Origin of the sequence: Methanoculleus sp. UBA430 (assembly GCF_002506585.1) — an archaeon.
Classification (GTDB): Archaea; Halobacteriota; Methanomicrobia; order Methanomicrobiales; family Methanoculleaceae; genus Methanoculleus.
The window spans coordinates 113,038-168,228 of the sequence record NZ_DAXW01000016.1; the positions used below are offsets into that span (position 1 = coordinate 113,038).

Here is a 55,191-nt window from a genome sequence, read left to right on the forward strand (position 1 = left end):
GGGCGGTTCCTGATCGGGAAACACTTCGGAGCAGACCTGATCCAGGAGGAGTTGACGGTGAACTCGAAGGGCGCCGTCTACCTTGCCGGCCACCAGCGGGGAGCCTCGACCGTCATCGATATCGGCGGTATGGACAACAAGGCGATCAGCGTGATCGACGGTATCCCGGGAACATTCACGATGGGCGGGATCTGCGCCGGTGCGAGCGGCCGGTTCCTGGAGATGACCGCGAAGCGTCTCGGGATCGATATCACCGAGCTCGGGCCCCTCGCCATGAAGGGCATGGGCAAAAACGTCCCGATGAACAGTTACTGTATTGTCTTCGGGACGCAGAGCCTGGTGAACGCGCTCGCGGCCGGGTCCTCGCCTGAGGATGTGGCGGCCGCGGCCTGTCACAGCGTCGCCGAACAGGTCTTTGAACAGCAGTTGCAGGAGGTTGACATCAAGGAGCCGGTGATCATGGTCGGCGGCACCTCGCTGATCGAGGGGCTGGTCTACGCGATGGGCCAGCTCCTGCAGACCGAGATCGTCGTCCCGCCCTACTCGCAGTACATCGGCGCGGTCGGGTCTGCCCTGCTCGCGTCCGGGTTCGTCCAGGAGAAGTAGATGCCGCCGCTGAACTACTTCGTCGTCGAGTCTCCCGATGCAACCGGGAGAGAGGCCTACGAACGGATAGCGGGCGACGTCCTCCAGGATCTCGACCTGATCAAGGTGGTCGACCGGCTGCACATCTACGTCGACCCGAAGGCGCCGATCTTCATCGCCGCTGGAATGCTCCGGCATATGCCCCGGGCCATCCGGGTTACCGACTTCGCGAACATCAACCCCGGTGAGAAGGAGATTGTCCTCGATATCGGCGACGAGGCCTACCTTGCGCCGCTGCTCCAGAAACTCTGGGCCCGATACGGCAAGGAGAACGTCGACCAGCCCGACCGGTTCACCGTCGTCCTCCCGGCGGGGTTGGCCGGGGAAGAGGACCTTGAGCAGATGGTGGTGGCAGACCCAAGCGAGACGCTCCATAAGGACATCATCTACGCCCTGCAGTACATCGCTCCCGAGGGGTTCAAGGTCCGCCGCCAGTACATCAAGGACGAGAAGTTTTACTATGTGGCGAGTGAGGATACCCTGGAAGGCGACATCGTGGAGACGATGGTCGCACCGATCTTTGCAAAGATGGGGGTGACGCTGTGACGACGCTGGTGCCGGTGACCTATAAGGGAGGCGTCTACCGGCACGACGAGATCGTGGACCTGATCGACGACCTCGGGGGCTACATCGTGCAGAAACACATCATGGCCCAGGACGTCGTGCTCCAGTCGTTCGTGCCGAGAGACGATATCGACCTGATTCGAGAGATTGCAAAACCGCTCGCCGGCGAAGTGACCGAAGCACCCCTCGTCGGGACCGAGATCGCCGTGGTCAGCCCGAGTCTGGAGATCCATCACCTCCCGCATACCGCCTGCGACATCGCCGAGTACCTCCGGCGGGCCGGCGCGAAGACAAACATGGTCGGGCTTGCGCGGGGATTTGGGAAGCGGATAGCAAATCTCAACGACGAGGAACGGGATGTCATTAACGAGCATGATCTCGCCGTCTATGCGCTCGGCAACTTCGAGGAGTGTATCCGGCAGAAGTTCCCGGTGCTCAGGCGGGGGATCCACGTCCCGATCGTGGTGACCGGGGCCCCGGACCGCGAGACGCTTGTCGCGATCGTCGACCCGCCCGTCGAGGGCTACGTCGGGGGGATCGGCAGGATCATGCACCGGTTCAAGCGTCCCGAAGAGCTCGCGAAACTCGATGAATTGGTGGACGAGGTCTCCCGCACCCTGGATGCCCGGCGGGACGTCCTCGCAAAGGATCCCCTCTCCGTCTTCCCGCCCCGCCTGATGGCGATCCTCGAGGAGCGGATCCATGAGATCAGCATGTTGACGCACCCGACGCCGGTGACCGCCCAGATGGAGGGCCTGCGGCTGAAACTTCCGTATGATTCATACGCCCCGGCGGTCCGGTCGCTTGAGATTGCCGATGGGGTCACCATCGGCGATATTGCCGATGTTACGCCGTCACGGATGCGCAATTACATATTGATCCGGATTAAACCTTTCTCGGAAACCAGGATATTGGTGTAGCGATGGACTTTGAGAAGATACTTGCGAGGGTTGCCGAACGGGGATCGGATGCCATAGCAGGGGAACTCCTCCGGGAGATCGAGGCCGAGTACGGGAGGGTCCCCCTGATATTTGAGCGGATGTCGGAGCGGCCCGAGATCCTCATTTCGCACCTGCTCTACAAGGGTGCCGTTACCGAGACCACCCGGCTCGAGCCGAAGGTGATCGAGCTGATCAGCCTCGCGGTGGGCGCCGCGCTCAAGTGCAGCCACTGCGTCGAGTACCACATGCAGTCGGCGATGGCGAAGGGCGCAACCCGGGCCGAGATCCTGGAGGTGATCCTGATCGCGGGGATGCTCGCGAACTCTGCGGTCCTCGCGGACGCCTACCGGGTGGTGAACGGGTCCGGTCCCTGCCCCTCCTGCGACATCAACGGGACGGGCCTCAACAAGACCTGTTCCGACGAGTGACCGACCCCAGGTATCCGGAGCATGTGCGGTATTGCCGGGCAGTTTGTCCTGAACGAAGATCTGGCGGATGCGTCCCTCGTCGGGGTCATGGCGGAGCGACTCGGTCATCGCGGGCCCGATGGCGAGGGGAGGTATTTCTCCGGGCCGGTCGGCCTCGCTCACCGCCGCCTGGCGATCATCGACCTCTCCGACGAGGGTCGGCAGCCGATGGGAAACGAGGACGGGTCGCTTCAGGTCGTCTTCAACGGCGAGATCTATAACTACCGCGAACTCCGGGAGAAACTCTCTGCCGCCGGCCATCGCTTCGCCTCTGCAACCGATACGGAGGTGATCCTGCACGCCTACGAGGAGTGGGGGAGGGACTGCCTCGCCCGGTTCAATGGGATGTGGGCGTTCGCCCTCTGGGACGGGCGGCGCCGCGAACTCTTCTGCGCCCGGGACCGCCTGGGAATAAAACCGTTCTATTACGCCATGGCCGGCGACTCGTTCCTCTTTGCGTCGGAGATCAAGGCGCTCCGGGCGCACCCGGAGGTCGGCAGGCGGCCGAACGACCGGATGCTCTCGACGTTTCTTGCCTGGGGGGTCGCGGATCATACCGCCGAGACGATGTACGACGGTATCTTCCAGCTCTCGCCGGCCCACCTGGTCGTCGTCTCCGGGGAGGGTGTCGGGGAGCCGCAACGCTACTGGGACGTCGTGATGAACGGCGCCCCGCGAGGGACTGACGACGACGAGGTCGCCGCCCGGAGGGTCAGGGACCTCCTGACCGACGCGATCCGGCTCAGGCTCAGGAGCGACGTTCCGGTCGGGACCTGCCTCTCTGGCGGCATCGACTCCTCGACGGTCACCGCGCTCATCAACGTTCTTCTCCGGGGGGAGGCTCCGCAGAGCGTCGGTGAACGACAGAAGACGTTCTCGGTCTGTTTTGAGGATGAAAGGTTCGACGAGAGCAGACATATCGATACGGTGGTTGCGGCGACGGAGGTCGCAAGCCGCCGGACCACTCCCGACACGGAGGGGCTCTGGGAGGATATCGGGCGGCTGCTCTATATGCAGGACGAACCGTTTGCGTCGCTCTCGATCTACGCACAGTACTGCGTGATGCGGCTTGCAGGAGGCGAGGTGAAGGTGGTCCTCGACGGGCAGGGGGCCGACGAGCAGTTTGGGGGGTATATCGCCTACCAGATGCCGTATATCCGTGGACTCCTCCGGCAGGGGCACGCCCTCACGGCCCTCCGGGAGGCTCTCGGGAGCACGAGGCACCACGGATCGTTCTTCGCGTGGGCGTTCCGTCAGTCTCTCGTCCGGTCGGAGCGGCGAGGGCTTCTCCGGGGCCAGGTACCGGAGGTCCTCCGGTACGCAGGGTCGCTCGATGAGGTGCTCGCGCGGGAGGTCACGACCTCGAATCTCCCTCTTCTGCTGCACTGGGAGGACCGGAACTCGATGGCCTTCTCGATCGAGGCACGGGTCCCGTTCCTCGACTACCGGCTGGTGGAGTACCTCGCCTCCCTCCCGCTCGACCAGAAAGTCCGCGGCGGCGTCACGAAGTATGTCCTCCGGCGGGCGATCAGGGGGCTGGTCCCGGACACCATCAGGTGCAGGATGGACAAGATGGGGTTCGTCACCCCCGAGGAGGCCTGGATGAAGGATGAACTCGCGCCCGAGATCCTCGCTCTCTTCTCCTCGCCGGAGTTCACCCGGCGGCCCTACTGGGATGCAGAGCGGGTGCTCCGGAACTACCGGGCGTTCCTCGACGGGAAGAGCGCGTACTCAACCGAGTTCTGGCGGATAGCCTGCGCGGAGTTGTGGTTGAGACAGTTCAAGTAAACAGCGCCCCCATCACTCTTTCTCCTCCAGGCAAACCCCTCTCTTCTCCCGCAGGCCTCTTCCTGCATACATCGCGAGCAGGACCGCGAGGACGCCGGTGACGAAGATGCCGTCGAAAATCCCTGCTCCTCCTATGGAGAGGACCGTCGCACCGTCCCCCGCAAGCGCCGCGAGCACTTCCGGATTCGCGAGGTTGAGGATGTCGGCGCCGATCAGGGTACCCATGGTCCCGCCCGCATAGGCGAGTCCGGGGGCGGCACGGCAGCCGCGAGCGAGGAGAAGCCCCGCGGCGGCGCCTGTGAGGGGCGCCACGTAAAACGGTATCGTGATCCCGAGGCCGGGGACCGGCGTCGCGAAGACGTAGGCGACGAGCGATACGGCGGCGACGGCGATGAGGGCCTTTATGCGGGATACCCGCCCCCGTCCGACCATCCCGACGGTCACGAAGAGCGGAATTACGGCACCGCCGAGATTGACCGCGATGACTGCTTCTCCCACAGGAACGAGCGGTATGTCGATCAGGCTGCCGAGAAGCGCGCCTGCTGTCGCGAGCACCGCCTGGTAGAACCGGAGGCCGATCGATTCGAAGATGCCCTCGGTTATGAGGAGCAAGTTGAATATGACCAGGGTCGGTATGAGGACGGCTAAGGCGACGAGGATCTGCTCCGGACTGAAAAGAACCGGTAGAATCGCGATCGTGGACAACTCGATCTCCATAGGCCGGATATACCGGACGGGTCCATGCCAGATATAGGTTGATCAGCACGACCTTGAGACTCGAGACCCGGGGCCGTTCTGTGGATCAGCCCTCCTCAGGGTTTCGACCGGGCGTATGCGACTGGATAACGACGCCAATCCGTTTTTCCGAACCCGGCTGGAAATTTTAAGTACAGGCGCATTTCGGCGCTCTTACCGTGAAAATGGCATTTTATAGAATATAGAAACCTTAAATGGCGTATTTCATCTTCATTTACATATAGATATTCATATATAGTGGCCGTAAAAAATAATGACTATACAACATCTCCGTCCTCGAATTTCGTAACGGAGACCCGTTATCGGATCTCTTGGGAGCATCCCGCAGGTGAGAGATCGTATGAGAATAGTGGGTGCATGTGTCGGGGCGATGGCTAATTGAAGGCGATTCCGTTCTATCCGGCTGGCCGCATCTGTGCGGAGGGGCATGGCTGCCTTTACCGTTGAGGATCTTATCCGGCACCTGGAACGGCTTCAGGCACGGGGCCCGATCCCGTTCAACGTGAAGAGCGGAGAGATTCTGGGTCTCCTCTGCACGTGCAGCCAGGGCCAGCGAACCCTGATCGCGATACTCATGACGATCCTCTACCCTATCTCCGAATTCGCCGAACGCTCGCCCCTTGCAATCCTGGGGAACCTCGGGGACGTGCGGCGGAGCATGGGCATCGTCCTCCGGAACCCGGTGCTCGATCCTGCGCTGACCGGCAGGGAGAACCTGGACTTTCACGCACGGCTGCACGGGCTGGGTGAGCGGGCCCGGGACCGGAGGCTCTCCGAGGTCATAGACCTCTTCGGGCTCTCCGGGAGCGCTGCCGCCGCGGTTGAGACCTATACCCCGGCCATGGTGCAGCGCCTTGAGATCGCCCGGGCGTATCTTGCACACCCACGCGTCCTTTTTCTCGCCGGGCCGACGGAGGGGCTGGACGAGCCCGGTCGCCTGGAGATCTGGGGAGTGCTCCGGCGGCTGAACCGGGAGAAGAGGGTGACGATCGTCTTTACGACTCGCGACCTGGAGGAAGCGGCGGCGATCTGCAACCGGGTTGCGGTGGTGGACGACGGGGAGATTGTTGCCCTGGACACGGTGGAGACCTTCCTCACGATCATGGCCGTGAATGGTGCGTCACTTGACGGTACCGCCTAGGTCTCCGGGCCCTGCGCCGGTGATCGGAAACCGGATATACCGGCAATCCGGCGAACCAAAATCTATTTACACTTGTGGCCGCGACATGGATGCATGACCAATCCCCGTTCTCCGCTTACGTCTTTGTTCATGGCCGGAAGCACTATTGTAGCTGTGTTGATCGGCGGATGCGTTGGTGGCGGCCCCGCTTCGGAAGACCGGATCAACCGGACCCTACCTCCGGCCGAAGCGTCCGCCCTGATCGAAGAGATGAAGCAGGATCCAACATTTGCCATCATCGATGTCAGGAGACCGGAGGAGTATGCCGGCGGGCACATCCCGGGCGCAATCAACATCAACTCGGCCCAATTCTCCGAGCACCTTGAAAGCCTCGACCCGGACGGAACATACCTTCTCTGTTGCCAGCGGGGCGGACGGAGCGCCGGTGTCCGCGAGTTGATGGAGGAGGCCGGGTTCCACAACGTTCACGAGGTCAAAGGCGGCATGAGCGCCTGGAAGGCTGCCGGGTTCCCGGTGGTCAGGGATTGACTCTCATCCGTCGCTTTTCACGTAGGTGACGCCCTCCGGCTCTTCCGCTTCACGGGTCTCTATCACGACGGTGCCCGAGATCCGGTTAAAGAGCCTCTGTTTTGAGCCCGACATCGCGAGCCACCCGATCAGGCAGTCGGGGACGAGGAGGAACGCCTTCCCGAAGCTCTCGACCGCCGCGGCACCAAAACCAATATCCTCCCCTGCGCGGCCGGTGGCCCTGATCTTCAGCGCCATCTTGCCGATGGACTGGCCCCGGTAGCCTTCGAGCAACGTCCAGTAGAGAAAGAGGATGATGGAGGAGAGGCTTATGGAGATGAGGCCGGGATCGATCGTGAACCGCCAGGCGGGCGGCAGCCGGTCGGAGATTGCCCAGAGGGGCAGCCCGATCAGGATGATGTCGATGAGCCAGGCCCAGAAACGGCTCTCCCAGCTGGCGAGGTAGAGGGTGACCATATTGCAGATCTGTCGTCCTCCGCGGGCCTTAAGAGTTCGTATCGGCAATCCATGGTTGGCCTGTGGGGCACGATAGAGGACGAACAGGTTTTCCTGCCACGATCGCACCGATCCGGTGAGGGTTGTTGCAGAGGTGCAACGGGGCAGCGGTCCTCCGGCATAAACGGCGGTGCTGCTCCGGGACCAAAAATGGTGTTTTTTAGCCGATATAACTGAGTTCTTCCCGGCCCCGGGCTTCCTCGGCTTCCTGGATATTCGCTATCATCTGCTCCATATCCGCGGCACGCTGCTGCAGGGAGGTATGGTCGACCTCGATTCCCATCAGGCGGGAGAGGACGGCAAGAAGACTGTCGGCGCTCTTCGGGTCGACGATGTAGCCGCTCGTCTCGCCCATCAGGCAGACCCCCTCGATACCCCGGGCCTCACCGAGGCCGAGCAGGAGCCCCGACGCCCCCACGATCATCCCGCCGCCTCCGGCGTTCTCAAACGACCCGCCGGCCGCCTCCACCTCAGGCCGGAGATGTTCCATGTTGACGGCACAGAGCACTCTCGGGCTCTCGACCAGGTGGCCGACGCCGTATCCCCCGAGCGCATAAATTCGCCGGACGCCGAGGTCTTCGGCGATATCAAGGTACCGCTCGGCCAGGATGTAGTGGCCTTCGGCCGAGTTGCTCTGGAAGTCGCCTACGAGAAAGAGGACCGTCCTCCCGTCCTTCTCGCTGCGATAGAGCTCGTTGTTGACCAGATGGGTGACACCCTGTTCGTCGACGATCACCTGTGGAGGAAAGTGGAGCGAGGAGATCTCTCCGATCTTCTCGCCCTGGAGTTCATGGATCAGGTGGTCGGCGACAAGTTTCCCGACATGCCCGATCCCGGGCAGGCCCTCGATCAGGATCGGGGCATCGATATTATCGTCTCTTGAAAAACTCACTCTGACGTGTTCCATCTGCGTACTGCCCTCCTGTAGTTGCCGTACCTGTCCTGTGGGGAAAAACGGGCCGGGTGAGCCGGCCGACACGACCGGCCGCAGACCGGACAGACCAGAGAGAGCGTGTATCTCCGATCGTCCGGACAGCGGCGAATGCGGTTACTCATACCGTCTTATCCGGCTTTCTGCTTCCGGATGAACTTACCGGAACCGCCCGCCCGCTCAACCACACCGACGGCGGCACTTGCCGCCTTCTCGATTGCCTTCTCTGCTTCCTTATAATCGGGTGCGGTCACTTTTATCCGGTATTTCGGAGCCCCGACGTAGATCAGGTCGATCTCCACGTCGTCAACCTTCGGCTGAGCGCTCCGGAGCGCCCGGCGGATCACGTTGACACCGTCGGGCCGGGCCGACGTCAGGATGAGGTGCCCCGTGATGGTCACCCTGGAGACCTTCACGTTCTCGTGTGCTGTGGAGATGAGCGACTTTTTGACCGGCTCGTCGAGTTTCAGCCGCTCGGCCGCCTCGCCGTTGGTGATGACAATATCTTCGAAGGCCGGGTACAACAGGCCGTATTCGCGGTATATGGCCTCTTCGATGATCGCCCGGTCCGCTCCTGTTGCCTCGGAGACAAACCCGACCCATTTCGCGGCCTTCTGCTCGCTCTTCCACTCGTGGATTTTCTCGCGTCGCTGGTGCTCATTTACGTCTTTTAACGAGAGATCAATGTGGCCGCGGTCAGGGTCCACATTCAGGACTTTACAGACGACCTTCTGTCCTTCTCGTACGTAGTCCCGGATGTGCTTAATCCAGCCCCGCGCTATCTCGGATATGGGTATGAGCCCTCTTCGCCCGTCGTACTCATCCAGGGTAACGAACGCCGCGAAGTCTTTGACGTCGGCGACCGTGCAGACGACGAGTTCTCCTTCTTCGGGCCACTCTCTCTCGTGCATGGACTTACTCACTCAAGTACTGCCAATATTTCAGCCTTGATATCAGCTTTTCCACCGTGGGGCTCTGCAAGGATACGCCCGCAGACACTGCACTCCACAACGGTACTCGCTCTCTCAAAGACTATCTGTTCGTTCTCACAGTCAGGGCACTTTACCCGGAGGAATGTGCTCCTGTTCTCTCTGTTCAGCCGGACCATAATAACCTCACTCCGTAAGTTCAAATTTACCGATCCGGAATCCCGGCCGGAGGTGCGCCTTTCCACAGACCGTACACCGGTACCTGACGTTGATCTTCTTCGTCGGCTTGTCGCCGCCGGGCACTTTGCTGTACTTGCCCATGTTGCCCACGGTGCTTCTGCGCCCCTTCTGGCGGTCGATCCAGTTGAAGTGGCGTACCTTGCCTTTCTTCACCTTCACGACTTCATGAACCTGGTGGTTCCTGCAAAACGGACAGTACGTCTTGAATTTGGACGGCATTTTCATGATAGTAACCTCTATTCAATTGATTCGAGTACCTATATTACTTGTTAAGCCTAATATTTAAGGCTATGTCGTGCTCGCAGAGCACATCCGCATTGTTTTCCGGCAGGGTGACGATATCCCCCTGCTTCAACACGTACGTCCTGCCGTCCACCCCCATGAACGACTCCATATCCGAGCGAATATGCACGAGGGCGTAGGGAGACTGGATGGGACGGGAGGCAGGGGCTCCCGGTCTCTCCGATCCGGAGGCTTCCGGGGCTTCGTCGTCGACCTCATCATTGTCCCGGAGGGCGGCAGCCGCACCGCCACTGCTGAAGGTATACTCCCCCCCATGGACGAGCGTCTCCCGGCACCCCTCGATGGCGTCGATGATCCTCCCGTACATCTCTCGTTCTGCCGGGAGCATCTTCCTGGCCTCTTCCTTATCGAAGTACTGCCCCTCCATCTGCTGGAACGCGAGACCGAGGATCTGCCGGGTCCGGATCGAGAAGATCTCCTGTACGGTCTCGGTGACGCTCCCTATCTCCTCGATGATCAGACTTCCTGCCCGACTCTCCAGGGGGTTTTTCAGGCCGTAATAGTCCGCCTTGAGTTTCTCGACGTATGCCCGGGCATCCTCGTAGAGGCCGGGCTCGATGTCTGAAAGCCGTCCCGAGTGCTGCATGTCAAGCAGCATCTGCCGCAGTTTCTCCAGGAGGTTCGCGGCCATACTCTCATGCACCCCCGCTGATCTCTGCCATGTTCCGGCAGCAGAGGAAGACTGCGAGCGCCTCGGGGACGTTTGCGGACCCGGTTTTGAGCGTGTAGGTGTTCCCGAGCAGGGATGTGGTAAAGTTTGCCTTCATTTCCACCCGCACCTCACGGTCGCCGAAGGCTACCGCGTCCACGAGCGGGTCGAATCCCTCAAGATCCCGGATATCGAGTGGCACGACCCGCATTCCGCTGCCGCCGTGCAGCGACCCCGGCGTCCGGATCAGCCGCTTGATATCGGTCGTGACCGGCTCGTCCGCACGTGCTCCGGCGTCACGGACCCGGTTCTCGAAGTCGGGCGCGGCCGCGATCGCCCGGACAACCCGGTTCTGCAGGAGGTCGCCGGGGTCCTTCACGAGAATGGCGTCGAGATCTGCGGGGAACTCCGCGGCCGTCCGCTTGCTGATGCCTTCAAGCCTCGTAAGATAGGCCGCTGTCTCGGCAGGATTGAGGTCCCGGAGCCAGAGCAGGTGAGATTGGAGGGCATCGATGTAGCGTCGCCGCCATCCGGTCGGGGCGCCCCCCGGAGTAAGCATCACGGCCGGGTCAAGCCCGATGCCGCAGACGTAGTCGACGACCTCGCGCCGCTCCGGGCTCCCCCATCCCCGCACAGCGATATCGGTGACGTGGACGTGGTAGCCGCGTCCCCCGGAGAAGGCGACCCGGATATGGTTCCGCGCAAAGCCGAGCTCGTCGGTCAGCATCTCGATCAGTTTTCCGGTCTCTTCCTTGACCCGCGCAAGCATCATCGCGTAAGGGCCGCGGACGATCTGGTCGGCGTCGAGGTCGAAGATCAGGTCGGCACCGGCCCAGTGCTTATCGTTCATCGTCGGCGCCGAAGGCGTCTGGTAGTAGGCCGTCGAGTAGTAGACGTGGGCGGGAACCAGATTCTTGACGTAGGCGGCAAGTTCCTCGCGGTCCACAAAAGCCATGTGCCGCCGCATCCGGACCTCGGCCGCGGCGTCAAAGAAGACGAACCCCCATTCGCGCTGCTCAAGAGAGGACGGAACGGTGAGGTGCTGCCTCTGGTAATACTCGGCAAACCTCTGTTTCACAAACTCGAGCGTCGCGGGCCTCATGGGAACGTCTTGATCATGTATGGGCCCACTTGTTCATATCCCTGTTTCCTGTAGTAGGGCCGCACCCCGACACCGCTCATCACCGCGAGCCGCCGGTAACCATGATCACGGGCCTCCTCCTCGGCGGCGGAAAGGAGCCTTGCGCCGAAACTGCGGTGCTGCCACTCGTCGGTGCCTGCCTGCGTGCTGAGGGGGACCACGCTCCCGTAGACGTGGAGCTCGCGCAGGAGCGCGGCGCTCGTGAGTTCGTCGCGGAAGGGCCGGTGCGGGAACCGGAGACGGGCGAACCCGACGAGGGCGTCGCCGGTGCCCGCCTGGATAAACCGCTCCTCTCCGCCGCAGGCCCGGTAGGCCAGGGTCGAGACCGCCGCCGCCTCCGGGGCAACCGTCCTCCCCACCTCGCGGCACCGGATGCACCGGCAGCGGAGTCCCTGCTCATGGAGCCGCGCCTCTGCAAGCTGCCGGAAGTTGCTGTGCCGGGAGCCCGCGACGATCAACTTTGCCGGGATGTCCCGCTGGATCCGCTGAAGGCGGACGTACTCCGGGATGAGCGATTTCGCGTAGGCAACGAGGTCGATCAGTTCTTCCTCGGTGTAGGGTAGGTACTCCCCCCGCTCCCAGAGGCTCTCGATCTCTGAGGCCGGTGTCACCAGGGTGGGGTAGATCTTCAGGAAATCCGGCCGAAACCGCGGGTCGCCGAAGAGTTCCTCAAACATCCGCCGGTCGTCCGCCATGCTCGCACCGGGAAGGTTCGGCATCACGTGGAACCCCACCTTCAGCCCGGCGTCGCGCAGGAGGCAGTTTGCCGCGACCGAGTCCGCAACCGTGTGGCCCCGCCGGTTGTAGTCGAGGATCCGGTCGTCGACGTGCTGGATGCCGAGCTCGACCTTCGTCACCCCCATCGCGAGCATCCGGTTGATGTGGTCCTCCCGGCACCAGTCGGGCCTCGTCTCGAAGGTGGTGGCGACGCACCTGACCCTCGATGCCTCGTTTGCGGCAAAGATCGTATCGAGATCGGGATTCTCCTGCGGAAGGCCCACCCGCGGGTAGTCGTTCATCGCCTGCACGGCGGCCGCGACGAACCACTCCTGGTACTCGACCGGGCGGGCGGTCATCGTCCCGCCCATGACGATCAGCTCGGCCTTGTCGACGTGGTGCCCGAGCGCCTCGAACTGCCCGAGGCGGGCCTGTACCTGCTCGTAGGGATCGAATGCGTGCTCTCGTGCCCTGAGCGCCGCGGGCTCCTCTCCCGTGTAACTCTGGGGGGATTTGAAGGGGTGCTCCGGCCCGCCGGGGCAGGGGAGGCACTTCCCGTGGGGGCAGGGGTGGGGCGAGGTCATCACCGCGACGGGCGCCACCCCGGAGAGTGTCCGGGTGGGTTTGACCAGGAGAAGCGGCCGGAGCCGCTCATGCTCCTCCGGGGTAGCTGCGGCGAGAACAGCGGAGTTTTTGGGCATACTGACGCCGTACTCCCGGCAGATCTCAAGTTTAATCTTCTGAATATCGGCGTCCTCGCCAAAAGAAAGGATGCGGGAGATGATCTCCCGGAGCGAATCGGTATCGTTCATCGTTTAGTGTTCGGTTGCAATCCGTTCGGACTGAAAATCGGCGTGATATTCGATGTAGGGGTTGTGATGATCCCTGATGTGGTGGACGATCTCGTCGCCCAGAGTAAGGATAGCTTTTTTATGCGTTACCTTGTTCTTATGGATATGGACGGGTGAGATGTGGAGAGCGTTGTATCGGTCGGTCGCGATGTCTTCGTCGGTCGTGCTTTCATAATACTTCTTAATGTGGACTAACAGCATGTGTAAGTGGAGCAGCTCTTCTTTTTGCACAATATCACCTTGCCTCGAAGAATACTACTGTGCGCTGGTAAATATAATTTGTTGGTGATGTTTTTATATGAATGAGATGCGGGCGGTCGGGGCGTTCGTTGGGCTTGCAATTGGGGATGCTCTGGGCGCGCCCCTGGAAGGCCTTCCGCCGGGTCCGATCGTCGTAACGGAGATGCAAGGGGGCGGAATTCACAACACCCTCCCCGGCCAGTACACCGACGATACCCTGCAGGCGGCAGCTCTTGCAGAGACCCTTCTCCGGTGCGGGAGTTTCGACCCTGAGGACTTCGCCCGGCGCCTGGTTCTGGTGTATCGCGCCAATCCGAAGTTTTTCGGGCCGACGTCACGGGCCGTCCTCGACCTGATCGGGAACGGCCTTGCATCTTCGGTTGCCGCGAGGATGGCGCACAGGGCGTTAGGTCGGAGCAGGAGCAACGGGAGCGTGATGCGCGGGGTCCCGGTCGGCATTTTTTACCCCCCCCGCGAGGTGCGGGAGGTGAGTCTTGCCGCGTCACTGGTCACCCACTTTGACCCTGTCGCCGGTGAGGCCTCGGCGTTCGTCAACCGGATGGTCAGCGGGATCTGCCGCGGGGAAGAGGTGGATGCGGCCTTCGGGCAGGCCCTCGCCGCCTGCCCGGATCCGGAACTCCGTGGAATGCTCGAAGATTACCGGGCATACCCGCCAGAGCCCTCGCTCGATGCCGTCCTCTGCACCCACTGCGCGGTTCGGGTCTTCATGGAGGCCTCATCTTTCCGTGACGCAGTGATCGCGGCAGTCAACCTCGGGGGCGACGCCGATACCGTCGGCGCGATCGTCGGCGGCCTCGCCGGGGCGCGTTTCGGGTATGAGGCGATCCCGGCCTTGTGGCTCGCGGTGCTCCAGGACCGGGAGGAACTCCTGGCCCTTGCCCGGCGGCTCTCTCTCGCGAGCCGGCCGTAGCGTTCCGGGTTACAACTGTCTCATACACGCCCCCTGTCCGTCGCACCTCGGGGAAGTCGTTCTTCGCGAAGAACGCGAAGAGGATTAGCGTGAGCGCCCGAACGGCGGAGGCCACTGGATCCGTGGGATGACCGGCGGTTCGCCTCCCGCACCACAAAAAATGGCTCCGCCTTCAACGAACGACCGTTCGCTGCAGCAGCCTCAGGCCGGCCTCAGTTCCACCAGTTTCAGGGGCCGGCCCCGTTCGCAGACGTCGGGAGCGTTGCCGAGGACCTCCCTGACGACGTACTTCTCCCCCTCGATGATGCCGTCGGGGCGACAGAGCCGGTAACTCCGGCAACCCGTCCTCGGGCAGGAGAACTCGTAACTGACCTTTGAGTTCACAATCGCCATATCGGCACCGATAAGCGCGACGACGGGGGCCTCCACGACGTCGACCGCGACCGCTGCCTCGTGGTGGACCGGGCAGTCGTGCCGTGTGTTCGAGCGGATCCCGACGATCCGATACTTCTTCCCGGACTGCAGGTTATGACAGACTTTCTGCACCTTGCACCCCTCGCATTCGGTGCACGTGCTGCCTTCGTAAACAAACTCAAGTCCAACTCTCGCGAGCATCGCCCCGATCAGCGTCACTTTTGTCTTCTCACTTGCCATTTCTTCTCACTCCCGGTAGAGCATCTTCACGAGGCTCCGTGCCGACTCCGGCGTCAGTCCCATATCCAGTATCGTGAACCGCTCCGGCCGGATTGTCCGGGCGGCGAGGAGCGCCTCTACGGCCGTCTCGTCATCGACCCCGATCTCTGCTGGGGTGGTCGGTGCGCCGATCTTTCGTAACGAGTCACGGATCGCCTTCCAGTCGCCGCCGTGGAGGTACATCGTGATGATTGTCCCGATCCCGCACTTCTCCCCGTGGAGGCCCTTGTTCGGCGCAAACCGGTCCAGGGCGTGGGAGAACTTGTGCTCGCCGCCGCTCGCCGGACGGGACGACCCCGCGATGCTCATCGCGACCCCCGAGGAGACCAGGGCTTTCGTCACGATCCAGGCGCTCTCCTCAGAATGTGGTTTGATGAGATCTGCGTTCCGAAAGAGGATCTCGGCGGTCATCCGGGAGAGCGTCAGGGCGTACTCCGAGATCGGCTCTCCCCTGAGGCGGTGGGAGAGTTCCCAGTCGAGGATTGCGGTGTGGTTCGCTATGATATCCGCACACCCGGATGCGAGCAGCCGGTGGGGCGCCGAGGCGATGATGGCGGTATCGGCGACGACGGCGAGCGGCGGCTCGGCGGCAAGCGATACGTTCCCGTCGGCGGTCGGGACCGACGCCCGCGACGATGCGATACCGTCGTGCGATGCGGCGGTGGGGACGCTGATGAAGTGGCGGTCGGTATTATAAGCAGCGATCTTCGCCGTGTCGATGACCCGCCCCCCTCCGACGCCGATGACGAACCCTGCCTCTGCCGCCGCCGCCTCGGCCTTCTTGATCGTCCCGAGGGGGTCGCCGGCAGCAGCGAACGTCGCAACGTCGTAGGATCCGGAGAGAAGCGCCTCGACCCTCTTCCCGGCAACATCCCGTGTCCGGCCTCCTGAGATGATGAGCACAGACTCGCCCAGAGCGAGGTCTTCACAGACAGCCGGGATCTGCTCGAGAACATCGTGGCCGATGACGACGTCACGAGGGAGCTGCATCCATTTGGACTTGTCGAAGACCTTGGTTCTGAGTAGGTTTATGCCGTCTGCGCTCATTTAGATCAGTAATGATTAGGGAGTTCCTCTACAAATATTACATAGATCCCATTCGTTACGGGCAGGCATATACGCTCGTCGATACGCTGACCTACGCCCTGATCCTCATCGTAGCGGTCTACCTTCTCTACCGGGGGCTCCGGCGGTACAGGATTGCCGTCGACGATGAACTCGTGCTTGCCACCCTGCCCTTCGTCGTCCTCGGCGGGCTCCTCCGTGTCGTCGAGGATACCGGGATGATCACTTCGGATCTGCGGTTCCTCTTGATCACGCCCCTGATCTTCTTTACGATCTTTGCGGTTGCGGCGGTCGCCCTCTTTGCCGGGAAACTTGCGGAGAACGCCGGGCTGGTCTCCCGCTACAGCCGGGTCTACGGGGGGGCGGGCATCGTCGCCTGCCTTCTCGCCGGGGCGGCGCTCGTCTGGTTCGGCCTTGCCGAGACGACGATCGCGCTCGATGTGCTTGTTACCATCCTTGCCCTCGCACTCGTGTCGTCGCTTGCCTTCTGGGCGTTCCTTGTGTACGTGCTGAAGTGGGATTACGCCTCGAATATCCTTTATAAGCTTCTCATCTTCGGGCACATGCTCGATGCGAGCGCGACGAGTTACGGCATCGATATCCACCCCGTCCACTACGTGGAGCAGCACGTTGTGGGTTCGAGCCTGATCGAGTTGACCGGCACCGCGTTCTCTATGTTCCTCCTCAAGATCGCGGTGCTCGTCCCCGCCATATATGTCCTCGAGATGTACCGGCGGGAGGGAAACCCTGAACTCTGGCACCTCATCCTCCTTGCCATGATCGTCGTCGGCATGGCGCCGGGGATACGGGATCTGGTGCGGATGGTGCTCTATGTCTGATCTCCCGGTTGCCCGGACCACGGGCCTTGCGGCTCTTTTCTTTGCCGTCTCGGTCGGCATCGGCGTCGTTGCCGTGACCCGCGACCCGGGCATCGGCGCGGAGGTCCTGGCCCTCTTCAGCGACCGGATCGTGAGCCAGATCCTCTCCGACTCCCCGGCAGTCCTTGCAGGAAAACTGTTCTTAAACAACCTGGCCGCCTGCCTCCTCCTCTTTCTCGGGGGAGCGTCGCTCGGTGTGGTCACGATGCTGATCCTCTCGGTCAACGGGCTCCTGATCGGTGCGGTGACGGAACTCATGCGACAGCAGCAGGGTCTGCTCTTTATCGCGGCGGCGCTCGTGCCGCACGGTATCTTCGAGATCCCCGCCTTCCTCATCGCAGGAGGTCTCGGGCTCCTTCTCGGGCAGGGCCTCATTGCCGAGTGGCACGGACGCGGCGATGCCGCCACCCTGGCAGTGCCTCTCGCCCGCCTCTTTCTCCGGGTCGTCGTCCCGCTCCTCGCGGTTGCCGCGCTCGTAGAGGCATTTATTACGCCGGCAGTCCTAAGTATGATAGCTTAAAAGAGCGGCAGATCATAATTTTTTGAGGTACGAGACGGATGGAAGAAGATACAGGGGCACTTCCCCGGAAAAGTGATTTTTCCCAGTGGTACAACGAAGTTCTCTGGCGAGCCGAGATCATGGACGTCCGCTACCCGGTCAAGGGGCTGTATGTCTGGTACCCCCACGGGTTCGGCATCCGGAAACGTACATACGGGATACTCCGGGACCTGATGGACCGCGACCATGCCGAGACGATGTTCCCTCTCCTGATCCCCAAGACCGAGTTCATGAAGGAGGCCGAGCACATCAAGGGCTTCGAGGACGAGGTCTACTGGGTCACCCACGGCGGCACGAGCGAACTCGACGTGCCGCTTGCTCTCCGGCCCACGAGCGAGACCGCCATCTACCCGATGTACTCCCTCTGGATCCGGTCCCACACGGACCTGCCCTTAAAACTCTACCAGATCGTCAATACCTTCCGCTACGAGACGAAACACACCCGCCCGCTCATCCGCCTCCGGGAGATCACGTCATTTAAGGAGGCGCATACCGTGCACGCGACGTGGGAGGAGGCGGCGGCGCAGGTCGAGGTCGCGCTCGGCCTCTACAAGGAGTTCTACGACCGCCTCCGGGTGCCGGTGATCGTCTCCCGCCGCCCGGATTGGGACAAGTTCCCGGGCGCCGACTACACCATCGCGGTCGACACCATCATGCCCGATGGGAAGACGCTCCAGATAGGGACGGCGCATATGCTCGGCGACCACTTCTCTCGCACCTACGATATCACCTACGAGGACGCGAACGGGGAGCGGCAGCATGCCTACCAGACCTGCTACGGGATCTCCGAGCGGTCGATCGCGGCTGTCATCAGCGTTCACGGCGACGATAAGGGGCTTGTGCTGCCGCCGGAGGTGGCGCCGATCGAGGCCGTCATCGTCCCGATCATCGTCGGAAAACGGCGCGACGAGGTGCTCTCTGCGGCCGCGGCGCTTGAGGAGGAACTCCGGAACGCCGGGTTCGTCGTGAAGCTGGACGACCGGGATATGCGCCCGGGCGCGAAGTACTACCACTGGGAGATGCGCGGCGTGCCGCTCCGAATCGAGATCGGGCCGCGTGATATCGACGCGAACACGGTCGTCGCCGTCACGCGGAGCGGTCGGAAGACCACGCTCGACCGGCGTGGCGTTGTTGAAGGCGTCTCCTCCGTCCTTGCCCAGTTCGGGGAGGAACTCTCGCAGGCGGCGCGGCAGGCGATGGCCGACCGGATCGCCATGGCCGGGACACTCGAAGAGGCCGCCGGAGCGGTGAAGACCGGGGTTGCCGTCGTCCACTGGTGCGGCTCGCAGGAGTGCGCAGAAAAGATAGAGGCGGCGGTGGATGCGAGCATCCTCGGGTCCGAGATCCGGTCGGACCTGATCTCCGTCTCGGACGGTCCGTGCATCGCCTGCGGCGGGAACGGCACGTCCACCCTGGTTGCCCGGACCTACTGATCAGCACGACGGGCAGGTATACGTTCTTTTGTGTTCGGGGGACAAAAGGTCTCCCGACATCATCACTTTTCCTCCCGAGAGGAATATTCTACCGCACTTTGCGCACCGTTTCGGGAGCAGTCGCTCCCAGCGGCTCATCGGAACTTCCAGAGAAAACTGCATCTTCTCCGCATCAGCGGGATTGCACTGGGTGAGCTCCTCATACCGGGAGAGGATCTGCATGACCTGGAGCGGGCTTGCTCCCTCGTTGCAGAACCGTTTAAAGACATAGAATTGAAAGATCATCCACCCAAGATCGGAGCGCTCGAGGGTCTCCTCATACTCGCTGCAGGTTCCGTCGTCTTCGTCGAGGGAGTACCCGCAGAGGGGGCAGCGCCCGCCCACGAGTTCGTCCAGGAAGACCTCTTCGTGGCAGCTGGGACAGGTGGTGTGGGGGGTATGCATTCTGGAAGTCATGGTTATACTGGCCTCATACCTTTTACTCTTCAAGAGACACATGGCGGGGCCGCGTGTCTGCTGAAAGCGTTCCACGCGAGGATGCGCGGTCTCTACGAGTGCTCTGAGGTTTTACTACGTATTGCGCTCGGTGTGCTCTTATACGTGTCGAATGCGGTGATCGGATCTGCGGAGCCCCGGGTGGTTGAGGTTCAGGTTCCCGGGACCGCGGAACACGCTTGCGTCGATGTCTGGAGGCTGTTTGGGGAGCCCGGCGGCTTCTTGCGGTCAGGATGCCGTCTTCGTCGCACGCCCGGCCGACCAGCCCTTCATGCGAACCCGTAATGCCCTTGAATCAACCTTGTTATCCGGAATAAGGCCTCCGACAGGCAGGATGACGTATATTTTTATAGGTTGGCGGGCATTCTGCTTGCATGGCATCGCCAGCAGCATCTGAAGTTTACATCATCGATGCATCGGATCGTTACCGCGCTATTGAAGCGCTCTGGCACGAGATCGGCCCTCTTCCCCTCGATGGGAAGACCGTCGCGGTCAAGGCGAATTTCAACAGCGACGATCCGTTCCCTGCGACGACTCACCCCGATATGCTGGAGGCGGTCCTCGGGCAGGTTCGCGCTGCCGGTGCCGGGACGGTACGGCTCGGGGAGCGGAGCGGGATGGGGGAGACCCGCGCGGTGCTGAAGAACCGGGGCGCCGTCGACGTCGCGGCCCGGACGGGCGCAGAAGTGGTGGCGCTCGACGGTCTCCCGCCGGAGGGGTGGGAGGCGGTCCCACCGGACGGTCTCCACTGGGAGCGGGGGTTCCTGATCGCCCGGCTCTTCCGGGAGGCCGATGTAGTGGTCCAGACCTGCTGCTTAAAGACCCACCGGTTCGGCGGGCACGTCTCCCTCTCCCTGAAGAATCCCGTCGGGGCCGTGGCGAAGAGGGCTCCTGGGAGCGGCTACAACTACATGGCGGAACTGCATTCGTCGCCGCACCAGCGCAGGATGATCGCCGAGATCAACCGGTCCTTTCCCTGCGACGTCGCTATCATGGACGCAACGGAAGGGTTCTCGACCGGGGGCCCCGAGCGGGGCGGCCTCGTCGCGCCGAACGTCATCCTCGCGAGCACCGACCGGATCGCCCTCGACGCCGCGGGGATCGCTCTCCTCCGGCGTTACGGCTCAACACTCGAGGTGATGCAGGGCAGGATCTTTGCGATGGATCCGATAGCCCGGGCAGCGGAGCTCGGCATCGGCGTTCGGTCGGCGGAGGACCTCCGGCTCGTCGCGCTCGACTCCGAGAGCAAAGACCTTGTCCTCGATATGCGGCGGATCCTGGACGAGACCGCGTGAAGATCAGAAGAAGAGGTGGTCGAGCAGGATCCGGAGACCGATGCCGATCAGGATCACCCCGCCGAGGACCTCGACCTTCCTCCCGAAGACCCGGTCGAGCGAACTTCCTATCAGCACGCCGGCGGCGGAGAGGATGAAGGTTACGGCGCCGATCGTGACTGCGGGCCAGAGGATCGGCATATCCAGGACGGCAAACGTGACGCCGACAGCGAGGGCGTCGATGCTTGTCGCAACGGCGAGAAGGAGGAGCGTGGTCATGCTCCCGGCGCCGAACCGGACGTTCTCGTCGTCTCCCCGGACTGCCTCGACGAGCATCTTCCCGCCGATCAGGGTAAGCAGCAGAAAGGCGATCCAGGGTGCCCAGGTCCCGACGAACGAGGTGACGCTCACCCCGCCGAGCCACCCGAGCACCGGCATCCCTGCCTGGAACCCGCCGAAGAGCGCCCCGATGATGAGGGCCCACCGCCCCCGGTCTTCTTGCATCGCGGCCCCTCCACTGATCGAGACGGCAAATGCATCCATCGCGAGTCCGACGGCGATGAGGAGGGTTGTTGCGAACTCCATTGCTTCCATAACATTCCAGCGCGATACCGGATAACGCTATGGTCGACGGTTGTTATATGGCGCCTGAGTGCCCTACCGGTATGGAGAGATGATACGATGAGCACGCAAACGATTGGCCTCATCCAGACGGCGGCGGGCAATGACCCCGACCGCAACCTGGTCCACACCCTTGCAATGGCAAGAGCAGCAATCGCGAAGGGTGTGCGGATCCTCTGCCTGCAGGAACTCTACCGGCTCCCCTACTTCCCGCAGTATGAGGCTACGGACGCCTCTGTCTACGCCGAGACCATACCGGGTCCCTCGACCGAAGCGTTCGCGGCGCTTGCCCGGGAGCACGGCGTGGTGATCGTCGTGCCGCTCTACGAACGGACCGAATCGGGGGAGTACTTCAACGCGGCAGTAGTGATCGATGCCGACGGGCGACTGCTCCCCCCGTACCGGAAGGTGCATATCCCCTACGACCCGCTCTTCTACGAGAAGACCTACTTCCGGCAGGGGGACCGCTACCGGGTCTACGATACCCGGTACGGCCGGATAGCCGTACTCATCTGTTACGACCAGTGGTTCCCGGAGGCCGCGAGGGCGGTCGCCCTGCAGGGCGCTGATATCATCTTCTACCCGACCGCCATCGGCCGGATTGCCGGGGAGGAGCCGCCGGAGGGAGACTGGCGCGAGGCGTGGGAGACGGTGCAGCGGGGCCATGCGATCGCAAACAGCGTCCACGTCGCCGCCGTCAACCGGGTCGGCACCGAGGGGGATATCCGGTTCTTCGGGAGCTCGTTCGTCGCCGACGCTTTCGGGAACGTCCTCGCCCGGGCGAGCGAGACCGACGAAGAGGTGCTCGTCGTCGAGGTCGACCTCGCGAAAAACGAGGCTGTCCGGGAAGGCTGGGGCTTCTTCCGGAACCGGCGGCCTGAGACCTACAAGGTGCTCACCCGGAGGTTTCCGCCGGGTAGAACCCCGCAGGCGCTCGGCTACCGCATGCCGGCGGAGTGGGCGTCGCACGATGCCGTCTGGCTCTCCTGGCCTCATGATCGGGAGACGTTCCCCGACCTTGCCGCGGTGGAGCTTGCCTACGTCGAGATCCTCGCGGCCCTCCGGGGGTCCGAGACTGTCAACCTGCTTGTCACGAGCGAGGCGATGCGCATCCGGATCGAGGCGATGCTGGAGGAGGTTGGTGTCAATCCAGAGGGCATCAGGTTTCACTCCGCCGACTACGCCGACGTCTGGTTCCGGGACTACGGGCCGACGTTCGTGATCAACCCCGAGGCGGGGAGCCTCGCGATGGTGGACTGGACGTTCAACGCCTGGGGGGAGAAGTACCCGGAACTTATGGGGGATACCGGGGTCCCGCTTGTGATGAACCGCGAGATGGACCTCCCCCTCTTCACTCCCGGGATTGTTCTGGAGGGCGGTTCGATCGAGGTGAACGGGTGCGGGACGGTGATCACGACGGAGGCCTGCCTCTTAAACCCGAACCGGAACCCTCGCCTCTCCCGGGGGGATATGGAGGCGTACCTGGAGGCTTACCTCGGCGCCAGTCACGTCATATGGCTCAAACAGGGTATCGCCGGCGACGATACCGACGGCCATATCGACGACATCGCCCGGTTCGTGGACGAGAGAACCGTCCTCTGCGCCGTCGAGGAGAACGAGGACGACGAGAACTATGCCGTCCTGCAGGAGAACCTCGCGATCCTCCAATCGTCGACCGATCAGGACGGCAACCTCCTGACGGTCGTCCCACTCCCGATGCCGGGCAGAGTCGGCGGCGAAGAGCGGCTGCCGGCGAGTTACGCGAACTTCTACATCGGAAACACCGTCGTGCTGGTGCCGGTCTTCGGGCACCCGAACGACGAGGTCGCCGTAGCAAGGATCCAGGGGTTCTTCCCGGACCGGGAGGTCATCGGGATCGACTGCACGGCGATGGTCGAGGGGTTCGGCGCGATCCACTGCATCAGCCAGCAGCAGCCATCCATCGTGCCGCGCGCCACCTTCCCGGGGGGAGAAAGCGCACCGCGAGAGGGATGAACGCGGAGATAACCGTGCTCCACGTCCAGCCGGCGAAGGCAAGCAGGATCGCAATGACGGAGACGGCCGGGACCATCGTCACCCCCCGATTTGCGCGCCGCACGTCGGTCCCGGGATGGACGAGCCGGTCTCTCCCGGCTCCGACTCTCTCCTCCATCTGCAGCAATCTCTTCTGGGAGGGCCGGCCTGATATGGGGTGAGCATCTGCACCGGCAGGGAAGTTACCAGCCGTTGCAGTGGACCCGGTCCTTACGGTAGCGGTCAACCGGCGGAGAGCGTGCGGCCGGGGAGCCGACGGTGACGAGGGCGAAGGGAACGACTGGCCGAAGGGTGCGATGGTTCTATGAACGGAAGTTTGAGCACCGTCAGGTACGAAGAACGCGAAATCCGGCGGATGAATGGTGTAACTCCCCTTCGTGGCTTTGCGGCTCGCACTTCGCGTGAGGGCATGTCACCACCTCTGTATCAGCCATCCGCGCCTTCAGCCACCATCCGGGGCCGACCTTCCCCCCGGCATGGGGCAGAGCGGTGTCGCCTCCTCCGGAAGCATGAGGATCTCGCGGACCCCGCCGTCATCGAACGCCCCGATGGTGACGGTGGCCGGGGCGCCGCCCGCGGGCGTCTGGTTGACGGCCGCGATCTCAAGGGCTGCCCGCCGGTCCCCGTTGCCGACCCGGACGACCTGATGCTTCCCGGGCCGGTAGTCCTGGACGTAGCACCTTCTGGCATGCTCTTCTTCACCGGGGCGGGGCTATGGGTGCCGGGGAGATGAAGCTGTCGGAGCATCCTCCTCCCCAATCGCTTCTTCCGGTGGTTCCTGGCGGCGCTTCTCCCGGCGTTCCCTGACGGACGAGAAGGGGAACTTCACCATCTCCCGGAGACCTCCCGCGGGGGAGAAGTTTCGCATATCACGTCGGACTCCTGAGATGAGTTCGTCGACGACCTCCTGCTCCTTTGCCTCCCCCTCCTCCTGTACCGCCGCGAGGCGGTGGAGGGAGTAGAGCCCGAGGATGAAGGCGAAGAGGAAGAAGAACTCCCATTGTTGCAGGTCGAGGGTGACGAAGACGAGCTCCCGTACCGGGTCTTTCCAGACGAGGGTCCAGATGAGTTCCCGCTCGGCAAAGAAGTCCACGAAGAGGCCGCCGAGGATCGGCGCGACGCCGGCGGCGACCGAGTTTGCAAAGGTGCTCGCCGCAAGGTAACTGGTCGCCTGACCTTGTGGGGCCAGCTTCAGGCCGATGTTTCCCGAGGCGAGCGAGACTCCCGCAAGTGAGATCCCCATCAGGATGTGGATGAGGATGAGAAGCGGGTAGGTCAGGACGTAGATATCCGGGAGCGTGACGAACATCCAGGCGAAGATCGCGAGCATGAAGAGCGGACCGCTCACGGCGAGAACCGACTTGTTGGAGAACCGGTCGGAGACCTGGCCCCACGACCGGTAGAAGACGATGTTCATGACCTGGCTGAGGACGCTGAGAGCGACAACGAGCGAGATATCAAGACCGATCCTCTGCAACATGTAGACCGTAAAGAACGGCGACGCGAGGTTGACGGCGAAGTTCCACGAGCCGAGGAAGATGACCAGGTTCCTGAAGTTGAGGTCCGCAAAAGGCTTCCTGATGGCGGCGAAGAGGCCGTCCTCCCCACCTTCGACGACCATCCGGGGCTCGGGCGTGCGGATGAGGATCACGATCCCGGCGAGACCGGCGATGAGCCCGAGGAGGAAGAGGATAGAGTAGCCGTAGGGTGCAAGGTCCGGGAAGATTGCCTCCCACGAGTCGATGAAGAAACCTGCGACGAGGCTGACGACGAGCGCAACCGCTGTCGAAAGGGTCAGCCGGTGGGAGAAGAAGGCTCCGAGCCGGTCCTGCGGTATGAGGTCCCGCATCCAGGAGTTCCAGCCGCAGTGGGAGACCGCCGAGAAGGATGCGTAGAGAGCTATTGAGAGGATGAGCACGAATATGCCCTGCTCCGGCGAGAGGAAGAACGGTATCAGGATTATGAGTATCCAGCAGAGGCGGGCGGCGAGCGATGCCGCGACGACCACCAGCCTTCTCCTGCGCACCCGCTCGACGATGTAGATGGCGGGCATCTGCAGGAGTTCTGCGAGCGGCGGGATGGCGGCGAGCAGGCCGATGACGGTGTTCGATGCCCCGAGTTGGAGGGCGAACGCTACCAGGAAGATGCCGCCGGTCAGCGTCACCATCGCCTGAGTGGCAAGGCCGTCCCGTATGACGAGTTTTAAGCCGTGACGGACCTCTTCTTCCGTCAGGCTCTCTTTTGCCTCAAAGACCATGCTTTATCCGGGCCTCTCTTTCTGATGCTCACGAACCGTTCACCCCGAGAGATTGCCCGTCGGCAGGGTGCCGGAATATCCGTGGGGGACCTCGCGCGGGCATCAGTTTTCTGGACTTATTGTATAAAAATAGAATTATATTAATGTGTTTGATTAAATCGAGAACCTCCCCGTGGTCCCGTCGGTCATGGCCCCGAAGGGATCGGGGGTATTCGCCGGCAGGGTTCCCCGGAAGGTTTCTCCGGTGCCTCAGCTCCCTGACGACCAGGGTGTTCTGAAGTCGGGATAGAGGGTGAGCCCGCCGTTATAGGCGGCCTCTTCGGACACGAGAAAGGCAAAGACCGCTGCGATCTCTTCTGGCTCCCCTGCGCGGCCCATCGGAATATGTCCCTCCACTTCCGTCTTCTTTTCCGGGTCCTCCGCTCACTCCCGGTTGATCGGGGTGGCGATCGCGCCGGGCGCGACCGCGTTGACCCGGATGCCCTCACTGGAGTACTCGAGTGCAAGTGTCCTCCCGAGAGCCCCGAGCCCTGCCTTGCTCGCGGCGTAAGTGGCATAGAGCGGTTTCGGAACGGCTTCGTGAACGGAGGTGTTGTTGAGGATTACGCCCCCGCCACCACGGTCGAGGAAGTGCCGAACCGCTTCCCGGGCGCAGAAGAACGCACCCCGGAGGTTCACCGCGAGGACCCGGTCGTAAGCATCCGCAGTCATCTCGTGAGTCGGGCTTGCAGTCTGGATGCCTGCGTTGTTGACCAGGATATCAAGCCTCCCCCACGCCGTGAGGACCTCGGCGAAGATGCGTTTGACGTCTTCTTCGCTGGCGACGTCCCCCTGGACCAGCATCTCCCGACAGCCCTTCTCGCGGATGAGGCTGCAGGCATCCCGGGCCTCCTCAAGCGTGATCTCTGCTTCCGTCTCGCTTGCATGTAGTTGATGGCGACGTTTGCGCCTGCTTCCGCGAACCTGATCGCCGTCGCCCGGCCGATGCCGGTCGAGCCGCCGGTAACGAGGACGTTCTTTCCTTCCAATCGTCTCATCTCGCCTCCTGGTGGTCCGGGCAGGGCCGCCCGTCCCCCGGGGGCCAGTGATCCGGGCGGGTAATGAAGATCGCGGCCGGGACTTCACCGCCGCTCCTCGAGGATTTTCCGGACGAGCGCTCTCCGGTCGGGCCTCCCGGCGGTGAGCGCCTGGAAATGCTCTTCGTAGATGGGCCTCTTGACCGAGTAGAACGTCCCGAGCGCGGTCGGCGCATCCCGGTCGTAGTCCCACTCCCTGATCTTTCCTAAAGCGCTCTCGAACCTGCCCGTCTCGACGTCGCCCTCCGCGAGCTCGTAGGCGTGAGCGTTGTAGTAGTCGGTCAGGTTGAAGTAAGTCGCGCAGATCTGGAGGACGTCGACGAACGAGAACCCCCGGTGCATGATCGCCTCCTTGAAGAGGTCTTTTAAGTGCCGGACCTTCTTCGTGTAGCCCCGGGCGATATGTGTGGCCCCGGAAGCGAGCATCACCTCGAGCGGGTTGATCGGGTGCTCGGTGATCCCGCCGGGAGTGGAGCGGCCTTTAAATCCGGTAGGGGACGTCGGTGTGTACTGCCCCGTCGTCAGTCCGTAGACCCGGTTGTCGTGGACGATGACGGTGATGTCGCTGTTCCGTTTTGCCGCGAAGATGAGGTGATCGAGGCCCTCGGCGTAGATGTCCCCGTCCCCGACGTGGCAGATGACCCGCAGATCCGGGTTTCCCATGCGTACTCCCGTCGCCGCCGGGACCGAACGGCCGTGGATGCCGTAGAAACTGTTGACGTTCAGGTAATCGGCTAGTTTCCCGTGGCACCCGATCCCGCCGAGGATGACGAAGTTATCGAGTGGTATCCCCTCCTCAGCCGAGAGCTCCGCGATCGCCGACTTCATCATATGCTGGATCGAGAAGTTGCCGCAGCCGGGGCACCAGGTGTTCTGTGCCGGGCTGATGAGGCTGCCGGCCGGCCGGCCGGGGGGGCTGGTCGGGGTCATGCGAAGACCTCCGCAAGGCGGGCTTTCAGTTCATCGACCGCGAACGGCCGCCCGTCGTACTTCAGGACCGATCGTCCCGGGTCGAATCCGTGCTGCCGGAGGAGGCGGGCAAGCTGTCCCGTGGCGTTGTTCTCGACGCAGGCGACCCTCCCGGCGCCGATCATCGCCTCCTTGAAGGCACGGACGGGGAACGGCGCAAGCACGAGAGGCTGGACGACCCGTGCCCCAAACTTCGCGGCAGCCTCGATGCAGGCCCACTTCTCCGAGCCCCAGCAGACGATCGTCTTCCCGGCGTTCCGTTCACCGTAGGTTCTCACGGTCGGGTAGGCGGTAAGTTCCCGGCTCAGGCTCTCGCCCTTCGCAAGCATCTTCTCGCGCAGCCGTATGGTTTCCTCGACCTCCTCCGTAGTGAACCCGGCCTCGTCGTGGGCGTAACTGTTCACCTTGACGACGGCGCCTTCCCGGCCGGGGAAGGCAAGCGGCGATACCCCGTCTTCGGTCCGGGCATACCGCCGGTACTCGCCCTCGCCCTCCCAGAGCACGGGCTCCCGGTCCGGGTGCGGGGTGACGGCGTTGATATCGAAGGAGTAGGCCCCTTCCGCGAGGGTCTTGTCGGTCAGGATGATCGAGGGGACCTGGTACTTCCATGAGAGCATCAGCGCCGTCGCCGACCAGGCATACGTCTCGTCGAGATCGCCGGGTGCGACGACAAGCCGGGGGAACTCCCCCTGCCCTGCGTTCAGGACGAAGTGGAGTTCGGTCTGGGAGGTGTAGGTGGGGAGGCCGGTGCTCGGCCCCGGACGCTGCCCCATCACGATCGTCACCGGGAGTTCCGCCATCCCGGCAAGGGAGAGGCCTTCTGTCATCAGGCAAAACCCGCCGCCCGAGGTCCCGACCGCGGCCTTCTCGCCGGCATAGGCGAGGCCGAGGGCCATCATGATGACGCTGATCTCGTTTTCGGGGTGGAGGACCTTGATCGAGAGGTCTTCTGCATGGTTGGCGAGGTAGTGAAGGATGTTCGAGGTCGGGGTCATCGGGTAGGCGACGTAGGACTCAAGCCCGCCGTGAACGAGCCCGAGCCCGGTGACCTCGTTCCCCGTCAGGACCGGGAGTGCCGGAGCGCCGAGCGGCTCGACGGAGAAGACATGATCCACGGCGTCGTAGCCCCGTCCGGCGACCCGGAGGTTGGCATCCAGGTGCTTTGCGGGGACGCTCTCGCGGAGAACGTCCTCGAGAACCTCCCGGCCGATCCCCGCGACCCGCGCAAGCGCCCCGAGCATCGCGGAGTTCCCGGTGATCGGGGGCGCCTTCTCCTCCTTGAGGATCGCATCGAGCGGGAGGCCGTAACCGTCGCCCCTCGTGACCTGGGAGGCGTCGTAAATGACGGTCGTCCCATCGTGGATCCTCTGCCGGTGGTTATCGATGCTGTTCTGGTCGAAGGCGAGGAGGACGTCGACCGGGGTGCGGTGCGCCCCTATCGATCTGCCCGCGGCCCGGATGATCGCGAAGTTGTGCCCGCCCCGGATAAGGGAAGGATAATCGAAGTACATGTAGGTGCGGTAGCCGAGGCGGGAGAAGAGGGCGGCAATCGAGAGGCCTGCCGTATTGATACCCTCGCCGGCCTTCCCGCCGATCAGCACGGAGTATTCGCCCATGGTCATCAGGCGTGCCGTTGCCCGCCTGCCGGTATATAGGTTGTGTTACCGGGAAGAGCGGTGGGGGGAGTCAACGGCCGCCGCAAACCCTCTGACGTCCTCCGGCACGCTTAGTGGACAATCGGCGACGCTGTCTCGTCGAAGGGATTGCTCCGCATCTCGAGCGAGAAGAGGTAGGGGTAGTTCTTCTGGAGATACTCCATGTAGGCGAGCCACTCCCTGATGAGCAGGCCGTATACCCGTTCGACGTCCCTGGCAAGGTGCCGTAGATCGCTCTCCGGGAGCCCGGCAAAATCTCCCCGGCGTTCGAGTTCCTCGGTCAGGTGGAAGACCGCTCTAAGGAGGTTGGTGAACGATTCGTGCTCCATGAGGACGGGGTTCTCGAGCAGCCGCAGGAGGAAGTCCCGCCGCCCTTTGAGGTACCGGCAGAGCTCCTCGAGGTCTGCGGTATCGGGAGCGACGGTGCAGCAGTGGCCCCGGAGACTGTCCTGCACCGCGGAGAACTTCTCCGGCGTCCAGGCCTCCGTCACGACGAGTTCCTGCCGGAGCCGGGGCAGGTCCGGGTCGCGGTCCGATATGAAGGTGAGCAGCCAGGTGCCGGCCTCCGAGAAGAAGGTGCCGATGACCATATTCAGTTTCTCAAGCCTCTCGCGCTTCGCCCGGATGCTCAGAAGCTGGTTTAAGATGAGGGTTACCAGGAGGACGTTGATCGGCAGAAAGCCGAGCGCGTTGAAGATATAGTTGTAGGTATTCTCCGGATCGCCGAGAATGAGATACTTGACGGTGTAGATGGCCACCGATGAGGCCACCAGGATTATCCCGAGCCGCACTTCCCAGGACCGGAGATTGAGAGGCATACGTTTAAGGATGGTACGTCCGGCGGGGAAAATAAAGGTTGGGCCCCGACGCCCTTCAGACACGGAGACGTGACGATGCCGGGACGTTGATGGGCGAAGCGACCGGCTGCCGCCGTGCGATCTCCGTCTCGACCCAGGCGGCGAGTTCGAGCAGTCCTGCCTCGAGCGGGACCTGTGGGGTATAGCCGAGGACTTCCCAGGCGCGACTGATATCCGCGATGCAGTGGCGGATATCGCCAACGCGGCCGGTCTCCGTTACCTCGGGCGCAAGGTGCTGCCGCCGGGTTATCGTCGCAAGGAGGGTGGCGGCGGTCCGGAACGTGTAGGGGCGGCCGCTCCCGATGTTGAACGTTCCCCCGGCAGCACCGGGCGACTCCAGGGCCAGGCGGAAAGCGCGCGCCACGTCGTAGACACTCACGAAGTCGCGCTGCTGGTAGCCGTCCTCGAAGAGGCGCACCGGGAGGTCCTGGAGCAGGCGAGACGCGTACTCGGTCAGCATGCCGGAGTATGGGTTGGCATACCTCTGGTGCGGGCCGTAGACATTGAAGAGCCGGAGGATCGTCGTCGGGATGCCGTATGCCTCCCCGATCATCCTGCACATCTCCTCCTGGTCGTACTTGGAGATGGCATAGACCGAGAGCGGCGAAACCTCCTTCGTCTCGGGTGTCGGGAGGGGGTAGATCACCTCCCCGTCGGGGCTCCGGGGCTCCCAGTCACCCCGTACCGCCTGGTGGAGGGAGCGCCGGATCTTCGGGTAGGTGGTGCCGTTGTACGAGCAGTATAAGCCTTCGCCGTAGACGGCGGAGCTTGAGGCGACGACGAGCCGCTCGATCGGGTGGTCCAGCAGGGCCTCAAGGAGGACGGCGGTCCCGGTGGTGTTGACGCTCATATACTTCTCGATCCGGTACATGCTCGGCCGCTCCCCGACGACTGCTGCGAGGTGGATGACGGCATCGACGCCATCGAGAGTTTCCTGGACGCTGTGCGGGTCCCGGATATCACCTACAAAGACCTCCGCACGCCGGTCGAGATGGCCGGGCCGGTGCCGTTCCGGACCATGGACCTGTGGTGACAGGTTATCGAGGATGCGGACGTGATAGCCATGCTGCAGCAGTTCCGTAGCGAGATGCGACCCGATGAATCCTGCCCCCCCGGTGATGAGGAGGGTCGGACTGGTATCCGTATGCATGATGTATCAGGCACACTTGATGGCAGTCTTCGCATTAAATATTATCGCGAATGATGGATAAAAAATAAAATGAGAGATTCCGGATTTTTCCCGCCCTGCGGCCTGCTCCACGGGTCTCATCACGTGCGGCTGTGAGAGGTGGTGGGGCAGGCTCCTCCCCACCCACATTCTTTTCGCGTTCAGGAGTCGAGGATCGACTCGGCAGCGTCGCGGTAGGCCCGCATGACGTACGGGATGCCGGAGATCGCCTCTGCCTCTTCGGTCAGCGCCATCAGGTCGTTCCGGGCGACCGTCTTGAGGCTGAAGTTCCGGGTCCCGGCCATGATCTGCTGGAGCCCGGTCCTGAACTTCTGGGCGTAGGTGTAGATTCCGACTGCTCCGAGCGGGATCTCATCGATACGACCGGGATATCTCTCCTTGAGCTGCTCGTAGCAGACGAAGATCTCTTCTCTGGTGCGGCCGTACTTCGAGACGGTCTTCGGGAGTTCGCCGGCTGCAAGCCACTTCTCGATGTTCTTTCCGACCATGCCGGGGATCATGAGGGCACGGCCCATGCAGACCGCCCTGACGTAAGGGCTGCCCATAGCGAGCCCTTTGAAGACGTTGGCCTCGTCGGCAAACCCTCCGGCGATGGCGAGGTCCGGGACGCGGATGCCCCGTGCCTTCAGCCGCTCGGCGAACTGGTAGGCGAGGGACTCGATGTAGAAGGTCGGGATGCCCCACTCGTTCATCATCGGCCAGGGGCTCATCCCCGTGCCGCCGGGTGCGCCGTCGATGGTGAGGAGGTCGATCTTCGCCTCGGCTCCGTAACGGAGCGCCATCGCGAGTTCGACGGCCGAGTAGGCGCCGGTCTTGAGGGTGATGCGCTTGAATCCGATGTCGTGGAGCCGGTCGACTTCCTCGAGGAACCCTTCCCGGCTGACGAAACCGAGGCGGGAGTGCCGCTCGAACTCCTTCAACGCGCCGTCCTTGAAGGATGCCTGGACCTCGGCGGCCCGGGGGTTCGGGTGGACGATGTAGCCGCGATCGTTGAGCTGGTTCGCCCGCTCGATGCTGCCGACCTTGATCTCGCCGCCGATGCACTTTGCACCCTGCCCCCATTTCAACTCGATCGTCTCGAGGTTGTGCTTTGCGGAGACATACTCCGCGGTTCCAAGCCGCGTGTCCTCCACATTCAGCTGCACCAGGAGTTCGCCGTACCGGTCCTTGAAGTTCCGGTAGGTCTCGATCCGGCGGTCCATCTCGGGCGACTTGCTGACCTTGCCGTTGTGGTCGAGGACCAGTCCGGGGTCGACCCCGCAGACGTTCTCCCCGCAGACGAGCGTGATGCCTGCAATAGCAGCCCCGATGGCGAAGTGCTCCCAGTTCTCACGGGCAATCTCGGTCGAACCGAGCGCTCCGGTGAAGATGGGGACCCGCATCGGGACCTTGTTCTTCCATCCGTACTCGGTCGTGGTATCGACGGCCGAGAACAGAGCGGTGTCGGGGTTGGCCTCGACACCTTCCGGCATCCCCTTTGCGCCCCTCGCGTAGCCCTGGATGTTCAGGTGCGAGTAGTCGACCGGGTAGTTCTTGTCCGCACCGGCGGTGATCTCACCGAACGGCCCCGGGTAGAGGACCTCTCTGCCACGGAAGGAGGAGAGCCAGATCTCGCAGGCCCCCTTGCACCCGTCTACACACCGGGTGCAGATGCCTGACATGGGCGCGACATCACGGGAACGGTTGGTCGTTCCTGTCGCTTCGTTAGCGTTCGGTCTTCGTAGGTTCATCGCTTGCCCTCTATTTTGTGGATAGAAGTTTCCTTCCTATGCATATAAATATTTCTCACGACCTCCCATCCAACCCTGATCGGCAGGGACCGCCCCCGGACCAGAGCAGCAACAAGAAGAGCCCGGGGAAGTCCCTGCAGACGGGCTACCCGGCAGCAACCCCGGGTATTTGATACCAGCGTATCCCGGATGTACCATGAAGATGACGAAAAGGTGAAATACCTTGATATCCATGAATGGATTATGAACTTCAGGTTGCTATCTGCTCTGATTGTGCTTCTGCTCGCAGTTTCACTCTGCGCCGGATGCACTGGCTCCGGCGAACCCGCCGGGCCGTCTACGACCCAGACCCCGACGGTCACGGCAACACCTGCGCCCACGACCTCGGGCTCGCTGACGCCCGGCCCGACACAGACGGTGCCTCCGGGAAAAGAGGTTGAGTTCGAGCTTACGGGTGGCTTCCCCTCAAGGGTTACGAACGATCTCTATATCAAGTTCATCGGCGGCAAAGGGTGGGACTACGTAAAATCCATTGACATACACGTGACCAAGTCGAACGGGGAGGTCATCACCGAGGCGATGGAGCCGACTCCCAACAAAGAACTTATTATTCACAATGCAAAAGGGGATAACCGCGTCGCGATAACTGTTTCTCTCATCACAGGAGGCACCTACACAGTTATAGACGAGATTGTAGAGGTTCCATAACCCTTCACGATCTCCTTTTTTACGTGGCCGGACTGCAACACGACCATCCGGGCAATCCCCTCGTTTTCCTCATCGCCCCTCCACATTCCACCGTATGAGCAGGCCGTCGTCGATCTGAACGGCCTCGATGATGCGTAACCGTGTAAAATCCGCCTCCCGGAGAAACCCGGTGCCGTCCGCCGGCGTGGGGGCGTCCTTCCCGCCGATGACGATGTTGCCGACGAACGTCTGGAGTTCGTCGACGAGCCCTCGCTCAAAGAGCGCCCAGATCAGGGTCCCGCCTCCCTCGACCATCAGACGCCGGACACCCTGCCGGTGGAGTTCCTCGAGAAGGGCCACAAGATCGACGGTCTCGTCGCCGGCGATGACGACGGCGGCGCGTTCCCGGAGGGCTTCCACCTTTTCGCGGGGTGCCCTCGCTGAGACGGCGACAATACGGTTTCCGGTCCCTTTGTGAAGGATGTCTGCAGTGAGGGGGATCTCTCCGGAACTATCCACCACGACCCGGATGGGATGCTCGTCGTTCCCGGCCGCTCTCCGCTCTGCACGGAGGTCCGGGGACTTGACGGTGAGTGAGGGATTATCGGCGAGCACGGTGCCGATGCCGACCATAATGGCATCGCTCTCTGCCTTGATCCGGTCGACCCGTGAGAAATCTTCAACTCCGGAGATCCTCACCTGCCGCCGCTCTCGTGTTGAGATCTTCCCGTCGGCGCTCATGGCGACGTTGACGAAGACAAACGGGCGCATATTCTAGGGTTACACGACGACCCTCATATATGCTCTCCTCCCGGACTGTATGTGAGGCCATGGCGCCTGCACTCCTCCTCTTCGGGAACCGGGGAAATGTTCGGCACCTATCCCCATAAAACCAAAGAACAATCCTTCTTTTCTGGAAAAATTGTATTCATTATTGGGATATTTCGAATGACATATATACATTCTCCTGGATATTCTCCGTATTCAGTATGTCCTGGAATTGGTACCCATTGAGCCGTTTTCAAAAAGACCTGTTTACCGGGACGGATATTGTCAGAATGATCGTGGTGGTGTCATTCTCGGCGATATCGTTTATGCTGACGGCTGTTGCACCGGATTACAACGCTTTCCTCATCTATCCCCTGATCTACTGTATCTCCATACTCCTTGTTGCTCTCTGGTTCCCGGAAAAAGGGATCTGGGTGACCGGAACCCTGGTTGCCGGATTCGTGCTTATCCAGGTGTACCTATCAGTCCTTGGGGTTACCATAGACCTTGTGATGACCGGGTTGCACATGGTGATCTTCTTCTGGGTCTTCGCGGCCACGACACTCTTCGTGCGGAGCTCCCGCCTGACCGCCTCCCGGTGCAGGCAGATCCTCGGAGATACCCGCGATGCGAAGTTTCTGTGCGACCCGCAAACCCTCCGACTGCTCTGTGTCAGCGAACGGTGCGCCGATATCCTCGGTTACGCCCCGCAGGATCTCGTCGGCCTCCCGGCGGAGAAATTCTGGGCGGATGAGAGCGGCAAGGCCCGGTTTATCGAGGAGATGAAACGGGAAGGGTACATCGGGAACGCAGAGATGATCTTTCGTGCGCAGAACGGCGATGCCCGCGTGGTCCTCCTCTCCTGCCGGGCTCTGGTCCCGGAGAACCTCTTCGAGTGTACGGTTGTGGATATCGGCAGCCTCCAGAACAAGCATAACAGCCTCATCCGGTCGAACGGGCGCCTGAAAGAACTCATCCAGCAGTCAAACGACCTCTTTTTCGTGCAGGATGCTACGGGCCGCATCCTGCACTTCTCCTGGTTGCGCGCCCACGAGTACGGAATAATTTCCGATGACCTCATCGGGCGGGGAATGGATGCACTCCTGCCCGTTGACCTGGCCGCGCGGCATATGGAATGGGTTCACAAGGTGATCCGTGAGCAGAAGAACGCCCGTTACGATCTTGACCTCACGATAGCAGGTGCCCGGCACACCTTCTCCATCACACTTGCCCCGTATGCCGGGGTGGACGGCTCCCTCGTCGGCATCGTAGGGTCGGCGCGCGATACCACCGAGGTACGGCGGCAGAGGATCGCCTGCAGGCAGATGATATGCGAGATCGACCAGTGGGAGGGGCTCGTCACTACGCTCTCCCATGAACTGCGCACGCCCCTGCAGCCGCTCGTCGGTTACCTGGCGATGCTCGTCGAGAATCCCGGGCGTTATGGTCTCACGGGGGAGACGGAGAAGTTCCTTACTACCTGCCTTGCGTGCGCGAGGCAGGAACAGGCGGTGGTGGAGAGGATGGTCGAGTTGAGCCTGCTGACGATGGACCATGTCGAACTCACCATTCAGGACGTATCCCTCCGCCAGCTCATCAGCTCTGTCATCTCTGATGGCGGGTATGACCGGGATGCCGGGATCCACAACGAAATTCCGGAAACTACCCGGATCTGGGGAGATCCCGATCGGCTCTATCTTGCGGTGGAGAGCCTGGTATCAAATGCGGTTAAATATAATCAACTGCCAAAGGAAGTATGGATCCGCTATGCCGAATCAAATGAAAACCATTATATTATGGTATGCGATAATGGCATCGGTATCCCTAAGGATATTATCGACGCGATCTTTGGGCAGTTTTATATCAGGGACCCTGAAAAACCGAACCGTGACGGCGGTCGGATCGGCCTGAGGCTCTCGATTGCGAAGAAATATATCCAGTTGCATGGAGGAGAGATAACGGTGACGAGTGCGGTGGGCGAGGGGAGCACTTTCACGATCAGATTGCCAAAGGAGGCCTGAATTTGGGAACGAAGATTATGGTCGTCGACGATGACCTGCCGACGCTGGAAGTAATGGAACTGCTGCTCAGGAAGATCAACCGCGAACCTCTTCTGGTCCACAACGGGTGGGACGCCCTGCGGATGCTCAAGAAAGAGAAACCTGCGCTCATCATCCTCGACGTGATGATGTCTCCCATTGACGGATGGCAGTTCCTGGAGGAGTTGAAGCGGAACGACGAACTCAAAGATATCCCGGTCCTGCTCTTTACCGCAAAACACGTCTGGCCCGAGGAGTATTCGCGATATGCGGATGATATCGTCGGCGTCCTGGAGAAACCTATCTCGCTCGCCGAGCTGAAGGCGGCACTGGAGAAGGCTGTTCCCCATGATGCCTCTTCTCACACGGATGACGACACTCACTACACCCCACAGATCCGAAGCGGATAACCTCTTCTACGTTCACACCTTCCTTTCCGGCCCCCTTCCGGGGTCTGCATGCCCCTACCGAAAGGCATTTCTTTTGCCGGAAGTGTAGTGCCGGATAGTGTTGCTCTCATGATCGTTACGGATCTTCCCGGCTGTCCCTCCCTCAAGGAATACCGACGGATCGTGGGTGAAGAACGTTTTTCGGCAATCGATGTTCTTGCCGATCGCCTTTCAGGCGTCAGGCTGCAGGAGATCAACTCGACCCGCCAGGGAGGTGGCGTCGCGGAGATCCTGATCTCGTACGTTCCTTTCCTCAACGCGCTCGGCCTTGAGGCAACCTGGAGTGTCATGGAGGCCGAACCGGCGTTCTTCGATGTCACGAAGACGCTTCACAACTTCCTCCAGGGCCGGGACGGGTTTTCACCCTCGATGGTCGAGACCTACTGGGAGGCCCAGCGGCAGAACGAAGGGCTGATCGAGGACGACTCCGATGTTGTGACCGTTCACGACCCCCAGCCCCTCGGTCTCGTCGAGTTCCTGACGGCGAGGGAGCGCGAGCAGAAGAGGCTGCTCTGGCGGTGCCACGTCCAGCTGGAGACGGTGCCCACCTCGACTGTGGGAAGCATCGGCAACATCATGCGGCGGCTGGTCGAGAAGTACCACGCAAGCATATTTTCAAGTTTCCAGTATCTTCCTCTCTGGAATGTGCCGAGTTTCATCATCCCGCCGTTCATCGATCCCTTATCCGAGAAGAATCGTGACCTTCCCCGGGCCGAGATCGACGCCACCCTTGAGAAGTACGGTATCGACCCGGCAAAGCCGATCGTCACTCAGGTCTCTCGATACGACGTCTTCAAGGACCCGGTCGGTGTCATCCAGTCATTTCGGCGGGTACGTCAGAAGACCCCCTGCCAGCTCGTCCTCGTCGGCGGGCGGGCGTGCGACGACCCGGAGTGCTACCTCGTCCTGCGCGAGGTCCGCGAGACGGCCGAGGACGATCCCGACATCCATATCCTCGACCTCCCGCCGGACAGCCACCGCGAGATCAACGCGATCCAGCGGGCGTCGGACGTGATCGTCCAGAAGTCCATAAAGGAGGGGTTCGGACTGACAGTGACCGAAGGGCTCTGGAAGGGGAAGCCCGTCATCGGCGGGAACGTCGGCGGCATACCGCTCCAGATTCGCGATGGCTGGAACGGCTACCTGGTCTCGACGGTCCAGGAGACCGCCGACCGTGTCCTCCACCTCCTCCGGAACCCGGAGTTGGCCGAGGAGATGGGAGCGCGAGGGAGGGAGTTCGTGCGGGAGTATTACCTCCTTCCCCGGGGCGTCCAGGACCACCTTGCCGTCGTCGACCAGATGGTCAACGGGAGGATTACCGCCCGGGACAGCGTCATCTGCTACCACCCGCAGGTGGTGACGACCCGGATGTCCACGTGCCCCGCGCGGTAACGATTCGCTCCTTCGCTGCCCGCGTCAAGGTCACCGGATGGGGATCTCCTTTCCCCCGGGTCCGGAGCCGGTCCTCATCTTCTTCAGGCGCACCTCGAGGACGCCGTTCTTTAACCGGGTCCCGGCTCCCTCACCCGTTACGCTCGCCGGCAGGCGTATCAACCGGCTCAGGATGCCGTTCCCGCGCTCGTGGATGGAGTAGCCTCGCCCCTCTTCGACCGGTCCGGCACGCCTCGCCGTTACCCGCAGGGTCTGCGGGTTGAGCAGGTTGATCCTGATCGCGTCCTCCTCCGCGCCGGGCAGTTCCGCAACAACGATCACCTCATCGTCGTGGTCGAGGATATCGACCCGGAAGTCCGTGGAGAAACTGAGGGAGTCGCGGCTTCCGCTGTCCTGGGCGGTCCTCCCGCCCCTGCCTTCCCGATTCTCCGCCGTCTCATCGATCCCCCGCCGCCCGGTGCCGAAACGCTCGTCTTCACTTCCTGTCAATGCTTCTCTCCTCCTGCAGTCTGGTAGCCACCGGATGGCAACCGGCCATCCGGCGTCCCCTCTTGAACCAATATACTTAACGTTTCGTATCCTGGAGACGGGCGCACCCCTGGTCGGTTTGTCCTGCCGGTGCTGTCGGGTTGTCGGAAGAAGGTGTTTCTTGCGCTCCCCTCTTCCCGGGCGTCAGGTTTTTATGATGTGACCGGTATGGTGGGAGACCCCCGGAGTTCCGGGGTGCGGGACGACGGGGTAACTCAATCACCTGCACCGCCGTACCGGCGGAGATTCCAGTGCCGACGAACCGGCGAGGATTGTGGAGGAGAAAGGAATGACTCAGTTTAAACCCTTTGATATGGAAGGCATGCCGATCGAGGAGCAGCCCATGAACTGGAAGGACATGATCAAGGCCCCGTATGACAAGAAGACGGTCGACGCCTACACCCGGACCCGGATCATCCTCATGAACGGTATCGAGAACAACGCTGTCCTGATGTCGCACGCGATCGAGCGGATGCACCCCGATCCCGAGGTGAAGAAGTCGATGGCCCTGATGCGGCGGATCGACTCCCAGCAGCAAGAGACAATCAACTGGCTCAATCCGGCGGACCAGTCGATCATCGAGACCACCCTCGGTTACGAGCAGGTGGCGGTCGACCTCACCGCGAACCTGGCGCAGAACGAGCCGGACCCCTACGTGAAGCAGACGCTTGACTTTGCCCTGCTCGAGGACTTCGACCACCTCTACCGCTACAGCTGCCTCTACGACTACATCGAGGGCGGCGACCCGGAGGCGATCGTCCAGGGCAAGACCGAGGTCAAGCCGGGCCGGCCGACGAGCATCGAGCACCGCCACCCCTTTGACTCGATGCGCAAACACTACGACAAGGATACGGCCGATATCAAGACGAAGATGAACTACATCACGATCACCGCGGGGGAGCAGCAGACGATGCTTTACTACCGGGCGCACGGGTTCATGTACCCCGACGAGATTGCACGGCAGCTGTATGCGGAGATCGCGGAGATCGAGGAGCAGCACGTGACCCAGTATGGGCTGCTCGGCGACCCGAACGAGACGATGCTTGAGAAGATGGCGATGATGGAACTCAACGAGGCCTATCTCTACTACTCCTTTGTACAGCAAGAGAGCGATCCGAGGATCAGGGGGATCTGGGAGAATTTCATGAAGATGGAGATCACGCACTTCAACGAGTGTGCACGGCTCATGAAGCAGTACGAAGGGCGGGATATCCGGGATCTCGTGAAGGCCGACGTCATCGGGCCCCTGGTTGTCTTCGAGCAGAACAAGGACTACGTCAACAGCGTCATCGACAACCAGCTCGACCTTGCGCCGAACAACATGGAGTTCATGCGGATGCGCGACCTCCCGGACAACTGGGCAAGTTTCGGCTACCAGCGCGTCATGAACGCAAAGGGTGTTCCGAGCGAGGAAGTCGTCGGGAAAGCCGGCCCGAGCCTTGTAGAGCGCGACCAGGCGGAGAATATCCGGAGGGTCAAGCAGGAGATGGCCCGCCGGGTCGAGAAGGGGATGGCAGCGGTGCCGGCCCGGTAAGTACTCCTTTTTTTACGACGGACAGGGCCCTGCGGCTGGTCACGAGTTAAACTCTCGCAGCCTTTGCACAAGAACCACCTGACCCTCTTGCATCTTCGCACGGGATCAGGGTTGCCGGGGGGTGTGCCCGGACGCGGCGTGCTCCCGGGGTTCGTCGCCCTCAGATTTTCTGAGCGTGAACCGGAACGCCGCGCCCTCATCCGACCGGCCAGTCACGCGGTCCTCGACCCGGATTCTGCCGCCGTAACGGTTGAGCAGCATCCGGCAGATCGAGAGGCCGAGGCCATGTCCGCTCGCGCCGGCCTTTCTCTGCTCGAACCGGGTAAAGATCCTCTCCTTTGCGTTGTCGGGGACACCAGGGCCGGTATCGGCGACGGTGACCTGGACCATCCCTTCCTCGTCGGCATCCTCGACGGTTACGGCAACCTCGACGTTCGGCCCGCCGTGCTTCGCGGCGTTTCCGATAAGATTCGTGAAGACCTCGGGCAGGAGGTCGTCGGCGAGGACCGTCACGTTCGTCCCCTCGTAGGTGATGCGGGTGTCCGGGTAATGGGTGATCTCCGCCCGGACCACCTCATCAAGGTCGACCGGGATAAGCCTGACCCGGCTTTCGCGGATCTTCCGGATGGTCCCGACGTTGGCGGTGATCTCCATGCTCTTCTTGATGCCGGCACGGAGTTTCTGCAGGTATCTTCGCTCCTCCCCGCCGAGCATATCCATGAGCAGGTCGGCGTAGATGTTCGCGACGTTGTCGACATTCCGGATGTCGTGGGTGAGGATGTCCAGGTAGAGGTTCGCCTCCCGGTTCGCTGCCTCGAGCCTCTGATAGAGTATCCCCCGCAGGGCCCCGGCCCCGACCTCCCTGCCGACCGCCACGAGGATCTGGCGAGTCGCGGTCGGGATCTCCGGACCGGTGGTGCTCCCGAGCATGAGCGCCCCGACGACGGAGGACTCGGCAACGAGCGGGATGCAGGCGAGGGAGGCGACCTCGAAGTCCGCGAGCACGTCCCGCTCCCGGCTGCCGGCACTTTCCGTCCCCTCGACGAACCATGGCTGGCCGGCGACGAAGACCCGGTTGTAGGGCCATTGGCGGGCGTTGAGTGTCCGGTTCTGCATCAGGGCGAACTCGGAGACCTTTCGATGGCACCGGAGGACCGCCTGGATCCTTTCTTTTCCCTCCAGCATGTAGATCATACCGATATCGAAACCAAGATTATCAAGGACCGCATCAAGTGCGTTGTCGAGCAGTTCGCCCAGGGTGAACGAGGACGCCGACGCCGTGATGACTGCGTTCAGGACGGCAAGCCTCCTATTCCGGATACGGACCTCCTCCTCGGCCCGCATCCGCTCCGTGACGTCGGCGAGCGAGAAGACCAGCCCCAGAACGCTTCCCTCCGCATCCTTCACCGGCACGAGGCTCCAGTCCCAATAGGTCTTCCCGCGTTCGGGCTGCGTCTCGTAGGTGAACGGTTTTGCAAATACCCTGAACGCCTCTCCGGTATCCCGCACCCGCTCGAAGATCGCCTGGTTCTCCGGGTTCGGGAAGAGGTCGAAGTGCCGTTTCCCGAGGAGGTCCTCTTCCGTGTATCCGGACCCCTCCGCGTAGGCCGTGTTCACCCGGACGAACCGGAACTCCGCGTCAAGGTAGGCAAGGTGGACGTCGGTGTACTCCATGACCGTTCGGAGGAGGTCGCGCTCTTCGGCGAGATCGACGGCGAGCGATTGGTTCTCGGCGAGCAGCCACTCCCGCTCTGCATCCACCCGCTTCCTCCGGGTGATGTCCCGTGCGAGCCACCGGACCTCCGCAAGGCTCCCCCGGTCGTCACGGACGGCCGTGACCGAGAGGGAGACGGGGATGGGCTCCCCGGCCGCGGGCTGCACCCATACCTCGATCCCTCGCAGGGGCTCGAAAGGACCGCTCTTGAGGCGCGTGAGGAGGTCCCGGAACGTCTCCCTGCACTCCGGGATGATGCAGGCCAGGCTGGATGTCCCGATCAGGTTCTCCCTCTCGCTGCCGAGGAGGAGGGCTCCTGCCCGGTTCACGTCGAGGATCGCGCCTCGCGGGTCGCAGACGAAGTAGCCGTCGGGAGCGAGGTCGAAGAGGTCCCGGTAGCGGCTGTGCTCCTGCGCGATCTGCCGGTACTTCTCCTCGCTCTCCTTCCTCGCGGTGATATCGCTGACGAGAAGGAGCATCGTGCCATCGTCCTGGACCCGGATCGAGCACGCCACCCAGCGGTCGGGAGCGATCCGGAATTCCAGTCTGGAGAGCACTGTCCCTGCCCGGAGCGCCGCGAGCAGCCGCCCTGCTGCTTCCGCGTCAGCGATGAGCGGTATGATGTGGGTGCGCACGAGCGCCATCCCGTTCGCCCCGGAGAGGTCCCGGCCGTCCGGCAGCGACAGGAGGCGACGAAAGGCCCGGTTGACTCGCACGACCCTTCTCTCGGAATCAAGCAGGAGCAGGCCGTCCTCGAGTTCGTCGAGGGAAAGGTCCGGAGCGGATTGGGTCGAAGGTGTCGTTGCGTGCATGGTACGGTCTCCCGGGTATTCTGACTATGTTCGGAAGAGAAGTTTCTGATATGAGTTCTGATAAAAGTTGGGAGAATAAGTTCCAGCGTGCCCGATTCTGTCTGATGCAATCTTCATCTGCATTCCTACCTGACGGCTGCATAAAGACTTTGCCTTCTGGTGCTGCCCGGTAGCGGCGATGCGGGCGCTCAACATTCCAAGAGAGCGTTTCTTGCCTCGCGGGCAAAAGCCAGGGTTCTTTCGGGGTTGCGGATCCCGTCTTTCCTGACGCCCGTATGCACATCGACTCCATATGGACGGACTTTCCGTATCGCCTCTGCGACATTCTCCGGCGTAAGCCCTCCTGCAAGTATGACGGGAATTGCCGAGTTTGCGACGATTGCCGCGCTGATATTCCAGTCGTGAGGGATCCCCGTTCCCCCGAGTTTTTCTCTGGTCCTGGTGTCGAGGAGGAGCGCATCGGCATAGGGCTCATAGCGTTTTCCCATCTCGATAGCCGACTCGTCCATCACGTGAACGGCTTTCACGATCTTTAGGTACGGGAGAGCATCGCGGATGACGTCGATCTCGGATGGTTCGACGATATTCTGGATCTGCAATGTCGTGCAGTGCGAACTGTTCACCAGCTCGATGAGGTCTTCTGTCTCCTGCAGGTGGGTGACTGCGACCGGTTCGATGAACGGCGGGAGATGGCGTACCATCTTCGCGGCTTCTGCCGGAGTTACGAAATCGCTGCTTTGATGCGTCACGCCCATGATGAAACCCACAGCATCGCAGCCTGCATCGATTGCGGACTGCATATCCAAAAGACTGGTCGTTCCACAGAATTTAACCCGCATCGGATCCTCTCTGTCGTTATGGCAGATAGGGTATTTGCAGATATCAAAGGCCGCGACGACAGATCCGTGGCGGCGATCGGCGTTATGTAAAGGAAGATATCAGGAAAGTTGCCTGGGATGCCCCCGCCCGGATTTGAACCGGGGACAACCAGATCTTCAGTCTGGCGCTCTCCCAGTCTGAGCTACAGGGGCTCCTGCCTTACAGTGTTGTAAGTTGTCCCTAATAAATCCTGTGCCTCTGGATGCGCCACCTCCCCTGCGCCGGGCGGCGGGACGGCACGGGGCTCAAGACCGCCTGTTTATCACGTCGTACACCGATATATGAACAATGGACCGGAGCGATAAAAAGCCGGATGCCCGGGGCGCAAATCTTATGCAGGCACTCTCCGGGCGGACGGTGACCGTCGTGCATCTCACCCACAACGACCTCGACGCCGTCGGGAGCGACGCCATTCACCGGAGGAAGTACGGAGAGGTCTTCACCGTCTGGTCTCCGGTCGGCAGGTTCCTCTCACTCCTCGACGCCGTGGCCGGCTCGCCCGGACGGGGCGACCTCCTCAGCATATCGGATATCGGCTACCAGCAGGGCGTGGAGCAGCGGCTCGCCAAAGCGCGGTCGAACGGGTGGCGGATCGAGTGGCGGGACCACCACCGCTGGAAGGATGAGGAGATCCGTGCCGTCGAGAAGAAGACGAACTTTCTCCATGTCGATGTCGGCACCTGCGCGACCGGGATCGTCGCACGCGACCTTGCCGCAGGCGATCCGGTGGCGGAGGAGATCGCGCGGGTCGTCTGCGACTACGACCTCTGGAAACACCAGGATCCCCGGTCGAAGGTCCTCGGTCAGGTGGTGATGCAGAAGGGCTTCCGGGAGTACGTCCGGGACAACCTCGTCGGGGGCACGATCCTTGATCCGAAGATCGAGAGCGAGTACGAACGGATCGTCCGCGAGATGGAGCGCGACATTAAAAAGAGCCTCCGGCACACCACTATCATCGAGAACGGCCGGTACCGGACAGCCTTCGCCCCCCTCTATGGCTACCCGAGCGAGACCGCCCACGCCATCCGCGACGAACTCAAAACCGATATCGAGGTGGTCGTCTCCGCAAACGGCCGGTTCTCGATCCGCTCCGTCCCCCCGGTCAGCCACCTCATCGCCCGGGAGTTCTCCGGCGGCGGCCACCCCCACGCGGCCGGGGGCACGTTTCAATTCAGTTTCTTTGATCGCCTCCTCTTCTGGCTTGTCAAGCGGAACCGGCATTACCGCAGCCTCGCAGAGACAGCGGAGTCTATCGAGGGATGAACGCCCGGTCGACGAGGCTCTTCCAGTACTCCGTGCAGCCGTCCTCGCAGTAGCCGCCGACAACGAGCATATCCGGGTCGGCGAACGCGGCGGCGACCGCAAGGTCTTCCTTCTTCGGGTCGAGCAGGATGAGTCTCCTGACCCGGAACCGCTCCATCAGGTCCTCTGCCCGGGAGAGGTCCTCTGCCGGGAGGATGAGGTCGCCCTGGTACTCGAGCAGCAGTTCCAGATCGAACTCTCCCGGGCTCCGGGGGAAGAAGAGAACCTTCCGGCCGGCAAGTACCTCGAGTTCGATCGGGTCTGCCCGATCCGCGACCAGAACGTGCCCCTTCACACCGAGATCGCGCATCTCCCGTGCGAGCCGGGCATACGCGGTCGCGATCGTCTCGGAGAACTCCTCCTCGTCTTCTATGTAGCCGTCCCGAAATCCGAGCATGTGGGGAGCCGGGAGGGAGAACCAGACATCTTTGCGCCTTGCCCGGACGGAGCGTGCATCTGCGGCCACGGCAGACGGGTCGATCCCCGGCTCGTTGACGAGCATCCCGTCCTCCATACCGAGGAAGGCTCCCCGCCACCGCTCGCCGTAGAAGAGACCTCCGGTGGCCGGCACTGCCACGCCTTCCTGCGTCGCGAGCGACTGCTCGAGCCGGTAGGTGGTGAGGTCCGCTTCCTCCCCCCGCTTCCCTTTCAGCCACTCCGCGATCTCCTGAATCGTGGGCGTCCCGACTTCAGAGCCGAAGGACCGAACCGGTATTGAAATCAGTCGTGCCATACGCTGGTATCTTTATTAGCATCGTGACCAGAGTAGATAAGGATGAGTGGTAAGCCGTTGCTGGTAACGTGTGGGCTCCCGTACACGAACGGTCCCTGCCATATCGGGCATCTGAGGACCTACGTGCCGGCGGACTTTTATGTGCGGTATATGCGCCGGTCCGGGGAGGAAGTTGTCTTTGTCTGCGGTTCCGACAACCACGGAACGCCGATCGTGATCAGCGCCGAGCAGGAGGGCTCGACCCCACGCGCCCTCTCGGAGCGCTATCACGAGCACTTCTACGAGACGTTCCGGCGGATGGATGTCGTCTTCGACCGGTTCGGGATGACGGACGATGCCATGAACCACGAGACCACTCAATCGATCGTCGAGCGGCTCATCGAGAATGGCTACGTCTACGCTAAGACCATCAGCCAGAGTTACTGCCCGCAGTGCGAGCGGTTCCTCCCCGACCGCTATGTGGAGGGGATCTGTCCCCACTGCGGAGCGGTCGCCCGGGGCGACGAGTGCGACCAGGGGTGCGGGCAGCACCTGGAGCCCGGCGAGATCAAGGATGCGGTCTGCAAGGTCTGCGGCGGGAAGGCGGAGTACCGGGAGCAGGAGCACTACTTCTTCAAGCTCTCGGCCTTCCGCGACTTCCTCCTCGAGTACCTCCCGGACCTCCGGGGCACGTCCACCGCCCGGAATTACGCCCTTGGGTGGGTGAAGGAGCTCCTGCACGACTGGTGCATCACCCGGACGCTCGACTGGGGCGTGAAGTTCCCCGGAAGCGATGACCTGGTTGTTTACGTCTGGGTCGACGCGCCTATCGGTTACATATCGTTCACGAAGGAGTGGGCAGAAGCGGCGGGCGCCGACTGGAAGGACTACTGGTGCGGCGACGAGACTCGTGTCACGCACTTCATCGGCGGGGACATCATCTACCACCACTGCATCTTCTGGCCGGCACTCCTCAAGGGGGCGGGATACGGCCTCCCGCACGCGGTGGTCGCGAGCGGGATGGTCACGATCGAGGGGAGGAAGTTCTCAAAGTCCCGCGGCTATGTCGTCTGGACGAACGACGACTACCTGGATAAGGGCCTCCCGGCGGACTACCTCCGCTACTACCTCCTCTCCTACACGAACCATACGAAGGAACTCGACTTCTCCTGGAAGGTCTACGCCGAGCGGGTGAACAACGAGATCGTCGGGACGCTCGGGAACTTCATCTACCGGACGATGTACTTCGCCGAGAAGGAGTTCTCGGGTGTTCCCGACCTCGCGCCCCGGCCGGCGGTCGTCGAGGAGATCGAGCGGTCGCTCTCCGTCATCGACGCCCTGATGCGGGACTATGACTTCAAGAACGCCGTCGATGCGATGATGGCGCTTGCGTCGTTCGGGAACGTCTACATCCAGAACAACGCCCCCTGGAAGCTGATCAAGGAGGACCCGGCCGCGGCGGAGCAGGTGATCGCCGACTGCCTCCAGATTGTGAAAGCGCTCGCTCTCGTCTTCGAGCCCCTGATGCCCGATGCGATGCAGCGGGCCTGGACGATGCTCGGCTACGACGACGATCTCGCGGCCCACCCCATCGCGGAGGCCACGGCGCCGCTCGGCGCCCGTCCACTCGAAAAGCCCTCCACCCTCTTTACGAAGATCGAGAAGGAGCAGATCGCCGACCTTGATGCGACCCTCAACCTGCGGGTCGAGAAGGCAAATGCGGCCGCCGAACCGAAGATGCCCACCGTCTCCATCGAGGAGTTCGGCAACCTCGATATCCGGACGGCGACGGTGATCTCGGCCGAGCCGATCAAGGGCTCGAAGAAGCTCTACAAACTCATCGTCGACCTCGGCGGCGAGAAGCGGCAGGTCGTCAGCGGTATCGCCCAGTTCTACAAGCCGGAGGAGCTGGTGGGCAAAGACGTGGCGCTGATCGCAAATCTCGCGCCGGCAAAGATCTTCGGGGTCGAGAGCCGGGGGATGATCCTCGCCGCCGGGGACGAGGCCTCCCTCCTGGTCCCCCTCCGGCCGGTCAGTCCGGGGACGAAGGTCCGTTGATCGGGACGACCCGGTCGATCCTGTTTTTCATCGAGCGCCGGTCGTAGACGACGACCCGCCACTCGCCGTCGGGCGAGAACGGCCGGACGCCGGGATGGTAGGCGGCTGAAAAGACTATATTGGGCTCATCGGTGATCCAGTAGCCGGATGCGGCCGGGTCGTCTGTAAGGAGACAAAAGATGTATGCAGCCCTTCCGTCAGCGAGGGTTGCGTTCCCGAGTATCGCGGTCTCCACGTTATGGAGAACTCCGTCGGGGTCGGTGAGGTAGACCCGGCACTCCGTGAAGTTGATCGTGCTCCCTGTTATCCGTATCACCGGCGTCCCGGCATGGCTGGCGACGGCCTCCACCGGGGAGGCGGGAGAGACCCCGGGGACCGTGATCCTTGCTGTCTCGCCGGACAGGAGGAGAACTCCGGCGACGACGGTCATCATCACTGTGGCTATGATGATGGCACAGACCGTCGCCGTTCCGGTGGAGATGGGGCCCCGTTTCACGAGCAGCCATTGGGCACCATCTTATATTTGAAACTGTGGGTGCTGTGGGGGAGGGCGAGGAGATAGCAGGGGCGTGTTTTAGAAAAATCAATGGAATTAGTCCGGATGTCCTAGAGGCGGTCGAGCGCCTCTCTCCCGGTCATGCCGACGGCGACCCCGCGCTCGCATGCATACCGGTTCGCCCCCTTGATCTCGCCGCGGAGGAGGTCCTCGATGGTCTCGATCGAGGATGCGCTTCCTGCGGGTTTGACACGGGCTGCGGGGTATCCGAACTTCTCAAGCGCATCGACGTCGAACGCGCCGCAACCGACCATCCCTGCATCGGTCACCACCGCCACGAGGTTTACCGGGCCGAGGGGGGATGACGTACCCGTCGGCGTCTTTGCCGGTCAGCCTGACCGTTTCGTGCTGCATGGGATGTCGTTGGCCGTCTGCCGTCATCAACTTCGTGGTTCCGGCCGGGGGGTGCGTTAGCAGGAATCTTTGCATTGACTGGGCAGGTTCTATCGCGTGCAGCGAGGAGTATTCCATGGACCGGATGCCTGTATTTCTCTTACGGCGAACAACTCACAAATCCGACGGGCCTGGGGGGATTCGAACCCCCGACGTCCGGGTTAGAAGCCCGGCGCTATGTCCTGGCTAAGCCACAGACCCTCCTGGTTCCCATACATTTTGGCGGTCCGGGGATATTAACTCTTTGAGGGGCCGGCTGTGTGCACACCTTGCGGTGCTCGAGCTCCGGCTCTTCGGCCCGTCGCACCGAAAAAGAAAGGTGTATCAGCCGGCCCGGTAACACGCCGACCTGATGATCTCGACCTTGGTTGGATCTCCCCACTTCCGCCCTTCCACGTCGCGGGCGATGGTCGTTCCCCGGAACTGGACCTTGATCCGGGCCGACATCCGCTCCCGCTCCTCGAAGAAGAACGGGTTGACGAACTCGATCCGTTTCATGCTGATGTTGAGGACGAGGAGGTCTACCATAATCCCCGCATCTCCGGGCGAGAGGTCTTCCTCGTTGACCGACGTCATGAAGATGCACTCCCCCGGGGCGGTCTCGGTCAGCGAGATGATGTTGTGGGCGCTGCTCAACTCGAGAGTGCGGGCCTTGCCGCTCTTGAGTTCAGCAATGACTGCCGGCGATATTCCTGTTAATGCTGTGTGCTTCATGGCCAATCACCCGTACATCGGCAACTGCTCTCTTCTCGGGGTGGCCTCGGTCTTCTGCACCTGCTCGGAGATCTGGGCCATGGCCGCCTCGATCTCCACCGCCTGTTCGAGTAGTGGGTTGATGTCCAGGCTGATGTTGTAGATCTTGTTTAAGACCTCGATCGTGGCCGCGGAAGACCGTGGATCGGGGGTGTTCACTGTCTCCCCGAGAAGCCCGAGCCCCGGTATGCCTCGTGTCTTGCACTCCGTGAGGATGCTTGCCGCGATGCCGGAGAGGCTCCCCATCGGGAGGATGATCGTCTCTTCTTCAAGACGCTGCAAGATCTCACGAGTGGTAGCGACTCCAAAGACCCTCTTCTCCGGCTCGTTCGTGATGATCCCCGCAATCGTGGTGATCTCCTTGATATCAAACCGGGTGAGCCAGTCCATGATGCCGTTCGCCACCTCGTAGCAGATCATCGGGTGGATGGGGACGTCGGAGATGACCGCGGCGAGGTTATCCTTCTCGTAGAGGCGTACGGGCGCGTTGATCACGCCCTTTGTCATGAGAGCGACCGGCGGAAAGTATTTGCTGGTGATTGTCCCGATCTGCTCGAAGTCCATCTGTTCAACGAGGTACTGCAAGGCAATACTCCCGACGAGTCCGCTGCCGGGGAACCCGATCAACACCGTTTTTTCGGCGCCGGCAAGCGCTCTGGATATGACCTTTATATCATCCATGGAACCAACCACTCAACCTCGGATTAGTTTAACATAGTTGGCTGTCCCTTAAAAATATTATGCAGGAATACCAGATCAAGCGCGGATACACGAAATCTCTTGCGGAATCCATGATTCAGGGTCTTCGCGACCAGTTCGGGACCGAACCCGCGGCATCGGGTGACGGCCACTACACAGTCACTTACGGAGCGCTTCGTCGTCTTGAAGTCTGGTCCGGTGCAGGGGGAAAGACCCTGATCGTTGATACCGAGGCAAACAAAGATGCCGATGATGAGACGATCATCGACACCAACCGCCGGTTCCGGAACTACCTCCAGCAGGTGACCGGGTATACGGCAAAAGAGCGGGCGAAGAAGGCGCAGCAGGCCCTGAAAGGAAAGGAATAGCCGGTTCCTTCTCTTCGGCCCGGTATGACTTCTTTTTTTGCGGGCTCTACAACCTGTTGTTGTGTTACTTCTCACCTGTCCATCTTCTTTCCGGGTTTTCGTGCCGGGAGTGCGGCACAGGTTCTCTGCACCAGTTCCTTCAAGAACTCACGGTCGTCCAGCTCGTCGATCAGGAAGTACGGTCTGGCACCTTCGTATGGGGGTGCGGTCTCGCCGTCCGGCATGAACTCCTTCCCGGCCTCCGTGATCTTGACAAAGAACTGGTTGTTGCAGACACAGGCGAAGAACTTCCCATTGCAGTAAACCCCGTATTCCCCGAACATCTTCCTGTAGGTGATGACCCCGGCATCGCCGAGCTGTTCGGCCACGAACTCCACGAACTCCGGCGTCGACGCCATACGGACTCACCTCGCCTCCCTGCACCAGGTTCTGCACTGTTCGATCCTTCTCCCGCCGTCGCCCTGGTTCGCGTCGAACGCGAACGCTACCAGCTGTTCGCAGGGAAACACATCACACCTGCCGCAGTTCTCGATCCCCTTCGCCTCGCAGCAGACTTTCAGGGGGCAACTCTCACCCCAGAACGGCTTGTCGATCGCTTTACATCCCTTGCAGCCCGCCTTTGCCCGGTATCCGCACTTCCCGCAGAGTATCCCGCACCTTGACTCGATCATCTCTCCACACTCTGCCTCTCTGCATCCCTGCGGACAGTCCGCCGGAGACGCACACTGGCGTATTCACGGTCTCCGGGCAGGTGGATTTACTTGATCCCTGCAGGGCGAAAGTGAATCGAAGGCCGGCAGGCGTCTCTGAAGAAAAAAGAGGGTACTATTCTATCACAATCGCCGGCTTGAAGGGCAGGGCCCCCGACGCCTTCGGGTGCGTGCTCGCTTCGGCGTTCTGGACCGTCACCGGCACGCCGAACTCATGCTCCAGGAACGAGCGAGCGCCCTCGAGGACTGCCTGTTCGTCGAGGCTGGAGGCCGCGAACTGCTTCACGAGTTCGGGCGGGAGTTTCAGGACGAGCTTCGTGATCTGCTTCGCCGCATCCGTCGCCTCGCGGCCGCGCTTGCGCATTCCATCGTTCTGCATGATCTCGCGCATCACCCTCGTCTTGTCGGCCGAGGCCGCGATGATCCGGAAGGCCTCGTGTTTCCAGGCGGGGGCGACGAAGAGGCTGATGGACGCGGGCTCCATCGGGATGAGTTTCACGATCGACTCGATATCTTCGACCGTCCGTGCGAGGAGTTCCTCGGCAAGTTCGATCTCCGGATTGACCCGGCACTCGTCCACCTCCGGCCAGGGGGCAAAGGAGACCATGCCTTCCCCGCCGATATCGCTCCAGAGCGACTCGCAGGTGAAGGGGATGATGGGGGCGAGCAGCCGCACCCATGTGCGGCAGAGATCCTGCATCACGGCCCCGCCGGTTGCGCCCTCGGGAAGGCGGCGACGGTACCACTTCAGGTCGGCCTCCACGCCGAAGAACGCTTCCTGCAGTGCCTGCCGGGTCTGGAACGAGTCGAGTGCAGTGGTCGTGCTCTCGATGCGGCGCTGAAGCCTGCTCGCGAGCCAGGCATCGATATCGGAGGCGTCTTGGACCCCTCTAGCTTCATCGACCGTGTTCCAGAACCGCTCGATCTGCTTTCTTGTCGACGAGACGAGTTCGTTTCGCCAGTCAAAATCCTGCCAGGGTTCCGCGCTCCCGACAAGGAACATCCTGACGGTATCGGCACCGAACTCCTCCACGGCGTCCTCGAGCAGGAAGACGTTTCCTTTGCTCGAAGACATCTTCGCCCCGTTCAAGAGGCCCATCCCGAAGACCACCATGCCCCTCGGCTGCAGTTCCGCCGGGAAGACGGCCCGGTGGTGGAAGAGCTGGAACGTGAGGTGGTTTGAGATGAGGTCCTTAGCCGAGAACCGGTAGTCGTAGGGGTACCAGTAGAGGAACTCGCTCCTGAGGCGGTCGAGAGTCTCCCGGTCAACGGTCTCGGGGTTCCCCTCGCCCTTGAAGATGTACTCGAAGACCTCCGGGGTCAGGTTCTCCGGCGGGATGGCTTTTAAGTGGTGGGCGATCGTGTAGTAGGCCATGTAGACTGTCGAGTCCGAGAGCGGCTCGATGATCCAGGTCGGGTCCCAGGGGAGTTTCGTGCCGAGCCCCACCCGCCGGGTGCAGGCCCAGTCCTTCAGCCAGTCGACCGTCCGGTCGAACTCGGTTCGCACCTCGGGCGGGACGAGCGCCATCTGCTCGAGCTGGGTCTTCACCTGCTCCTTCCAGCACGGGTCGCTGTACTCCAGGAACCACTGGTCGTGGAGGATCTTCACATAGACCCTGCCGCCGCACCGGCAGATCACCTGGCGGTTGTCGAACTCGTACATCGGGATGGAGCCGTAGCGCTCCATCATCAGCGCCGCTACATCGTCCCGGGCCTCTCGCACCGGTTTGCCGCCGTACTTCTCAAAGACCTTCCCGCGGGAGAACTCGGCGCTGTAGATCTCCTGGGTGAGCGCCTCCATCCCGGGGTCGTTCTGGTCGCGGATGCCTGCCCGCTCGACCGCGTCCTTCGCCGGGATCTCGCCGTAGCCATCGACGGAGATGAGCGGGACCGGCCGAATGGCCGTGTACTTCCCCTGCTGCTGCAGGTCGCGGAGCGCAATGTAGTCGAAGGGTGCGTGAGCGGGGACGCTCATGACGATGCCGGTCCCCATGTCGGGGTCGACGAACGTTGCCGGCAGGACCGGGACCTCGCCGGAGAGGGGGTGCGAGACCATCTGGTCGATGAACGCGGTCCCCGGGATCTCCTCGGTCACCAGAACCTCGTGGTCCTGCAGGGCGAGTTTCCCTGCCGCCTCCCTGCTCAGGATCCACTCCTCGCCGTCTACCATCGTCCGCACGTAGGTGACGTCCGGGTTCACCCAGAGGTTCGTCACGCCGTAGACCGTCTCGGGCCGGAGAGTCGCGCACGGGACCCGGGCATCGCCCCAGGAAAAGACGACCAGGGTGAACCTGATGATCTCGGCCTTCTCGCCCTCGAGCAGGTCGTGGTCGCCGACCGGGTTCTCGCACTGGGGGCAGTACTTGACCGGGTGGGCACCCTTGACGACGTGCTCCTCCTCGTGCAGGTGCGCGTATTGCCATTCGATGAACTTGCTGTACTGGGGATCGACGGTGATGAACCGCCGCCGCCAGTCAATCGAGAGCCCGCACTTCTGCATCACCCGCTGGTACTCCTCCGAGAAGTAGCGGACGATCTCCATCGGGTTGATGAATCGGTCCAGGATGTCCTGCGACACCCGGTAGAGGTCGCGGTAGAGCCCGATCGTCTTCGCATCACCGTTTGCGATCCTCTTTGAGATCCCGATGACCGGGGTGCCGGTGACATGGAATGCCATCGGGAAGAGGACCTGTCTCCCCTTCATCCGCTGGTACCGGGCGATGACGTCCGGGACAATATAGGTCCGCCCGTGCCCGACGTGCATCGCCCCGCTTGGGTAGGGGAATGCCACGGTCAGGTAATACTTCTCCTTCTCAGCCGGATCGGCCTCGAACGCGTGCTCCCACCGGGCGCTCCATTCCCGTTCGTTACTCCGCATGTCCAGTCCGCTCACTCTACGCCTCCTGATCTTGGTTCAATCATCTTCCAGTTCGCCTCACACCGGCCGCAGCCGGATCGTCTCGCCCTCATTGTAGCGCTTGATCATCTCCTGGGCGATCGTGCTGTTCTTGGCGAGGAGGATATCGCCCTCCTCGTTCACCGTAGCCGTGAAGAGATATTCTTTCCCGGCGAAGACATCGACGATCTTCCCCTTGTTCTCAAGAGAGACGATCGTCAGTTGCTTTCGATCGAGGCGGATCTTGATGCCGCCGGCAAGTTGCATCTCCTCCTCGACGGGCTTCTGCACCTCAAGCTCGCTCCTCGGCCTGATGTCGATACCGATACCAAGTTTGCTCACGATTGCAGAGACGTTCTTTCCGCCTTTTCCGATCGCTGCCGGGACATCCTTGTCCTCGATGTAGACGACGGCTTTGTTGTCGCTGATGATCCGGACCTCGACCGGTCCTGTCGTATACCGCCCGATCTCGCGCTGAACTTCCTTCTCGGCAACCTTCCAGGAGACGTTCTCTTCGGGCTTTGCTGCCGTTGCGGCGGTGGGCGGGGCCTCCGTAACGGTTGGGGGCGCCTCAACGTCTTTTTTGCTGACCGGCATCACCAGGGTCTCTCCCTCGTAGCGGAAGATCTCGATCTCGGGCTCCCGGCGTGAGTGTTCGTAGACGACGATCACCGGGCGGATGTGGGTATCCCCGGGCATCCCCTCCGGGGTCTTGACCGTCAGTTCAAGGTCGTAAATCTTCGTGATCGCGCCCTCGGCGACATAGATGATGGTATTGATGATCTGGGGCAGGACGCTGTAGCCAACGCGGTCGCAGAACCGCTGGAGGCAGTCATGCACCTCCATGGCATGCACCACCCCGACCATGCCCATCCCTGCAAGGCGCATATCGGCGTAAAT

57 protein-coding genes, 2 tRNA genes and 1 pseudogene (2 of these 60 cut by a window edge) are annotated in these 55,191 nt (G+C 62.1%); 23 read left to right on the forward strand and 37 right to left on the reverse strand.

Going from position 1 to position 55,191, the window contains the following annotated elements; translation table 11 throughout:
* The 5 genes in view from BRA49_RS12290 to asnB are tightly spaced (at most 21 nt apart) and all read left to right on the forward strand, a layout consistent with a single transcriptional unit that may run on beyond the window.
* Positions 1-606, forward strand: partial view of a methanogenesis marker 15 protein gene (locus BRA49_RS12290; RefSeq protein ID WP_292386390.1) — the 3' portion only. 633 nt of this gene lie to the left of the window's left edge; the window shows 606 of its 1,239 coding nt (coding positions 634-1,239); the start codon falls outside the window, past its left edge; it ends in the stop codon at positions 604-606.
* Entirely contained in the window at positions 607-1,191 is a 585-nt protein-coding gene (locus BRA49_RS12295; protein ID WP_292386391.1) for a methanogenesis marker 17 protein, read from the forward strand.
* A complete protein-coding gene (locus tag BRA49_RS12300; RefSeq protein WP_292386392.1) occupies positions 1,188-2,129 on the forward strand; it encodes a methanogenesis marker 7 protein in 942 nt (313 codons plus the stop codon). The genes BRA49_RS12295 and BRA49_RS12300 overlap by 4 nt, the downstream gene beginning before the upstream one ends.
* A gap of 2 nt (positions 2,130-2,131) precedes the next feature.
* On the forward strand, positions 2,132-2,578 hold the full coding sequence (locus tag BRA49_RS12305; RefSeq protein ID WP_292386393.1) for a carboxymuconolactone decarboxylase family protein: 447 nt from the start codon (positions 2,132-2,134) through the stop codon (positions 2,576-2,578).
* 21 nt (positions 2,579-2,599) lie between these two features.
* The gene (asnB, locus tag BRA49_RS12310; RefSeq protein WP_292386394.1) at positions 2,600-4,405 is read left to right on the forward strand and encodes an asparagine synthase (glutamine-hydrolyzing); all 1,806 of its coding nucleotides are present in this window, start codon (positions 2,600-2,602) and stop codon (positions 4,403-4,405) included.
* Between the two features lie 12 nt (positions 4,406-4,417).
* Here the strand turns inward: asnB and BRA49_RS12315 are convergent, their stop codons facing one another.
* Complete coding sequence (locus BRA49_RS12315; RefSeq protein WP_292386395.1) at positions 4,418-5,122, reverse strand: DUF1614 domain-containing protein; 705 nt, start codon at positions 5,120-5,122, stop codon at positions 4,418-4,420.
* 466 nt (positions 5,123-5,588) lie between these two features.
* Between BRA49_RS12315 and BRA49_RS12320 the strand changes: the two genes are divergently transcribed.
* Together BRA49_RS12320 and BRA49_RS12325 are read left to right on the forward strand one after the other, a co-directional pair.
* Positions 5,589-6,302, forward strand: coding sequence for an ATP-binding cassette domain-containing protein (locus BRA49_RS12320; protein WP_292386396.1), 714 nt, complete (start codon positions 5,589-5,591; stop codon positions 6,300-6,302).
* A gap of 249 nt (positions 6,303-6,551) precedes the next feature.
* Positions 6,552-6,830 carry a rhodanese-like domain-containing protein gene (locus BRA49_RS12325; protein ID WP_292386397.1) on the forward strand — a complete coding sequence of 93 codons (279 nt, stop codon included), beginning with the start codon at positions 6,552-6,554 and terminating at the stop codon, positions 6,828-6,830.
* A 3-nt stretch (positions 6,831-6,833) separates the two neighbouring features.
* On the opposite strand, the gene BRA49_RS12330 is transcribed toward BRA49_RS12325, so the two are convergent.
* From BRA49_RS12330 to BRA49_RS12375, 10 genes are all read right to left on the reverse strand, one after another.
* Positions 6,834-7,286, reverse strand: a complete 453-nt coding sequence (locus tag BRA49_RS12330) for an RDD family protein (RefSeq protein ID WP_292386398.1) — start codon at positions 7,284-7,286, stop codon at positions 6,834-6,836.
* 199 nt (positions 7,287-7,485) lie between these two features.
* Complete coding sequence (locus tag BRA49_RS12335) at positions 7,486-8,232, reverse strand: proteasome assembly chaperone family protein (RefSeq protein ID WP_292386399.1); 747 nt, start codon at positions 8,230-8,232, stop codon at positions 7,486-7,488.
* Positions 8,214-8,381, reverse strand: coding sequence for an RNA-protein complex protein Nop10 (locus BRA49_RS12340; protein WP_292386400.1), 168 nt, complete (start codon positions 8,379-8,381; stop codon positions 8,214-8,216). Before BRA49_RS12340 ends, BRA49_RS12335 begins: the two co-directional genes overlap by 19 nt.
* 6 nt (positions 8,382-8,387) lie before the next feature.
* Complete coding sequence (locus BRA49_RS12345; protein WP_292386401.1) at positions 8,388-9,167, reverse strand: translation initiation factor IF-2 subunit alpha; 780 nt, start codon at positions 9,165-9,167, stop codon at positions 8,388-8,390.
* An 8-nt stretch (positions 9,168-9,175) separates the two neighbouring features.
* Positions 9,176-9,364 (reverse strand): 30S ribosomal protein S27e, encoded by a 189-nt coding sequence (locus BRA49_RS12350; RefSeq protein WP_292386402.1) that lies wholly within the window; start codon positions 9,362-9,364, stop codon positions 9,176-9,178.
* 7 nt (positions 9,365-9,371) lie between these two features.
* Entirely contained in the window at positions 9,372-9,650 is a 279-nt protein-coding gene (locus tag BRA49_RS12355) for a 50S ribosomal protein L44e (protein ID WP_292386403.1), read from the reverse strand.
* A gap of 37 nt (positions 9,651-9,687) precedes the next feature.
* Positions 9,688-10,359 (reverse strand): hypothetical protein, encoded by a 672-nt coding sequence (locus BRA49_RS12360; RefSeq protein ID WP_292386404.1) that lies wholly within the window; start codon positions 10,357-10,359, stop codon positions 9,688-9,690.
* Positions 10,360-10,363: 4 nt separating this feature from the next.
* Positions 10,364-11,479 (reverse strand): DNA primase small subunit PriS, encoded by a 1,116-nt coding sequence (locus BRA49_RS12365; RefSeq protein ID WP_292386405.1) that lies wholly within the window; start codon positions 11,477-11,479, stop codon positions 10,364-10,366.
* Positions 11,476-13,047, reverse strand: coding sequence for a tRNA uridine(34) 5-carboxymethylaminomethyl modification radical SAM/GNAT enzyme Elp3 (locus tag BRA49_RS12370; protein WP_292386407.1), 1,572 nt, complete (start codon positions 13,045-13,047; stop codon positions 11,476-11,478). The genes BRA49_RS12365 and BRA49_RS12370 overlap by 4 nt, the downstream gene beginning before the upstream one ends.
* Before the next feature lie 3 nt (positions 13,048-13,050).
* On the reverse strand, positions 13,051-13,317 hold the full coding sequence (locus tag BRA49_RS12375; RefSeq protein WP_292386408.1) for a UPF0058 family protein: 267 nt from the start codon (positions 13,315-13,317) through the stop codon (positions 13,051-13,053).
* Between the two features lie 67 nt (positions 13,318-13,384).
* Here BRA49_RS12375 and BRA49_RS12380 point away from each other — a divergent pair, with 67 nt between their 5' ends.
* Positions 13,385-14,257: an ADP-ribosylglycohydrolase family protein gene (locus BRA49_RS12380; protein WP_292386409.1), complete on the forward strand. Its 873-nt coding sequence runs from the start codon at positions 13,385-13,387 to the stop codon at positions 14,255-14,257.
* 201 nt (positions 14,258-14,458) lie between these two features.
* Here BRA49_RS12380 and BRA49_RS12385 read toward each other — a convergent pair whose 3' ends face one another.
* Positions 14,459-14,911 carry a UPF0179 family protein gene (locus tag BRA49_RS12385; protein ID WP_292386410.1) on the reverse strand — a complete coding sequence of 151 codons (453 nt, stop codon included), beginning with the start codon at positions 14,909-14,911 and terminating at the stop codon, positions 14,459-14,461.
* 6 nt (positions 14,912-14,917) lie between these two features.
* Positions 14,918-15,997: an NAD(P)-dependent glycerol-1-phosphate dehydrogenase gene (locus tag BRA49_RS12390; protein WP_292386411.1), complete on the reverse strand. Its 1,080-nt coding sequence runs from the start codon at positions 15,995-15,997 to the stop codon at positions 14,918-14,920.
* 11 nt (positions 15,998-16,008) lie between these two features.
* On the opposite strand from BRA49_RS12390, the gene BRA49_RS12395 reads away from it, so the two are divergent.
* Genes BRA49_RS12395 through proS form a run of 3 tightly spaced genes read left to right on the forward strand, consistent with a single transcriptional unit; the run spans position 16,009 to position 18,885 of the window.
* Positions 16,009-16,854, forward strand: a complete 846-nt coding sequence (locus BRA49_RS12395; RefSeq protein ID WP_292386414.1) for a DUF63 family protein — start codon at positions 16,009-16,011, stop codon at positions 16,852-16,854.
* Positions 16,847-17,413, forward strand: a complete 567-nt coding sequence (locus tag BRA49_RS12400) for a stage II sporulation protein M (RefSeq protein ID WP_292386416.1) — start codon at positions 16,847-16,849, stop codon at positions 17,411-17,413. Before BRA49_RS12395 ends, BRA49_RS12400 begins: the two co-directional genes overlap by 8 nt.
* A gap of 38 nt (positions 17,414-17,451) precedes the next feature.
* Entirely contained in the window at positions 17,452-18,885 is a 1,434-nt protein-coding gene (gene proS, locus BRA49_RS12405; RefSeq protein WP_292386418.1) for a proline--tRNA ligase, read from the forward strand.
* Here proS and BRA49_RS12410 read toward each other — a convergent pair whose 3' ends face one another.
* Positions 18,886-19,341, reverse strand: coding sequence for a hypothetical protein (locus BRA49_RS12410; protein WP_292386420.1), 456 nt, complete (start codon positions 19,339-19,341; stop codon positions 18,886-18,888).
* Between the two features lie 413 nt (positions 19,342-19,754).
* Between BRA49_RS12410 and BRA49_RS12415 the strand changes: the two genes are divergently transcribed.
* Entirely contained in the window at positions 19,755-20,675 is a 921-nt protein-coding gene (locus BRA49_RS12415; RefSeq protein WP_292386422.1) for a DUF362 domain-containing protein, read from the forward strand.
* Positions 20,676-20,678: 3 nt separating this feature from the next.
* Here the strand turns inward: BRA49_RS12415 and BRA49_RS12420 are convergent, their stop codons facing one another.
* The gene (locus tag BRA49_RS12420) at positions 20,679-21,239 is read right to left on the reverse strand and encodes a manganese efflux pump MntP family protein (RefSeq protein ID WP_292386424.1); all 561 of its coding nucleotides are present in this window, start codon (positions 21,237-21,239) and stop codon (positions 20,679-20,681) included.
* A 96-nt stretch (positions 21,240-21,335) separates the two neighbouring features.
* On the opposite strand from BRA49_RS12420, the gene BRA49_RS12425 reads away from it, so the two are divergent.
* From BRA49_RS12425 to BRA49_RS12435, 3 genes are all read left to right on the forward strand, one after another.
* Positions 21,336-23,270, forward strand: coding sequence for an agmatine deiminase family protein (locus BRA49_RS12425; protein WP_292386426.1), 1,935 nt, complete (start codon positions 21,336-21,338; stop codon positions 23,268-23,270).
* Positions 23,267-23,470, forward strand: coding sequence for a hypothetical protein (locus BRA49_RS12430; RefSeq protein ID WP_292386428.1), 204 nt, complete (start codon positions 23,267-23,269; stop codon positions 23,468-23,470). The genes BRA49_RS12425 and BRA49_RS12430 overlap by 4 nt, the downstream gene beginning before the upstream one ends.
* A gap of 248 nt (positions 23,471-23,718) precedes the next feature.
* Positions 23,719-24,042 carry a hypothetical protein gene (locus BRA49_RS12435; protein WP_292386429.1) on the forward strand — a complete coding sequence of 108 codons (324 nt, stop codon included), beginning with the start codon at positions 23,719-23,721 and terminating at the stop codon, positions 24,040-24,042.
* Here the strand turns inward: BRA49_RS12435 and BRA49_RS12440 are convergent.
* From BRA49_RS12440 to BRA49_RS12470, 7 genes and pseudogenes are all read right to left on the reverse strand, one after another.
* A complete protein-coding gene (locus BRA49_RS12440; RefSeq protein ID WP_292386432.1) occupies positions 24,022-25,566 on the reverse strand; it encodes an MFS transporter in 1,545 nt (514 codons plus the stop codon). The genes BRA49_RS12435 and BRA49_RS12440 overlap by 21 nt on opposite strands.
* 249 nt (positions 25,567-25,815) lie before the next feature.
* Positions 25,816-26,409: pseudogene (locus BRA49_RS12445) on the reverse strand (SDR family oxidoreductase).
* A gap of 278 nt (positions 26,410-26,687) precedes the next feature.
* Complete coding sequence (locus BRA49_RS12450; protein ID WP_292386434.1) at positions 26,688-27,572, reverse strand: thiamine pyrophosphate-dependent enzyme; 885 nt, start codon at positions 27,570-27,572, stop codon at positions 26,688-26,690.
* Entirely contained in the window at positions 27,569-29,233 is a 1,665-nt protein-coding gene (locus tag BRA49_RS12455) for a 2-oxoacid:acceptor oxidoreductase subunit alpha (protein WP_292386436.1), read from the reverse strand. Before BRA49_RS12455 ends, BRA49_RS12450 begins: the two co-directional genes overlap by 4 nt.
* Positions 29,234-29,337: 104 nt before the next feature.
* Positions 29,338-30,084 carry a hypothetical protein gene (locus tag BRA49_RS12460; protein WP_292386438.1) on the reverse strand — a complete coding sequence of 249 codons (747 nt, stop codon included), beginning with the start codon at positions 30,082-30,084 and terminating at the stop codon, positions 29,338-29,340.
* 55 nt (positions 30,085-30,139) lie between these two features.
* Positions 30,140-31,273 (reverse strand): NAD-dependent epimerase/dehydratase family protein, encoded by a 1,134-nt coding sequence (locus tag BRA49_RS12465; RefSeq protein WP_292386440.1) that lies wholly within the window; start codon positions 31,271-31,273, stop codon positions 30,140-30,142.
* Between the two features lie 179 nt (positions 31,274-31,452).
* On the reverse strand, positions 31,453-33,042 hold the full coding sequence (locus BRA49_RS12470) for an FMN-binding glutamate synthase family protein (protein WP_292386442.1): 1,590 nt from the start codon (positions 33,040-33,042) through the stop codon (positions 31,453-31,455).
* A gap of 213 nt (positions 33,043-33,255) precedes the next feature.
* Between BRA49_RS12470 and BRA49_RS12475 the strand changes: the two genes are divergently transcribed.
* Positions 33,256-33,750, forward strand: a complete 495-nt coding sequence (locus tag BRA49_RS12475; protein WP_292386444.1) for a hypothetical protein — start codon at positions 33,256-33,258, stop codon at positions 33,748-33,750.
* Between the two features lie 69 nt (positions 33,751-33,819).
* Here the strand turns inward: BRA49_RS12475 and BRA49_RS12480 are convergent, their stop codons facing one another.
* The gene (locus tag BRA49_RS12480) at positions 33,820-34,500 is read right to left on the reverse strand and encodes a 2,5-diamino-6-(ribosylamino)-4(3H)-pyrimidinone 5'-phosphate reductase (RefSeq protein WP_292386446.1); all 681 of its coding nucleotides are present in this window, start codon (positions 34,498-34,500) and stop codon (positions 33,820-33,822) included.
* 287 nt (positions 34,501-34,787) lie between these two features.
* Here BRA49_RS12480 and BRA49_RS12485 point away from each other — a divergent pair, with 287 nt between their 5' ends.
* The 3 genes from BRA49_RS12485 (at position 34,788) to BRA49_RS12495 (ending at position 38,377) form a co-directional block, all read left to right on the forward strand.
* Positions 34,788-36,518 (forward strand): PAS domain-containing sensor histidine kinase, encoded by a 1,731-nt coding sequence (locus tag BRA49_RS12485; protein WP_292386448.1) that lies wholly within the window; start codon positions 34,788-34,790, stop codon positions 36,516-36,518.
* Positions 36,519-36,520: 2 nt separating this feature from the next.
* A complete protein-coding gene (locus tag BRA49_RS12490; protein ID WP_292386449.1) occupies positions 36,521-36,946 on the forward strand; it encodes a response regulator in 426 nt (141 codons plus the stop codon).
* Positions 36,947-37,054: 108 nt separating this feature from the next.
* Positions 37,055-38,377: a glycosyltransferase gene (locus BRA49_RS12495; RefSeq protein WP_292386450.1), complete on the forward strand. Its 1,323-nt coding sequence runs from the start codon at positions 37,055-37,057 to the stop codon at positions 38,375-38,377.
* Positions 38,378-38,407: 30 nt separating this feature from the next.
* Here BRA49_RS12495 and BRA49_RS12500 read toward each other — a convergent pair whose 3' ends face one another.
* Positions 38,408-38,866 carry an Hsp20/alpha crystallin family protein gene (locus BRA49_RS12500; RefSeq protein WP_292386451.1) on the reverse strand — a complete coding sequence of 153 codons (459 nt, stop codon included), beginning with the start codon at positions 38,864-38,866 and terminating at the stop codon, positions 38,408-38,410.
* 328 nt (positions 38,867-39,194) lie between these two features.
* Between BRA49_RS12500 and BRA49_RS12505 the strand changes: the two genes are divergently transcribed.
* Positions 39,195-40,439, forward strand: a complete 1,245-nt coding sequence (locus tag BRA49_RS12505; protein ID WP_292386453.1) for a ferritin-like domain-containing protein — start codon at positions 39,195-39,197, stop codon at positions 40,437-40,439.
* Between the two features lie 105 nt (positions 40,440-40,544).
* Here BRA49_RS12505 and BRA49_RS12510 read toward each other — a convergent pair whose 3' ends face one another.
* From BRA49_RS12510 to BRA49_RS12520, 3 genes are all read right to left on the reverse strand, one after another.
* Positions 40,545-42,965, reverse strand: a complete 2,421-nt coding sequence (locus BRA49_RS12510) for a PAS domain S-box protein (protein WP_292386454.1) — start codon at positions 42,963-42,965, stop codon at positions 40,545-40,547.
* 188 nt (positions 42,966-43,153) lie between these two features.
* Positions 43,154-43,804, reverse strand: a complete 651-nt coding sequence (locus tag BRA49_RS12515) for a phosphoribosylanthranilate isomerase (protein ID WP_292386455.1) — start codon at positions 43,802-43,804, stop codon at positions 43,154-43,156.
* Positions 43,805-43,922: 118 nt separating this feature from the next.
* Positions 43,923-43,996, reverse strand: a tRNA-Phe gene (locus BRA49_RS12520).
* Between the two features lie 136 nt (positions 43,997-44,132).
* Between BRA49_RS12520 and BRA49_RS12525 the strand changes: the two genes are divergently transcribed.
* Positions 44,133-45,107: a DHH family phosphoesterase gene (locus BRA49_RS12525; protein WP_292386456.1), complete on the forward strand. Its 975-nt coding sequence runs from the start codon at positions 44,133-44,135 to the stop codon at positions 45,105-45,107.
* On the opposite strand, the gene BRA49_RS12530 is transcribed toward BRA49_RS12525, so the two are convergent.
* A complete protein-coding gene (locus BRA49_RS12530; RefSeq protein ID WP_292386457.1) occupies positions 45,094-45,879 on the reverse strand; it encodes a hypothetical protein in 786 nt (261 codons plus the stop codon). The two genes, BRA49_RS12525 and BRA49_RS12530, sit on opposite strands and share 14 nt — an antisense overlap.
* Before the next feature lie 42 nt (positions 45,880-45,921).
* Between BRA49_RS12530 and metG the strand changes: the two genes are divergently transcribed.
* Positions 45,922-47,916, forward strand: coding sequence for a methionine--tRNA ligase (gene metG, locus BRA49_RS12535; protein WP_292386459.1), 1,995 nt, complete (start codon positions 45,922-45,924; stop codon positions 47,914-47,916).
* Here metG and BRA49_RS12540 read toward each other — a convergent pair.
* The 5 genes from BRA49_RS12540 to BRA49_RS12560 all read right to left on the reverse strand — a co-directional run bounded on the left by BRA49_RS12540 (position 47,891) and on the right by BRA49_RS12560 (position 50,299).
* Positions 47,891-48,412 carry a hypothetical protein gene (locus BRA49_RS12540; RefSeq protein WP_292386461.1) on the reverse strand — a complete coding sequence of 174 codons (522 nt, stop codon included), beginning with the start codon at positions 48,410-48,412 and terminating at the stop codon, positions 47,891-47,893. The genes metG and BRA49_RS12540 overlap by 26 nt on opposite strands.
* A 110-nt stretch (positions 48,413-48,522) precedes the next feature.
* A complete protein-coding gene (locus BRA49_RS12545; RefSeq protein WP_348532098.1) occupies positions 48,523-48,750 on the reverse strand; it encodes a YunC family protein in 228 nt (75 codons plus the stop codon).
* A gap of 241 nt (positions 48,751-48,991) precedes the next feature.
* Positions 48,992-49,066, reverse strand: a tRNA-Arg gene (locus BRA49_RS12550).
* Positions 49,067-49,189: 123 nt separating this feature from the next.
* A complete protein-coding gene (locus BRA49_RS12555) occupies positions 49,190-49,579 on the reverse strand; it encodes a DUF473 domain-containing protein (protein ID WP_292386462.1) in 390 nt (129 codons plus the stop codon).
* Between the two features lie 6 nt (positions 49,580-49,585).
* A complete protein-coding gene (locus BRA49_RS12560; protein ID WP_292386463.1) occupies positions 49,586-50,299 on the reverse strand; it encodes a proteasome assembly chaperone family protein in 714 nt (237 codons plus the stop codon).
* A gap of 59 nt (positions 50,300-50,358) precedes the next feature.
* Here BRA49_RS12560 and BRA49_RS12565 point away from each other — a divergent pair, with 59 nt between their 5' ends.
* Positions 50,359-50,685, forward strand: a complete 327-nt coding sequence (locus BRA49_RS12565; protein ID WP_292386464.1) for a DUF5611 family protein — start codon at positions 50,359-50,361, stop codon at positions 50,683-50,685.
* 71 nt (positions 50,686-50,756) lie between these two features.
* Here the strand turns inward: BRA49_RS12565 and BRA49_RS12570 are convergent, their stop codons facing one another.
* The 4 genes from BRA49_RS12570 to BRA49_RS12585 form a co-directional block, all read right to left on the reverse strand.
* Positions 50,757-51,083, reverse strand: a complete 327-nt coding sequence (locus BRA49_RS12570) for a TfoX/Sxy family protein (protein WP_292386465.1) — start codon at positions 51,081-51,083, stop codon at positions 50,757-50,759.
* A gap of 6 nt (positions 51,084-51,089) precedes the next feature.
* Positions 51,090-51,356, reverse strand: coding sequence for a DUF3795 domain-containing protein (locus tag BRA49_RS12575; RefSeq protein ID WP_292386466.1), 267 nt, complete (start codon positions 51,354-51,356; stop codon positions 51,090-51,092).
* Between the two features lie 154 nt (positions 51,357-51,510).
* Complete coding sequence (gene leuS / locus BRA49_RS12580) at positions 51,511-54,288, reverse strand: leucine--tRNA ligase (RefSeq protein WP_394339125.1); 2,778 nt, start codon at positions 54,286-54,288, stop codon at positions 51,511-51,513.
* 42 nt (positions 54,289-54,330) lie between these two features.
* A protein-coding gene (locus tag BRA49_RS12585; protein ID WP_292386467.1) for a PINc/VapC family ATPase crosses the window boundary here: on the reverse strand, positions 54,331-55,191 show its final stretch. 1,029 nt of this gene lie beyond the right edge of the window; only the last 861 of its 1,890 coding nucleotides appear in the window; its start codon lies off the right edge, out of view; it ends in the stop codon at positions 54,331-54,333.

What these genes read in the sequence shown, in the direction of transcription:
- BRA49_RS12295 (WP_292386391.1), top strand. Translation starts at nt 607, where the DNA reads ATGCCGCCGCTGAACTACTTCGTCGTCGAGTCTCCCGATGCAACCGGG.
- BRA49_RS12305 (WP_292386393.1), top strand. Translation starts at nt 2,132, where the DNA reads ATGGACTTTGAGAAGATACTTGCGAGGGTTGCCGAACGGGGATCGGAT.
- asnB (WP_292386394.1), top strand. Translation starts at nt 2,600, where the DNA reads ATGTGCGGTATTGCCGGGCAGTTTGTCCTGAACGAAGATCTGGCGGAT.
- BRA49_RS12315 (WP_292386395.1), bottom strand. Translation starts at nt 5,122, where the DNA reads ATGGAGATCGAGTTGTCCACGATCGCGATTCTACCGGTTCTTTTCAGT.
- BRA49_RS12320 (WP_292386396.1), top strand. Translation starts at nt 5,589, where the DNA reads ATGGCTGCCTTTACCGTTGAGGATCTTATCCGGCACCTGGAACGGCTT.
- BRA49_RS12325 (WP_292386397.1), top strand. Translation starts at nt 6,552, where the DNA reads ATGAAGCAGGATCCAACATTTGCCATCATCGATGTCAGGAGACCGGAG.
- BRA49_RS12330 (WP_292386398.1), bottom strand. Translation starts at nt 7,286, where the DNA reads ATGGTCACCCTCTACCTCGCCAGCTGGGAGAGCCGTTTCTGGGCCTGG.
- BRA49_RS12335 (WP_292386399.1), bottom strand. Translation starts at nt 8,232, where the DNA reads ATGGAACACGTCAGAGTGAGTTTTTCAAGAGACGATAATATCGATGCC.
- BRA49_RS12340 (WP_292386400.1), bottom strand. Translation starts at nt 8,381, where the DNA reads ATGAGTAACCGCATTCGCCGCTGTCCGGACGATCGGAGATACACGCTC.
- BRA49_RS12345 (WP_292386401.1), bottom strand. Translation starts at nt 9,167, where the DNA reads ATGCACGAGAGAGAGTGGCCCGAAGAAGGAGAACTCGTCGTCTGCACG.
- BRA49_RS12350 (WP_292386402.1), bottom strand. Translation starts at nt 9,364, where the DNA reads ATGGTCCGGCTGAACAGAGAGAACAGGAGCACATTCCTCCGGGTAAAG.
- BRA49_RS12355 (WP_292386403.1), bottom strand. Translation starts at nt 9,650, where the DNA reads ATGAAAATGCCGTCCAAATTCAAGACGTACTGTCCGTTTTGCAGGAAC.
- BRA49_RS12360 (WP_292386404.1), bottom strand. Translation starts at nt 10,359, where the DNA reads ATGGCCGCGAACCTCCTGGAGAAACTGCGGCAGATGCTGCTTGACATG.
- BRA49_RS12365 (WP_292386405.1), bottom strand. Translation starts at nt 11,479, where the DNA reads ATGAGGCCCGCGACGCTCGAGTTTGTGAAACAGAGGTTTGCCGAGTAT.
- BRA49_RS12370 (WP_292386407.1), bottom strand. Translation starts at nt 13,047, where the DNA reads ATGAACGATACCGATTCGCTCCGGGAGATCATCTCCCGCATCCTTTCT.
- BRA49_RS12380 (WP_292386409.1), top strand. Translation starts at nt 13,385, where the DNA reads ATGAATGAGATGCGGGCGGTCGGGGCGTTCGTTGGGCTTGCAATTGGG.
- BRA49_RS12385 (WP_292386410.1), bottom strand. Translation starts at nt 14,911, where the DNA reads ATGGCAAGTGAGAAGACAAAAGTGACGCTGATCGGGGCGATGCTCGCG.
- BRA49_RS12390 (WP_292386411.1), bottom strand. Translation starts at nt 15,997, where the DNA reads ATGAGCGCAGACGGCATAAACCTACTCAGAACCAAGGTCTTCGACAAG.
- BRA49_RS12395 (WP_292386414.1), top strand. Translation starts at nt 16,009, where the DNA reads ATGATTAGGGAGTTCCTCTACAAATATTACATAGATCCCATTCGTTAC.
- BRA49_RS12400 (WP_292386416.1), top strand. Translation starts at nt 16,847, where the DNA reads ATGTCTGATCTCCCGGTTGCCCGGACCACGGGCCTTGCGGCTCTTTTC.
- proS (WP_292386418.1), top strand. Translation starts at nt 17,452, where the DNA reads ATGGAAGAAGATACAGGGGCACTTCCCCGGAAAAGTGATTTTTCCCAG.
- BRA49_RS12410 (WP_292386420.1), bottom strand. Translation starts at nt 19,341, where the DNA reads ATGACTTCCAGAATGCATACCCCCCACACCACCTGTCCCAGCTGCCAC.
- BRA49_RS12415 (WP_292386422.1), top strand. Translation starts at nt 19,755, where the DNA reads ATGGCATCGCCAGCAGCATCTGAAGTTTACATCATCGATGCATCGGAT.
- BRA49_RS12420 (WP_292386424.1), bottom strand. Translation starts at nt 21,239, where the DNA reads ATGGAGTTCGCAACAACCCTCCTCATCGCCGTCGGACTCGCGATGGAT.
- BRA49_RS12425 (WP_292386426.1), top strand. Translation starts at nt 21,336, where the DNA reads ATGAGCACGCAAACGATTGGCCTCATCCAGACGGCGGCGGGCAATGAC.
- BRA49_RS12430 (WP_292386428.1), top strand. Translation starts at nt 23,267, where the DNA reads ATGAACGCGGAGATAACCGTGCTCCACGTCCAGCCGGCGAAGGCAAGC.
- BRA49_RS12435 (WP_292386429.1), top strand. Translation starts at nt 23,719, where the DNA reads ATGTCACCACCTCTGTATCAGCCATCCGCGCCTTCAGCCACCATCCGG.
- BRA49_RS12440 (WP_292386432.1), bottom strand. Translation starts at nt 25,566, where the DNA reads ATGGTCTTTGAGGCAAAAGAGAGCCTGACGGAAGAAGAGGTCCGTCAC.
- BRA49_RS12450 (WP_292386434.1), bottom strand. Translation starts at nt 27,572, where the DNA reads ATGACCCCGACCAGCCCCCCCGGCCGGCCGGCCGGCAGCCTCATCAGC.
- BRA49_RS12455 (WP_292386436.1), bottom strand. Translation starts at nt 29,233, where the DNA reads ATGACCATGGGCGAATACTCCGTGCTGATCGGCGGGAAGGCCGGCGAG.
- BRA49_RS12460 (WP_292386438.1), bottom strand. Translation starts at nt 30,084, where the DNA reads ATGCCTCTCAATCTCCGGTCCTGGGAAGTGCGGCTCGGGATAATCCTG.
- BRA49_RS12465 (WP_292386440.1), bottom strand. Translation starts at nt 31,273, where the DNA reads ATGCATACGGATACCAGTCCGACCCTCCTCATCACCGGGGGGGCAGGA.
- BRA49_RS12470 (WP_292386442.1), bottom strand. Translation starts at nt 33,042, where the DNA reads ATGAACCTACGAAGACCGAACGCTAACGAAGCGACAGGAACGACCAAC.
- BRA49_RS12480 (WP_292386446.1), bottom strand. Translation starts at nt 34,500, where the DNA reads ATGCGCCCGTTTGTCTTCGTCAACGTCGCCATGAGCGCCGACGGGAAG.
- BRA49_RS12485 (WP_292386448.1), top strand. Translation starts at nt 34,788, where the DNA reads ATGATCGTGGTGGTGTCATTCTCGGCGATATCGTTTATGCTGACGGCT.
- BRA49_RS12495 (WP_292386450.1), top strand. Translation starts at nt 37,055, where the DNA reads ATGATCGTTACGGATCTTCCCGGCTGTCCCTCCCTCAAGGAATACCGA.
- BRA49_RS12505 (WP_292386453.1), top strand. Translation starts at nt 39,195, where the DNA reads ATGACTCAGTTTAAACCCTTTGATATGGAAGGCATGCCGATCGAGGAG.
- BRA49_RS12510 (WP_292386454.1), bottom strand. Translation starts at nt 42,965, where the DNA reads ATGCACGCAACGACACCTTCGACCCAATCCGCTCCGGACCTTTCCCTC.
- BRA49_RS12515 (WP_292386455.1), bottom strand. Translation starts at nt 43,804, where the DNA reads ATGCGGGTTAAATTCTGTGGAACGACCAGTCTTTTGGATATGCAGTCC.
- BRA49_RS12525 (WP_292386456.1), top strand. Translation starts at nt 44,133, where the DNA reads ATGGACCGGAGCGATAAAAAGCCGGATGCCCGGGGCGCAAATCTTATG.
- BRA49_RS12530 (WP_292386457.1), bottom strand. Translation starts at nt 45,879, where the DNA reads ATGGCACGACTGATTTCAATACCGGTTCGGTCCTTCGGCTCTGAAGTC.
- metG (WP_292386459.1), top strand. Translation starts at nt 45,922, where the DNA reads ATGAGTGGTAAGCCGTTGCTGGTAACGTGTGGGCTCCCGTACACGAAC.
- BRA49_RS12555 (WP_292386462.1), bottom strand. Translation starts at nt 49,579, where the DNA reads ATGAAGCACACAGCATTAACAGGAATATCGCCGGCAGTCATTGCTGAA.
- BRA49_RS12560 (WP_292386463.1), bottom strand. Translation starts at nt 50,299, where the DNA reads ATGGATGATATAAAGGTCATATCCAGAGCGCTTGCCGGCGCCGAAAAA.
- BRA49_RS12565 (WP_292386464.1), top strand. Translation starts at nt 50,359, where the DNA reads ATGCAGGAATACCAGATCAAGCGCGGATACACGAAATCTCTTGCGGAA.
- BRA49_RS12570 (WP_292386465.1), bottom strand. Translation starts at nt 51,083, where the DNA reads ATGGCGTCGACGCCGGAGTTCGTGGAGTTCGTGGCCGAACAGCTCGGC.
- BRA49_RS12575 (WP_292386466.1), bottom strand. Translation starts at nt 51,356, where the DNA reads ATGATCGAGTCAAGGTGCGGGATACTCTGCGGGAAGTGCGGATACCGG.